Source organism: Modestobacter sp. SYSU DS0290, assembly GCF_054050955.1.
This window is the reverse complement of the sequence record NZ_JBJHAI010000019.1, coordinates 1-55,501: the sequence shown is the minus strand read 5'-3', so window position 1 is coordinate 55,501 and position 55,501 is coordinate 1. Positions and strand designations below refer to the sequence as shown.

Genomic DNA, 55,501 nt, shown 5'->3' with positions numbered 1-55,501 from the left:
CGCTGACCGCATTCGGCGAGGAGGTCGGCGTCGCCTTCCAGCTGTCGGACGACCTGCTGGACATCGTCAGCACCGACGGCTCCTCGGGGAAGTCGCCCGGCACCGACCTGCGCGAGGGCGTCGCGACCCTGCCGGTGCTGTTCGCCCTCGCCGGTGACGACCCGGCGGAGGCCCGGCTGCGCGAGCTGGTCTCCGGCCCGGTGGTCGACGACGCGGCGCACGCCGAGGCGCTCGACCTGCTGCGCGGCTCGGCCTCGCTGGCCCGCGCCACCGCCGTCACCGAGGAGTACGCCGACCGGGCCCGCGCCCGCCTGGCCGCCGTCCCCGACGGGCCGGTGCGCGAGGCGCTGTCCGCCCTGTGCACCTACGTGGTGACCCGCACCAGCTAGATGTACCCGGCCAGGACGTTGGTGACGGCGGTCGGGCTCGAACGCAGGAGAACCTCCGAGTGGGGTGTGGCTTGTCGAAGGCCCACATCCGCCCGGAGGTCTTCGTGTCCCACGGTGATGCCCGTCTGACCGTCCACGGCCGCAAGTTGATCGTCGACCGGCACCGGGCCGGCTGGCGACAGGCGCGCATCGCCGCAGCGATGGGTGTCTCGCGCACGTGCGTGCGGACCTGGATTGCCCGGCACGCCGCTGAAGGCGAGACCGGCCTGGTCGATCGGTCCAGCCGCCCGCACACCACCCCGACGCGTACCTCAGTCGAGGTCGAGGAGCGCATCATCGAGCTGCGGGACCGGGAGCGCCGGGGGCCGGACTGGATCGGCGCCGAGTTGGGTGTGCCGGCCCGCACGGTGTCCCGGGTGTTGGCCCGGCGTGGGCGGCCTCGGCTGTGCGCGCTGGACCCGATGACCGGGCAGGTGATCCGTTCCTCGAAGACGACCGCGACCCGCTACGAGCGGTCCCGGCCCGGCGAGCTGGTGCACATGGACGTGAAGGAGCTCGGGCGCATCCCCGACGGCGGTGGCTGGCGAGCCCACGGCCGCGCCGCCGGCAGCACCAGCCGTGACCGGGCCACGAGGGTCGGCTACGACTACGTGCACTCGCTGGTCGATGACCACTCCCGGCTGGCCTACTCCGAGGTCTTGGCCGACGAGAAGGGCGCCACCTGCGCCGGGTTTCTCACTAGATGTACTGACCGGAGACGTTGGTCGAGGGCGTGTGATCACAGGATCTGAAGAAGGTCCTGTGAGGGAGGACCTCCGGACGTGGAGTGGAGCTGCTGAAGGCGACCACGTACACGACCCGGAGGTCCTCGTGTCCCACGCTAATGCCGCGCTGACTCCGCGCCACCGACTCAGGCTGGCGCGGTTGATCGTCGACGAAGGCTGGCCGGTCAGCCAAGCCGCAGCGGCGTTCCAGGTGTCCTGGCCGACGGCCAACCGGTGGGCGGTGCGCTACCGGCAGGCCGGCGAGGCAGGGATGGCCGACCGCAGCTCACGGCCGCATCGCAGCCCGCGCCGGACCCCGCAGTCGGTGGTGCGCCAGATCGTGCACCTGCGCTGGGAGCAGCGCCTGGGGCCGGTGGAGATCGCCGCCCGCGTCGGCGTCGCGCCTTCCACCGCCCACCAGGTGCTGCGTCGCTGCCGGCTGCACCGCCTCTCCCACGTCGACCGGGTCACCGGTGAACCGGTCCGCCGCTACGAACACGACCGGCCCGGGGCGCTGCTGCACGTGGATGTGAAGAAGCTGGGCAACATTCCCGGCGGCGGCGGCTGGCGCTACCTCGGTCGCGCCCAGGGCGACAAGAACCGCGCAGCGACACCGGGCAAGGCATGCCCCCGATCAGCCGCCTGGCACCAACCTGATGGCCGGGTCCAGCTAGAGCGCGTCACCCACGTTCGGTGTCGCTCTCGCGAAGAGCCGCAGTCCTCGACTCAGGGGCCGGCGGCGACGGGTGCTCCGTCCCGATCGCGGGCACCCTGGGCAGGTGACCTCCCGCTCCCGTACCGCGCCCGGCCTTCTCGTCATCGTGTTCATCGCCGGCTGCGGTGCGGATCCCGCCGCCGAGTCGGCCGCCCCGACCAGCGCACCCGCGGCGGCGCCCGCCTTGGAGGTCGAGGTGGTGGCCGACGGGCTGGACCACCCCTGGGACGTCGACCAGGCACCCGACGGCACGCTGCTGCTCGACGAGCGTGGCGGCGGCCTGACCGCCGTCCTCCCCGACGGCACCGTGCAGCCGGTGGACGCCGACTTCGACGACCTGTTCGCCGACGGCGAGACCGGCCTGATGGGGCTCACCCTGGACCGGGCGTTCGCCGAGAGCCGCCGCTTCCACACCTGCCAGGGCGTGCAGGAGGGCGGCAGCGCGGAGATCCAGGTGATCGCGTGGACCGTGTCCGCGGACTGGACGTCGGCGACCCGGGTGGCCGACCCGCTGCTCGGCGGCATCCCGGTCAACGAGGCCAGCGGCCGGCACGGCGGGTGCCGGGTCGAGTTCGGCCCCGACGGCGCGCTGTACGTCGGGACGGGGGACAACGCGGTCGGCACCAACCCGCAGGATCTCGCCACGCTGGCCGGCAAGGTCCTGCGGATCGACCCGGACACCGGGGAGGCCCTGCCGGACAACCCCTTCACCGGCGATGCCGCCGCCGCGGACCGGATCCTCACCTACGGGCACCGCAACGTGCAGGGCCTGGCCGTGCGCCCGGACTCCGGGCAGGTGTACTCGGTGGAGCACGGGCCCGACCGCGACGACGAGGTCAACCTGCTGCAGCCCGGTGCCGACTTCGGCTGGGACCCGGTCGGGTCGGGCACGTACGACGAGAGCGTCCCGATGACCGCCGAGGGGGCCGTGCCCGCGGTGTGGTCCTCCGGTGACCCGACCATCGCCCCGTCCGGGGCGACGTTCGTCAGCGGCGAGGAGTGGGGCAGCTACGACGGGGTGCTGATGGTCGGCGTGCAGAAGGACACCGGCGTCCTCGGCCTGCGGCTGGGCCCTGACGGCGAACTGCTGGAGCAGTTCCGCGTGCCCGAGCTGGAGGACACCTACGGCCGGATCCGGACCCCGGCGCAGGGCACGGACGGGGCGCTGTACCTGACCACCGACAACGGCGGCGGCGAGGACCAGTTGCTCCGGGTCACGCCCGGGAGCTGACCGGGATCCGCAGCGGTCCGCGCAGCACCGTGGCGACCCGGGGCACCCCGCGGCCCGCCACCCGCAGCCGGGGCGCGCGCTCGGCGAGCAGCCGGAGCGCGACCTCGGCCTCCAGCCGGGCCAGCGGTGCGCCGAGGCAGTAGTGCGCGCCGCTGGAGAAGGCCAGGTGCGGGCTGGTCTGTGCACGACGGACGTCGAAGCGGTCGGGGTCCCGGTGGGCCGCCGGGTCACGCCCCGCGGCCCCGAGCAGCACCAGCACGCCGTGGTCGCGGCGGATCGGCACGCCGTCGACCTCGGCGTCCTCGTGGGCGACGCGGGCGGTCAGCTGCACCGGCGGGTCGAAGCGCAGCGTCTCCTCGACGGCCGCCGCGGCCAGCGACGGGTCGTCGGTGAGGGCACGCCACTGTCCCGGCTCGGCCAGCAGCGCCCGCACCGCGTTGCCGATCAGGTTCGTGGTCGTCTCGAACCCGGCGACCAGCAGCAGCTGGGCCAGCGCCAGGACCTCGTCGACGGTCGCCCCGCCGTCATCCACGGCGGTGGCCAGGGCGCTCACCACGTCGTCGCCGGGTTCCCGGCGGCGCTGCTCGAGCAGCCCGCCGAACAGCTCCCTCAGGTCGGCGGTGGTGGCGGCCAGCTGCCGAGCGTGGCCCGGTGACCGGACGCCGTCCAGCGCGCTGCCCAGGACCCGGCCCCAGCGGGCGAACCGGTCCCGGTCGACCGCCGGCACGGCCAGCAGGGCGGAGATCACCGTGATGGGGAGCGGGGACGCCAGGTCGCGCACCAGGTCGAACCGGCCCTCCCGCCGGTCGCGGGCCAGGGCCTCGTCCAGCAGCCGGGCGGTGACGTCCTCGGCGACGGCGCGGTACTCCACCAGCCGGTGGGGGGAGAAGGCGGGCTGCGCGAGCCGGCGGAGGCGGGTGTGGTCGGGCGGGTCCTGGGTCAGCAGCGACAGGTCCACCGGCTCGAACACGGCGGCCGCGTTGCTGCCCGCCCCGCCCTCGTCCATCCGGCGCCGCCCGTCCGCGAGCCGGACGCCGAACCGCCGGTCCCGGAGCACGGCCGCGCAGCTGGCGTGGGTGGCCACGGCGGTGATCCCGGTCCGGCTGCGCACCGGCCCGCCGCCCGGCGCGGTCTGCGCCGCACGGAGGTCCCGGTAGACGGGGTAGGGGTCCAGTCGCCACGGCCGGTGCAGCAGCCGGGCCACCCGGTCACCGCCGACCGCCAGGGCGAGCCCGCCGCTGCGGAGCACACCGATCTGCAGGCCGAGCCCGGCGTCCTCCCGCAGCCGGGCGAGGCGCTGGTCCACGGCGTTCACCCCCTGCCCCCGAACTGCTCAGGAGCATCGCACGCCAGTGGCCCAGGACCTCGCAGGTCCTGGGCCACTGGCGTTCAGCATCCGGGTCAGGCGGGGACGGTCCAGCTGTCCCCGCCGGCGAGCAGCGCGTCGAGGTCGGCCGGCTGCTGCGCGGCGGCGTCCTCGAGCTGGTCGGCCATCATCCGCTCGTAGGAGGGCTTGGCCACCGACCGGAAGACGCCCATCGGCGTGTAGCGCAGGTCCTGGCTGGAGAGCCGGGACAGCGCGAACGCGTAGGCCGGGTCCTCGCGGTGGGCGTCGTGCCGGACGATCTGGGAGGCGTCGACCTGGTTGGTCTCGGCGATCCGCAGGCCGCCGAAGTCGTCGCGGACCACGCAGGAGGCGCCGTCCGGGCCGAACACCAGCGGCTCCCCGTGCACCAGCGGGATCGTCCACATCGGGCCCGTGGTCGGGTCCTTGAGCAGCTCGAATGCGCCGTCGTTGAAGATGTTGCAGTTCTGGTAGATCTCCACCAGCGACGTGCCCTGGTGCTCGGCGGCCTGCCGCAGCACCTCGGTCAGCCCCTTGCGGTCGGAGTCCATCGCCCGCCCGACGAAGGTGGCGTCGGCGCCCAGCGCGAGCGACACCGGGTTGAACGGGTGGTCCAGCGAGCCCATCGGCGTGGACTTGGTGACCTTGCCGATCTCGCTGGTGGGCGAGTACTGGCCCTTGGTGAGCCCGTAGATCCGGTTGTTGAACAGCAGGATCGTCATGTTCACGTTGCGGCGCAGCGCGTGGATCAGGTGGTTGCCACCGATGGAGAGCGCGTCGCCGTCGCCGGTGACGACCCAGACCGACAGGTCCGGGCGGGAGGCGGCCAGGCCGGTCGCGATCGCCGGGGCGCGGCCGTGGATCGAGTGCATCCCGTAGGTGTTCATGTAGTACGGGAAGCGCGAGGAGCACCCGATGCCGGACACGATGACCATGTCCTCGCGGGCGATGCCCAGGCTCGGCAGGAAGCTCTGGACGGCGTTGAGGATGACGTAGTCACCGCAGCCGGGGCACCAGCGGACCTCCTGGTCGGTCTTGAGGTCCTTGGCCTTGAGCGCGGTCTGCTTCTCGCCGTTGGTCTCCACCGAGCTGGCGATGGCGTCGGCGATGGGGCCGGGGGCCGGCATCCCCAGGTCGTGCACGTGGGCATCGAGGGCAGTCACGAGATGGCTCCGTTCCCGGCCGCGACGGCGGCCGGAGTGCTGGTGCTGTCGATGACGTCCTGCAGGACCCCGGCGAGCTCGGCGGCCCGGAAGGGCAGCCCGCGCACCTGGGTGTGGCTGACGACGTCGATGAGGTACTTCGCCCGCAGCACCATGGCCAGCTGCCCGAGGTTCATCTCCGGGCAGATCACCCGGTCGTACCGGGCGAGGATCTCGCCGAGGTCGGCCGGGAGCGGGTTGAGGTGGCGCAGGTGGACCTGGGCGATCGACCGGCCCGACGCGCGGATCTGCCGGCAGGCCGCCCCGATCGGCCCGTACGTGGATCCCCAACCGATGACCGCGACCCGCGCATTCCCCTCCGGGTCGTCGACCTCGGTGGCCGGGATCGAGGCGGCGATGCCGTCGATCTTGGCCTGCCGGGTGCGGGTCATGAAGTCGTGGTTGGCCGGGTCGTAGGAGATGTTGCCGGTCTTGTCGGCCTTCTCCAGCCCACCGATCCGGTGCTGCAGCCCGGCGGTGCCCGGTACCGCCCAGGCGCGGGCGAGGGTCTCCGGGTCGCGCAGGTAGGGCAGGAACTCACCCTCCGTGCCGTCCTCGGCGCTGCCGTTGGGCGCGGTGGCGAAGTCAACCGACAGGTCGGGCAGCTCGGAGGCGTCCGGGATCGACCACGGCTCCGCGCCGTTGGCCAGGTAGCCGTCGGAGAGCAGCATCACCGGGGTGCGGTAGGTCAGCGCGATGCGGACCGCCTCGAGCGTGGCGTCGAAGCAGTCGCCGGGGGAGCGCGGGGCGATCACCGGGACCGGCGCCTCGCCGTTGCGGCCGTAGAGGGCCTGCAGCAGGTCCGACTGCTCGGTCTTGGTGGGCAGCCCGGTCGAGGGGCCGCCCCGCTGCACGTCGACGATCAGCAGCGGCAGCTCGGTCATCACCGCCAACCCGATCGTCTCGGCCTTGAGGGCGACGCCCGGCCCGGACGTCGTCGTCACGCCGAGCGCGCCACCGAACGAGGCCCCCAGGGCCGCCCCGATGCCGGCGATCTCGTCCTCGGCCTGGAACGTGCGCACGCCGAAGGACTTGTGCTTGGACACCTCGTGGAGGATGTCGCTGGCCGGGGTGATCGGGTACGCGCCGAGGAACACCGGCAGGCCCGAGCGCTGCCCGGCGGCGATGATCCCGTAGGCCAGCGCCTGGTTGCCGGAGATGTGCCGGTACTTCCCCGGCGCCATCTTGGCCGGCTTCACCTGGTAGGAGACGGCGAACGCCTCGGTGGTGTCGCCGTAGTTGTAGCCGGCGCGGAAGGCCGCGATGTTCGCCGCGGCGATCTGCGGCTTGCGGCGGAACTGGCGCTCCAGGAACCGGACGGTGCCCTCGGTGGGCCGGTGGTACATCCAGCTCAGCAGACCGAGGGTGAACATGTTCTTGCTCCGCTCGGCCTCCTTCTTGCCGAGCCCGGAGTCCTTGAGCGCCTCCAGCGTGAGGCCGGTCAGCGGCACGCTCACCAGCTGCCAGCTCTCCAGCGAGCCGTCCTCGAGCGGGTTGGTGGCGTAGCCCACCTTCGCCAGGTTGCGGGCGGTGAACTCGTCGGAGTCGGCGATGATCAGCCCGCCGCCGGGCAGGTCGGGGAGGTTGGCCTTGAGCGCGGCCGGGTTCATCACGACCAGCACGTCGGGGGCGTCCCCGGGGGTCATGATGTCGTGGTCGGCGAAGTGCAGCTGGAAGGAGCTGACCCCGGGCAGGGTGCCCGTTGGCGCCCGGATCTCGGCGGGGAAGTTCGGCAGCGTCGACAGGTCGTTGCCGAAGGTCGCGGTCTCGCTGGTGAAGCGGCCGCCGGTCAGCTGCATGCCGTCGCCGGAGTCGCCGGCCAGACGGATGACGACACGGTCGAGCTCGACGACGCTCTTCACCAGGCCGCCAGGGGCGGAGCTGGGCACGGTCGGGTCCACGGCGGGGTGCATGCCGGGGGCAACGCCGTCCGCGCCGGGGGTGATTCCGGGAGTGGTGCCAGTCATCTGTGAGGTACCTCCGGCTGGCCAGGTTACGTGCGGGTTGCCGGCACCGGACGGGTCGAGCGCGAACGTGAGGCACCGCACAGAGGGTTGGCTGCCCTCACAACGGCTCCCCAGGTCCCCGGGGAACGGCCGCTGGGCTCCCTCCGTTCTGCAGGTCGTGCAACGGTGGAACAACGGTCTGAAGACGGCGGTGCTGCTCGGCCTCATGGCCGGCGCGATCCTGCTGGTCGGCAGTTTCTTCGGCCGGGGTGGGCTGCTGATCGCCCTGGTGGCCGCCCTCGGGGTCAACGGGTACGCCTACTTCAACTCCGACAAGCTCGCCCTGCGGGCGATGCGTGCGTTCCCGGTGACCGAGACGCAGGCGCCTCAGCTGTACGCCATCGTGCGGGAGCTGGCCACCTCGGCGCGGCAGCCGATGCCCCGGCTCTACGTCAGCCCCACCGACCAGCCCAACGCGTTCGCCACCGGGCGCAACCCGCGCAACGCCGCGGTCTGCTGCACCCAGGGGATCCTGGAGCTGCTGGACCGGCGCGAGCTGCGCGGGGTGCTCGCCCACGAGCTGTCGCACGTCTACAACCGCGACATCCTGATCAGCTCGGTGGCCGGCGCGATGGCCACCGTGATCACCTACCTGGCGCACATGGCGATGTTCGCCTCGCTGTTCGGTGGTCGCTCCGACGACCGCGAGGGCGGTGGCGCGCTGGGTGGGCTGCTGCTGGTGTTCCTCGGCCCCATCGCCGCCGGCCTGGTGCAGATGGCGGTCAGCCGGAGCCGGGAGTACCAGGCCGACGCCTCCGGGTCCCAGCTCTCCCAGGACCCGCTGGCGCTGGCCAGTGCGCTGCGCAAACTCGAGCAGGGGGTGGCCGTGCGCCCGCTGCCCCAGGACGACCGGCTGGTCACCCAGAGCCACCTGATGATCGCCAACCCGTTCCGCGGGTCGGGGATGGCGTCGATGTTCGCCACGCACCCGCCGATGCCGGAGCGGATCGCCCGGCTGGAGGAGCTGGCGCGCCACCTCGGCCAGCGGTGAGCGCGGGCCCCCGTCGCGGGACGGGGGCCCGCTCGCTCACCGGTAGTTGTCGAACTGCAGGGCGACGTCGAGGTCCTTGCCCTTCAGCAGCTGCTGGACCGCCTGGAGGTCGTCGCGCTTCTTGCCGCTGACGCGCAGCTGGTCGCCCTGGATCTGCGCCTGCACGCCCTTGGGGCCCTCGTCGCGGATGATCTTGGCGATCTGCTTGGCCTTGTCCGAGGCGATGCCCTGCTGGATCGTCGCGGAGATCTTGTAGCTCTTGCCCGAGGCCTGCGGCTCCCCGGCATCGATCGCCTTCATCGAGATCCCGCGCTTGACCAGCTTCTCCTTGAAGACCTCCAGCGCCGCCGCCACCCGCTCCTCGGTGTCGGCCGTCAGCGTGACGCCTTCCTCCCCGGCCCAGGCGATCGAGGCGTTCACGCCCCGGAAGTCGAAGCGCTGGGAGAGCTCCTTGCCGGCCTGGTTCAGGGCGTTGTCGACCTCCTGCCGGTCGACCTTGCTCACCACGTCGAAGGACGCATCGGCCATCTCGGTACCTCCTCTGCCCCGGGCGACCCACCCACCGGTGCCCCGGCGGGTGGCCGACCCTCGTCTTGTACTCTCTTCCCCGTACCACCACGGCGGGTTGCCCGAGTGGCCAATGGGAGCGGACTGTAAATCCGTCGGCTTAGCCTACGAAGGTTCGAATCCTTCACCCGCCACGCCTGGTACGAACGGCCCCCGACCACCGGTCGGGGGCCGTTCTGTCTCTCCGGGTCAGGGCGCCGTCGGGGCCCGGGCGCTGGCCACCGCGGTGCGTTCCAGCGGTTCCCCGGCGAGGAACAGCCAGCCGAAGGCGATCTCCACGGCCCGGGTGCAGCGCACCGTCACCTCGACGCCGTCGGTGGTCGCCGACCACGCGTCCAGCCGCGCCCCGGCGTCGGTGAGCTGGTCGGCGACGGCGGCTTCGGCCCCGGCCCGGGTGAGGGGCAGCTCGGTGCCGACGCCCTGCCGGTAGACGACCGCCTCGTCGGTCTGGTTCGCCGCCGCGAGAGCGGCCCCGTCGCACACCGACTGGACCTCCTGCTGTTCCAGGAAGGCATCGGAGGCGGCGACGGCGCCCAGCACCATCAAGGCGGCGACCAGCCAGCAGACCAGCACGAAGGGCAGCGTCGACCCGGCCTCGGGGTCGGGCCGGACCGGGTCGGCGCCGGCCGGGTGGGCACGCACGCGGGCAGCGTAGGTCCCGGGCGGCCCCGCGGGGCACCGTTGTCCACCGATTGTGGACGACTCCTGTGGACAGTGTGGACGACGGCTCCTCCGGCCCCGGGTGGTCCGGTCGGGCCTGTGGACGACGCCCGGGCGGGTGTCCGCGGGCGCCGCAGACTGCCCGCATGGCGATCGAGGTGGTCCCCGGCCGGCTGTACGAGCTGGCGCGGGTGCTGGAGGCGGCGGCGGGGCAGGTCGCCCGCTCCCGGCAGGCGGTTCCCCACGGCGGCGTCGGTGGCCCGCTGGACCCGGCGGTGACCGCGTGCACCGAGACCGTCCGCTCGGCCGCCGGCTGCCTGGCGGCCGAGCTCACCTGGCTCGGCGGTGCCGTGGCAGCCGCGGCGGACTCCTGGCTGGGGCTGGACGGGTCGGTGCTCCCGGTGCGCGGTGAGGGCACCCCCCGGTGACCGCCCTGCCGACGCCGGTCAGGCTCCCCGACCCGCCGGGATCGGTCGCAGCGCTCGGTGCGGTCCTCGACGAGCTCCGGTCGGCCGCCTTCACCGCCGGGCTGGCCGGCCACCTCCTGGGCCCCGCCACGGTGCTCACCGGCTGGCAGGGGGCCGACGCGCGGGTCGCCGCGGGGGAGGTGGCGGCCGCCCTCGCCGTCGCCGGCGAGCTGCACCGCTGCCTGACCGTCGTCCTGGACCGGCTGACCGAGCACCGCGACCTGTGGCTGGGCGTGCTGGCGCGGCTGCGGGGGCTGCGGGAGGACCAGCGCGCCGACTTCGCGGAGGCCCGTGCGCGGTTCGGCGCGCTGCTCGCCGCCGTGCACAGCGGCGACGCCTCGGCCGAGGGGCAGGCCGAGGTGCTGGTGGCCCGCCTCGCCGCCGCGGACGACGCCCGCGCGGCCGAGCACGAGGCGCTCCTCGCCGACCTGGTGCGCGACGCCGCGGGCGCGGCCGCGGTGCTGGCCGCCGCGGCCCGCGGCCTGACCGGCGGTGCCCGCCTGGCGTCGGGCGCCGCCGTCACCGTGCACCTGGCCGGTCTGCTGCCCGGATGGGGACGGGGGGCGCTGGCCACGATGGGGGTCACCGCGGCGGCCGAGCTCACCGCCCCGAGCGGCGTCACCGACGTGCGCGAGGCCGCCGTCCGCTGGGCCGACGTCGTCGCGGAACCGGTGGTCGCCGAGGCGTTCGTCACCGCCCTCGGCGCGGAGGGGCTCACCTTCCTGCTCGCCCTGCTGCACCAGTTGGCGGGGACGGGCGAGGAGGTCCCGCTGGCCGGGCTGCTGGCCACCGCGCTCACCGTGGCCGGGGTCGGCGAGCGGCCGGCCCCCCGGGTGCGCGAGGTGCTCGCTGCGACGGCGCTCCCGGTGCACGACCCCGATCCGCAGCACGATGCGATCGCGGTCGGGATGGGTGCCGTGCTCGCGGCACCCGGCGCCGGCCCGGGCCTGGCCGCCGCGTGGGGTCAGCGGATGCTCGAGCGGGAAGCGGCGCAGGGGCACCGCGCCGTCGACCGGGTCACCGGGGGACGGCCGGACCCGGTGGTCGCGGCGATCACCGCCGTCGTGCGGGGTGGCGAGCCGGCGGCGGCGGGCAGGCTGCTGGGGACGCCCCGGGCCTGGGACGCCGTGCTGGGCCGGAACTGGCTCGACGACGGCCGCGCCCTGACGGCGCTGATCGAGCTGGCCGCGGACTCGGCCGATGCCGAGCAGGTCGCCCGCGGTGCACTCGGCGTGCTGGGCCAGGGACTCGACCCGGCGGGCGGGCAACCCGGGGGCCCGGACGCCGGGGAGCCGGTGGACCTGGCGACGATGGCGCAGCTGTCGGATGCGATCGGCCTGCTGCTGGCCGGGCAGCCGGAGCTGCTGGGGCGCGAGCTCGCCGCCGCGGGCACGGGGGAGGACCTGTCGCCGGCGCGGGAGACCCGGCTGCGCGGGCTCGGCCTGCTGCTCACCGAGTCGGCGGCCGAGCAGCGGGTCACCAGCAGCATGGTCGGCGGGCTGGCCCTGGGCGGTGAGCACCGGGCCGAGACGGCCGGCGCGCTGGTGGCCGTCCAGGAGTTCGGCCACCGGGCCCGGTACGCGCTGCGCTTCGCCGAGGTGCTGGTCGAGACCCGCGCCTGGGAGGGCACCTACGACCTGCTCACCGCGCCGGTGCAGCTGGTCCGCTCCGCGCGGGTCGCCCCCGCGCTGGGCGTGCTCGTCGACGCCGGGGCGGTGCTGCTGCACGCGGACGGCCGGATCCGGATCGAGCCCGACGACGGTCCGGTCCGCACCGCGGAGGACGCGGGACGACTCGCGGCGGCAGTCGTCGCCGGGGCGGCCGGGGTGCGTCCGTCCGGGGTCGGCACGCCGGCCGGGCGCGCTGCCGTCGACGCCGGGGCAGCGGCGTTCACCCGCACGTCGGGGGTGCTGACGCTGCCCACGTTGCCGGCCCGGTACACCGGGAGCGCGGTCGGCGCGGTCGTGTCCGACGTGGTCGAGGGGCTTGCCTCCAACGCGCTCGAGCAGCCACCGGGCCGCAACCGCCGGCCGGTGGCGCCGGACGGTCCGCGATGAGCTGGTCACCCGAGATGACGACGCTCCGCGATCCCCGTGACACAGCGTGACGACACTACGAAAACTTCCGACACCGCCGGGGGATGCACTTGCCCGAACGAGTGACCTTCTGCAATGTGATCACTGCGGTGTGTTGCCGGAGACGCTCTGCCCCCGCGTGGGCCGCTGCCGCTCAGCGAGATCTGACAGAGCAGACCGTCATGCCCCGAGGAGACACGATGTCCACCGCCACCAGCTCTTCCATCGCCCGCACCGCCACCGCCGACCGCGGCTGGAAGTGGACCCGCGGCTGGAAGTGGACCCGCTGAGCGCGCACACCTGACGTTGGGGCGGCCCTTTCCGGGCCGCCCCAACGGGTGAGCGAGCCCCCTCGGACGCCGAGCGCGCTGTTACCGTCGGCGGACCAGCCTCCTCTAGAGACAGGCTCACGTTGGCCGATCAGCCGGTCCCCGAGCGGCGGGGGCACTCACCCCTGCATCGTCCCGGGACGATCGGCGTCCTCACCCTGGTGGTGGCCGCGGTCGTCGCGGCTCTCGTCCTGCCCGAGGACTGGGCTGCTCCGTCCCCCTGGGCGGTCCTCACCCTGCTGGTCGCCTTCCTGCTGACCGAGTCCGCCCAGCTCGACGTCGAGTTCCGCCGGCAGACCATCTCCTTGTCGCCCACCGAGATCCCCCTGGTGGTCGGCCTGGTCGAGGTGGGCGGCGTCTGGACCGCGGCCTGCCGGGTCGTGGCCGTCCTGGTGGTCATGGCCGTCCGGCACAACTCCCCGGCGAAACTCGCCTTCAACGCCGGCATCGCGGTGCTCGAGCTGTGCGCAGCCCTCGCGGTGCTCGAGGTCCTCCCGCCGCTGCAGCTCACCCAACCGCTCGGCTGGGCGTCGCTGGTGCTCGCGGTGCTGAGCGCCAACCTCGTCGGGATGGCCGGGGTCTGCCTGGCGATCACCCTCACCGAGGGCTTCCCGAGCCGGCCGTTCTGGGCGGCGGCCCTCCCGAACGCGCTGTTCGCGCCGTTGAGCGTCGTCATCGCGATCATCGCCCTGCTGCTGGTCGAGGAGACCCCGTGGGCGTGGGTGCTGATCCTGCCGATGCTGCTGGGTGCCCTGGCGATCTTCCGGCAGTCGGCGCGCGCGGCGCGGGAGCGGCGAACCGTGCAGCGCGTCTACGACTTCGCCCGCCGGGTCGAACTGGTCAGCCCGGACGAGGCCGGTACCCACGAGATCGTGCGCGCGGTCCGCGAGCTCCTGAACGCCGACCGGGTCGCGCTGTGGCTGCCTCCCTACCTCGACGACGGGCCGCAGCTCCTCGTCGACGCGACCGATCCCGACCTCGCCTGGTACGACGGGCCGGGCGACCCGGACGACCTGCTCCGCCGCCGGGCGACCGCGCCGGATGCCGTCGGGGCCGTCCTCGTCTCGAAGGCCCGCGTGGCCGGCGACGAGCTCGCGGCCCTGGACCGCCGCGGCGCCCGGGAGGTGCTCGGCGCGGCCGTGGTCACCGCCGCCGGCGAGCCGGGTTACCTGGAGGTCTGCGACCGGCGCAGTGACACGGTCACGTTCGCCGCTGCCGACCGGGCGGCGCTGGAGTCGATGCTGACCCACGTCAACGCGGCGATCCGGCAGCAGCAGCTCCTCGGTCAGATCCGGCACGACGCCGACCACGACCGGCTGACCGGGCTGCCCAACCGGCAGCGGCTGGCCGCGGAGATCGACGCGCTGCTGCAGGCCGAGCCTGACAGTGCCCGCGTCGGGCTCGTGCTGGCCGCGCTGGACGGCTACACCAACGTCACCGACACCCTGGGGCACGCCGCCAGCGACGAGCTGCTGATGGTGACCGCGGGGCTGCTGCGCGAGCACGCCCCGCCGCAGGCCGTGCTGGCCCGCATGGAGGGCGGTCAGTTCGCCGTGCTGCTGCCGGGGCTCTCGCTCGCGGCGACCGAGCGGGCCGCCCGCCGGCTGCGGGAGGCCGCCTCCACCCGCGCCCAGGTCGCCGGGCTGGACCTGGAGGTGTCGCTGACCATCGGCGTCGCCGCGGCGCCGGTGCACGGCTCGGACGCGGGAGCGCTCATCCAGCGCGCGGACGTCGCGCTGTTGGCCGCACACGGGTCCAGCGGCGTCGCCACCTACCACCCGGTGCTGGACCAGCAGAGCCTGCGCCGGCTCCAGCTGGGCACCGAGCTGGAGGCGGCGATCGCCGACGGCCAGATCACCGTGGTGTTCCAGCCGATCGTGGAGACGCGTACCTCCGACATCGTCTCGGTCGAGACGCTGGTCCGCTGGGCCCACCCCCGCTACGGCGACGTCCCGCCGGACGACTTCATCGCCCTGGCCGAGCAGATCGGCCGCATCGGGCCACTCACCGACCACGTGCTCGACCGTGCGCTGGACCGCTGTCGGCGCTGGCTGGACCAGGACATCGCCCTGTCGGTGGCGGTGAACCTCTCGGCCCACTGCCTCGCCGAGCCCGACCTGGTCGACCGGGTCCGCCGCGCGCTGCGGCACCACGGGGTCCCCGGGGAGCTGCTCACCCTCGAGCTCACCGAGGGCAGCGTCGTCGACGACACGGTCCGCAACGGCACCGTGCTGGCCGACCTGCACGCGCTGGGGCTCCGGTTGTCGATGGACGACTTCGGCACCGGCTACTCCTCGCTGTCCCAGCTGCGCGCGCTGCCCATCGACGAGCTGAAGATCGACAAGAGCTTCGTGCTGGGCATGTCGACCAGCCAGAACGAGTCCTTCATCGCCCGGTCGATCGTGGAGCTGGCGCACAACCTGGGGCTGCGGGTGGTCGCCGAGGGCGTGGAGGACGAGGTGACCCGGGACCTGCTGGCCCAGATGGGCTGCGACAAGGTGCAGGGCTTCCTGGTCAGCCGGCCGCTGCCGGAGGACCGGCTGGAGGGGTGGCTGCTCGCCCGCAGTGGTGTGCGCACCGCGGCGCCGGGTGGCACCCACCGCCGGTTGTTCGTCCGGACCTGACTGTTACAGTCCTCCCTGCGCACGGAACGAGGCGGGAACGCCGGCCGCACCGACCCCCTGTCGAGGGGTGAGGGAACGCCGGGTAGAGTGTCTCCTCGACCCGAGCACGCCCCTTTAGCTCAGTCGGCAGAGCGTCTCCATGGTAAGGAGAAGGTCTACGGTTCGATTCCGTAAAGGGGCTCGTAAGATCCAGTACTGACCACCGGTCCAGTCGCGAGACCGGGCCGCGCGGTCGCCCGGCGGTGTAGCTCAGCCTGGTAGAGCAAGCGGCTCATAATCGCTGTGTCACCGGTTCAAGTCCGGTCACCGCTACTCCGGACGGACCCCGCTCGCGGGGTCCGTCGTCGTGTCCGGCACCTGCTGGGCGCGGGCACCACCCACCCGACCAGCACAAGGCGAGGAAGCACTCATGGCTGCCACTGACGTTCGTCCGAAGATCACCCTGGCGTGCCAGGAGTGCAAGAACCGCAACTACATCACCCGCAAGAACCGGCGGAACGACCCCGACCGGATCGAGCTGAAGAAGTACTGCCCGACCGATCGCAAGCACACGCTGCACCGCGAGACCCGCTGACCCCAGCGGACGTCGAGGCGAGAGGGCGGGAGCATGGCGCTGGACGCAGGACTGGTCGGGCGCAGCTACCCGCCCTCTGCCGTCTACGAGGTCGGGCGGGAGAAGATCGCCGAGTTCGCCACCGCGCTCGGTGACCCCGACCCGGTCTACCGCGACCCGGCCGCGGCGCAGGCGCTCGGGCACGCCGACGTCATCGCGCCGCCCACCTTCGCGATCGTGCTGAGCCTGGGCGCCGGCAACGTCGTCGTCGACGACCCCGAGGTGGGGATCGACTACAGCCGGGTCGTCCACGGCGAGCAGCGCTTCACCCACCACCGCCCCGTCCGGGCCGGCGACCGGCTGGTCGCCACCGCCACCATCGACGCGATCCGGTCGGTGGCCGGCAACGACATGCTCACCACCCGGGTCGACCTGGCCACCGAGGACGGCGAGCCGGTCTGCACCACCCGCTCGATGCTCGTCGCCCGGGGCACCGCATGACCCGGCTGCGCGCCGACGACGTCGCCGTCGGCACCGAGCTCCCCGAGCAGACCTCGCGGGTCACCCGCGCGGACCTGGTCCGCTACGCCGGCGCCTCGGGTGACTTCAACGTCATCCACTGGAGCGACCGGGTGGCCGGCGAGGTCGGCCTGCCCGGCGTCATCGCGCACGGCATGCTCACCGCCGGGCTGGCTGCCCGGGCGGTCACCGCGTGGGCCGGTGACCCGGGTGCGGTCGTCGACTACCACGTGCGGTTCAGCCGCCCGGTCGTCGTCCCCGACGACGACGCGGGGGCCGAGGTCACCGTGCGCGGCCGGGTCGCCGCGCTGCTGGACGACCGCCGGGTCCGCGTCGACCTCACCGTCACCAGTGGGGGCGAGAAGGTGCTGTCCCTGGCGCGCGCCGTCGTCGCGCTGGCCTGACGGCCGGGTTCGCGGGCGCCACCGTGCGCAGGAGCCCGCTGCTGCCCGCGCTGCTGGTGGCCACGGCGGCCCTGGCCGCATGCGCCGACGACCAGCCCGCACCCACCGCGTCGTCCAGCTCGGCGTCCGCGCCGGTCGCCGCCCGCTCCTGGGACGGGTCCTGCCCGGAGGCTCGCGTCCGGCCCGACCCCGACCGCCCCGTCGTCGACCTGGCGTTCGCCCTCGCCGCGGACCTGCGCACGGTCACCGGCACCGAGGTCGTGCGGTTCACCCCCGACGTCCCCACGGCGGAGCTGGTCTTCCGGCTGGTCCCGAACGCCCCGGGCACCGCGGCGGCGGGCAACCGGCTCGTCGTGGACGCCGCCGCCGGTCCGGACGTCGTGGGCGGCCGGTACGAGCCGGCGGGTGCCGCGGAGCCCGGCGGGATCTACGTGGTGGCTCTCGGCCGGACGCTCACGGCGGGGGAGCGGACCGAGGTCGCCCTGGAGTTCACCCTGACCCTCGGCGGGAGCGGCTTCGACCGGCTCGGCACCGACTCCGGCGTCGCCTGGTGGGCCAGCGGCGCCCCGCTGCTGGCCTGGGAGCCGGGGGTGGGCTGGGCCCGCGACCCGTTCGTCCCGCTGACGGGGGAGACCGCGACCAGCCCGGTCAGCGACACCACGATCTCCGTGGACGCCCCGGCCGAGCTGACCGTGCTGATGACCGGCGACCAGGGGGAGCCCACCCGGCCCCACGACGGCCGCCGCACCTGGACCTCCACCGAACCGGTCGCCCGGGACGTCAGCGTGGCCGTCGGGCGGTTCGTCACGGCCGAGACCGAGGTGGCCGGGGTCCGGGTCACCACCGGCGCACTCCCGGGATCCGGCCACGACCCGGCGCGGCTGGCCCGGACCACCGGAGCCGCGATCGAGGCGCTCGAGAGGCGCTACGGGCCGTTCCCCTACGCCACCCTGACCGTGCCCTGGCTCCCCGACGCCGGTGGTGGCATCGAGTACCCCTCGTCGATCCTGCTGGCCAGTGACGCCGAGGTCGTGCTGGTCCACGAGGTCGCCCACATGTGGTTCTACGGCATGGTCGGGAACTCGCAGTTCCGCGACCCGTGGCTGGACGAGGCCTTCGCCAGCCATGCGGAGTCCGTGGTGTACCCGGGCCGCGGCGCCCGCGCCGAGCGGTTGCTGGAGCTGCCGGGGGACGTCGGTGGCTCCATGGCCGGGTTCCCCGACGACCGCAGCTACGTCACGGCCGTCTACGGCAAGGGGGCGGTTGCGCTCCAGGCCGCGCGGGAGCAGGCGGGTGCGGCGGCGTTCGACGCCGCACTGCGCTGCTACCTCGACGCCCGGGCCTGGACGATCGCCACCCCGGCCGACGTGGCGGCGGCGTTGAGCGGCCTGCCCGCCGCTCTCGCCGTCCTGCGGCGGGCCGGGGCGCTGGAGCCCGCGGACCGCACCGGCTGACCGGGCCGGCCGCCCCGTAGAAGGGGTCCTGCCCGGCCGTGTTGGTCAGTGCTCCCGCCGGTCCCGTACACTCGTTCCCCTGGGGCCAGCATGACCCCGCCACCGGCGTGCCCCGGGACCCTCTGGGGCCCGGACGCGCTGCGGCGCGGACCGGTCCCGGGCGGGTGTTCCTGAGGGTGTCCCAGGTGTCCTGCGCGAGCGATGCTCGTGGAGGGCCGGACGGGTGGCCCGACGGGGCTCCTAGGGGTGTAGCTCAATTGGCAGAGCAGCGGTCTCCAAAACCGCAGGCTGCAGGTTCAAGTCCTGTCACCCCTGCCACCGACCGACGACCGGCGCCGAGCCGGCACAGACCAGTCACCGAGCAGAGCGAGGCGTTGTGAGCGAGAAGGACGGCGAGCCGAACGGCGAGCACCTCGACGACGCCGAGCAGTTCGACCGCGATGCCCCGGGCGTCGACGACGCCGCCGAGCTCGAGGCCGCCGAGGCGGAGATCGCCGACGATGCGGAGAGCGACGAGGACAAGGTCGTCGCCACCCCCACCCGGCGTCAGCGCGGCGCCGGCCGCACGGGCAGCCGCCCGGCCGGCCGGGCGGCCGAGGGCCGCACCGGGGAGGGCACCCGCTCCCGGGCCGCCGCCGAGCGGGCACGCGCCGAGGAGCTGCGGGACAAGCGCAGCATCGGCCGGTTCCTCCGCGAGGTCGTCGCCGAGCTGCGCAAGGTCATCTGGCCCGGCCGCAAGGAACTGATCACCTACACGACCGTCGTGATCATCTTCGTGGCGGTCATGGTCGCGCTCGTCGCCGGCCTGGACATCGTCTTCGCCCAGGGCGTGCTCGCCGTCTTCGGCTGAGCACCCCGCGAGCTGCACCGCCCCCCAGGAGGAAGAGACCACGTGACTGACCCCCGCGAGCCCTTCGAGACCGACAACGCCGTCGAGGGCACCGACCTCGACGATGCACGGTTCGACGTGCGCGGCAGCGCCGACCTCGAGACCGGAGCCGACGAGCCCGGCGCCGCCGAGGGGTCCAGCGACACCACCGACCAGGACACCGCGACCGGCGGCTCCGACGTCGTCCCCGAGGTCGAGTCCGGCGAGCCGGGCACGCTGGCCGGTGACCCGCAGCCCGAGCCGGCGCCCGACCACGACCCGGTGGTCACCGAGGCCCTCGAGACGGCCGAGGAGGCCGACGAGGACCCGCGCGAGACACTGCGCAGCACGCTGCGCAGCCAGTTCGGCGACTGGTACGTCATCCACTCGTACGCCGGCTACGAGAACAAGGTGAAGACCAACCTGGAGTCCCGCATCACGTCGCTGGACATGGAGGACTACATCTTCCAGATCGAGGTGCCCACCGAGGAGGTCACCGAGATCAAGAACGGCAAGCGGACCCAGGTCAACCGCAAGAAGCTGCCCGGCTACCTGCTGGTCCGGATGGACCTCAACGACGAGTCCTGGGGGGCGGTCCGCAACACCCCCGGTGTCACCGGCTTCGTGGGCGCCACGTCCAAGCCCTCGCCGCTGAGCATCGACGAGGTCGTCAACCTGCTGGTGCCCGCCACCCCGGTCAAGACCGCCGTGGTGGCGGCCGAGACCAGCTCGCCCGCCGCCGGCCCGGCGCCCACGGTCGAGTTCGAGGTGGGCGAGTCGGTCACCGTCATGGACGGCCCCTTCGCGACGCTGCCCGCCACCATCAACGAGATCAACGCCGAGCAGCAGAAGCTGCAGGTGCTGGTCTCGATCTTCGGCCGCGAGACGCCGGTCGAGCTGTCGTTCACCCAGGTCTCCAAGATCTGACGAAGGACCCCCTCGCCCCCCGCCCTTCGCACGCTCAGGGTGGGACCCTGCGAGGGGGCCGTTCCAGCCAGTCACCACCGTCACGAAGAAGGAAGTCATGCCCCCCAGGAAGCGGTTGACCGCGGTCATCAAGCTCCAGATCAACGCCGGTGCGGCCACCCCCGCGCCGCCCGTGGGCCCCGCCCTCGGTCAGCACGGCGTGAACATCATGGAGTTCTGCAAGGCGTACAACGCCGCCACGGAGTCGCAGCGCGGCAACGTCATCCCGGTCGAGATCTCGGTCTTCGAGGACCGGTCGTTCACCTTCGTCACCAAGACCCCGCCGGCCGCGCGCATGCTGCTCAAGGCCGCTGGTGTGGAGAAGGGCTCGGGCGAGCCGCACAAGACCAAGGTCGCCACCGTCACCCGCGACCAGGTCCGCGAGATCGCGCAGACCAAGATGGCCGACCTCAACGCCAACGACCTCGACCACGCCGAGAAGATCATCGCCGGCACCGCCCGGTCGATGGGCATCACGGTCCAGTAAGGCACCAACGGCCTCGTTCGAGGCTCATCCCGAGCTTGCGAGGGGTGAGGAGAACGGGGTCCTCAATCTGTGGGAGGGCCTCGCCGGGCCCGCGCACCACGCGACCCCCGATCCGGGGGGAAGGAGCACCACCATGGCGAAGCACGGCAAGAACTACCGCAAGGCCGCCGAGCTGGTCGACGCGGACGGGCTGTACAGCCCGCTGCAGGCCGCCGGCCTGGCCAAGCAGACCTCGACCACCAAGTACGACGCGACCGTCGAGGTCGCGATCCGGCTCGGCGTCGACCCGCGCAAGGCCGACCAGATGGTCCGCGGCACGGTCAACCTGCCGCACGGCACCGGCAAGACCGCCCGGGTCATCGTCTTCGCGACCGGCGACAAGGCCGCCGAGGCCGAGGCCGCCGGTGCCGATGTGGTCGGCTCCGACGACCTCATCGAGCGGATCCAGGGCGGCTTCCTGGACTTCGACGCCGCGATCGCGACCCCGGACCAGATGGCCAAGGTCGGTCGCATCGCCCGCATCCTCGGCCCCCGTGGCCTGATGCCGAACCCGAAGACCGGCACGGTGACCCCCGACGTCACCAAGGCCGTCAACGACATCAAGGGCGGGAAGATCAACTTCCGCGTCGACAAGCAGGCCAACCTGCACCTGGTCATCGGCAAGGCGTCCTTCGACGAGACCAAGCTGGTGGAGAACTACGCTGCCGCCCTCGACGAGGTGCTCCGCGCCAAGCCGTCGGCGGCCAAGGGCCGGTACCTGAAGAAGGTCACCATCTCCACGACCATGGGCCCGGGCATCCCGGTCGACCCGAACCGCACCCGCAACCTGACGGTCGACGAGGCCAGCGCCTGATCGAGGACCTCGTCCAGACGCACGGCGTCGCCCCTCGCGGGGCGGCGCCGTTCGTCGTCTCCGGGCCGGTTGGCGCGGTCGACCGGGCATGGCGTACTCTTGCCGCTGTTCCCCCCATGACCGCTTGGTCGTCGCACGTCCGCGTGCGATCGAAGGTCCGGACCACCGGACGGCCCGCGCAGGTGGACGGTTCGACGAACGCGTCGGAGCCCGGGTCGGTCGACCCGGAGTCCCCGGCCTTCCTCGCCCCGTGCGCCCTGCGCCGGGGCGTTCCTCGTCTCCGGGCCCCGATCGCCTGTGTCCGCGCACCGGCCGGTGGTCGCCCGACAGCGAGAGGAGGCCCATGCCCACGCAGGCCAAGGACGCCGCGATCCAGGAGATCACCGAGCGTTTTCAGGCATCCAGCGCGGCCGTGCTCACCGAGTACCGCGGGCTGACCGTGGCGCAGCTGACCGAGCTGCGTCGTTCCCTCGGTGCGGGCAGCAGCTATGCCGTCGTCAAGAACACCCTGACGAAGCGGGCGGCGGACTCGGTCGGTTTCTCCGACCTGGCCCCGCTGCTGAACGGCCCCACCGCGATCGCCTTCATCGACGGCGACCCGGTCGAGGCCGCCAAGGCCATCCGCGACTTCGCGCGGGCCAACCCGTCGCTCGTCGTCAAGGGTGGCGTGGTCGACGGCCGCACGGTCGACGCCTCCGAGGTCACCCGCCTCGCCGACGTCGAGCCGCGCGAGGTCCTGCTGGCCAAGCTGGCCGGCGCGATGAAGGGCAACCTGACCAAGGCTGCCGGGCTCTTCCAGGCCCCGCTGTCGCAGGTCGCCCGTCTGGCCGAGGCGCTCAAGGAGAAGAAGCCCGCCGAGGGTGCTCCTGCCGCCGACGCAGCTGCTGCTGACACCACCCCCGAGACCACCGACGCTGCCGCGGACACCGCGGCCAGCGACGCCTGACCCACCAAGGAGACACCATGGCCAAGCTTTCCACCGACGAGCTGCTCGACGCCTTCAAGGAGATGACCCTCCTGGAGCTGTCCGACTTCGTGAAGCAGTTCGAGGACACCTTCGAGGTCACCGCCGCTGCTCCGGTCGCCGTCGCGGCCGCCCCGGCCGCCGGTGGTGGCGGTGGCGAGGCCGCCGCCGCCGAGCAGGACGAGTTCGACGTCATCCTCGAGGCTGCCGGCGACAAGAAGATCCAGGTCATCAAGGAGGTGCGCGGCCTGACCTCGCTCGGCCTCAAGGAGGCCAAGGACCTGGTCGACAACGCGCCGAAGCCGATCCTGGAGAAGGTCGCCAAGGACGCCGCGGAGAAGGCCAAGGCCGCCCTCGAGGGCGCCGGCGCCACCGTCACCGTCAAGTGACCCCCTGCCCGGCGACTCCGGTCGCCGGGCCGCACCACCCGACAGGGGCCGTCCTCCGCACGGAGGGCGGCCCCTGCGGCGTCACCCGGCACGTCACCGGCCTGCCGGACCGGGCTCGGGACGCCGCCCGCCCGGCGTGGCTGCTCGTGCCCGGCCGGTGCACTGGCATCATCACTCCCCGGCACCACCCCGCTCGCCGGAGCTCCACGGGCGCCGGCGCCGGGCGCGAACAGCGTCCCCGGCCCGCCTCACGGTGGGCGCCGGACACCCCGTCGAGTGTGTCCCGCGCCGCACCGGCGGCCCGACGTGGACACCGACGCCCAGCAGGGGTAGGGTCTCCTGTTGCGCTGCCCTCTGACTGCCAACCCGCCAACACGGGTCACCAGGGGTGTCCGGAACGGTCTCGGACAACCCCGGGTTGACCGTAACGGTGTGGTCGGCATCCGCGGTCAGCCTCGCCGATACCGACGACGACCCAGGACGAACTGCACCCACCGCCCGCACGTCGTGAGGTCCTTGGAAGGACGCATCTTGGCAGGCTCTCGCCCCACCAGCATCACCCCCGGCACCACCGAGTCCCCCAGCAGCACCCCGGCCGCGGTCGAGCCGCAGGCTGGTCCCCGCACCGGCGGCACCGACCACCAGAAGATCCCCGGCGCGCCGCTCCGCGTCTCGTTCGCCAAGATCCACGAGCCGCTCGAGGTCCCGGACCTGCTCGGCCTGCAGACCGCCTCCTTCGAGTGGCTGGTCGGCAGCCCCGTCTGGCGCGCCACCCTCCCCCCCGAGGAGCAGGCCGACGCCGTCGGCGGTCTGGCCGAGATCCTCGAGGAGATCTCGCCGATCGAGGACTTCAGCGGCTCGATGTCGCTGTCCTTCTCCAACCCGCGCTTCGAGGACGTCAAGGCGTCCCTCGAGGAGTGCAAGGACAAGGACATGACCTACGCGGCGCCGCTGTTCGTCACCGCCGAGTTCATGAACAACACCACTGGCGAGATCAAGAGCCAGACCGTGTTCATGGGTGACTTCCCGATCATGACGAACAAGGGCACCTTCGTCATCAACGGGACCGAGCGCGTCGTCGTCTCCCAGCTGGTCCGCAGCCCGGGCGTCTACTTCGACAAGACCCTGGACAAGACCTCCGACAAGGACGTCTTCAGCGCCAAGGTCATCCCCAGCCGCGGTGCGTGGCTGGAGTTCGACGTCGACAAGCGCGACACCGTCGGCGTCCGCATCGACCGCAAGCGCCGTCAGCCGGTCAGCGTCCTGCTCAAGGCCCTCGGCTGGACCGAGGACCGCATCCGCGAGCACTTCCAGTGGTCGCCCACGATGCTGGCCACCCTGGAGAAGGACCACATCGCCGGGCAGGACGAGGCGCTGCTGGACATCTACCGCAAGCTGCGTCCGGGCGAGCCGCCGACGCGTGAGTCGGCGCAGGCGCTGCTGGAGAACCTGTTCTTCAACCCCAAGCGCTACGACCTGGCGAAGGTCGGCCGGTACAAGGTCAACAAGAAGCTCGGCGTCGAGGCCCCCACCGCGACGACGACGCTGACCGAGGACGACATCGTCGCCACCATCGAGTACGTGGTGCGCCTGCACGCGGGCGAGCCCGACCACGGCGTCGACGACATCGACCACTTCGGCAACCGCCGGCTGCGCACCGTGGGCGAGCTGATCCAGAACCAGATCCGGGTCGGCCTCTCCCGCATGGAGCGCGTCGTCCGCGAGCGGATGACGACCCAGGACGTCGAGGCGATCACGCCGCAGACCCTGATCAACATCCGGCCGGTCGTCGCCTCCATCAAGGAGTTCTTCGGCACCAGCCAGCTGTCGCAGTTCATGGACCAGACCAACCCGCTCGCGGGCCTGACCCACAAGCGCCGCCTGTCGGCGCTGGGCCCGGGTGGTCTGTCCCGTGAGCGCGCCGGCATGGAGGTGCGCGACGTGCACCCCAGCCACTACGGCCGGATGTGCCCGATCGAGACGCCGGAAGGCCCGAACATCGGCCTCATCGGCTCGCTGTCCTCCTTCGGCCGGGTCAACGCCTTCGGCTTCATCGAGACGCCCTACCGCAAGGTGGAGAACGGTCAGGTCACCGACCAGATCGACTACCTGACCGCCGACGAGGAGGACCGTTTCGTCGTCGCCCAGGCCAACTCCCCGCTGGACGCCACCGGCCGCCTGGCCGAGGAGCGGGTCCTGGTCCGCACCAAGGGCGGTGAGGTCGACTACCTCGCCCCCGAGAACGTCGACTACATGGACGTCTCGCCGCGGCAGATGACCTCGGTCGCCACGGCGATGATCCCGTTCCTCGAGCACGACGACGCGAACCGGGCCCTGATGGGCGCGAACATGCAGCGTCAGGCCGTTCCGCTGCTGCGCAGCGAGGCGCCGCTGGTCGGCACCGGCATGGAGCTGCGTGCCGCGGTCGACGCCGGCGACGTCGTGGTGGCCGAGAAGGCCGGTGTGGTCGAGGACTCCACCGCCGACTACGTCACCGTGATGGCCGACGACGGCACCCGGCAGACCTACCGGCTGCTGAAGTTCCGCCGCTCCAACCAGGGCACCTCGATCAACCAGAGCCCGGTGGTCGAGGAGGGCCAGCGGGTCGAGGTCGGTCAGGTCATCGCCGACGGGCCCTGCACCGACGAGGGCGAGATGGCGCTGGGCAAGAACCTGCTCGTCGCCTTCATGCCGTGGGAGGGCCACAACTACGAGGACGCGATCATCCTGTCGCAGCGCCTCGTGCAGGACGACGTCCTGTCCTCGATCCACATCGAGGAGTTCGAGGTCGATGCCCGCGACACCAAGCTCGGTGCCGAGGAGATCACCCGGGACATCCCGAACGTCTCCGAGGAGGTCCTCGCCGACCTCGACGAGCGCGGCATCATCCGCATCGGTGCCGAGGTCGTCCCCGGCGACATCCTCGTCGGCAAGGTCACGCCCAAGGGCGAGACCGAGCTGACCCCCGAGGAGCGGCTGCTGCGGGCGATCTTCGGCGAGAAGGCCCGCGAGGTCCGGGACACCAGCCTCAAGGTCAAGCACGGTGAGTCGGGCAAGGTCATCGGCGTCCGGGTCTTCTCCCGCGAGGACGGCGACGAGCTCCCCGCCGGCGTGAACGAGCTCATCCGGGTCTACGTGGCCCAGATGCGCAAGATCAGCGACGGTGACAAGCTGGCCGGCCGGCACGGCAACAAGGGCGTCATCTCCAAGATCCTCCCGCAGGAGGACATGCCCTTCCTCGAGGACGGCACCCCGGTCGACATCGTGCTCAACCCGCTGGGCGTGCCCGGCCGGATGAACGTCGGCCAGGTGCTGGAGACCCACCTCGGGTGGATCGCCAAGACCGGCTGGGAGGTCGAGGGCACCCCGGAGTGGGCGGCCAGGCTGCCGGCCGCCGCGCGTCAGGCCGCGCCGGGCACCCGCACCGCGACTCCGGTGTTCGACGGCGCCAAGGAGGACGAGATCATCGGCCTGCTCGGCTCGACGATCCCGAACCGCGACGGCAACCGGATGGTCAAGGAGACCGGCAAGGCACGGCTGTTCGACGGCCGTTCCGGCGAGCCGTTCCCCGAGCCCATCTCGGTCGGCTACGTCTACATCCTGAAGCTGCTCCACCTGGTCGACGACAAGATCCACGCCCGCTCGACCGGCCCGTACTCGATGATCACGCAGCAGCCGCTGGGTGGTAAGGCGCAGTTCGGTGGCCAGCGCTTCGGTGAGATGGAGTGCTGGGCGATGCAGGCCTACGGCGCCGCGTACGCGCTGCAGGAGCTGCTCACCATCAAGTCCGACGACATCCTCGGCCGCGTCAAGGTCTACGAGGCCATCGTCAAGGGCGAGAACATCCCGGAGCCGGGCATCCCGGAGTCGTTCAAGGTGCTCCTCAAGGAGCTCCAGTCGCTGTGCCTGAACGTGGAGGTCCTCTCCGGCGACGGCCAGGCGATCGAGCTGCGTGACACCGACGACGAGGTGTTCCGGGCCGCGGAGGAGCTGGGCATCGACCTCTCCCGCCGCGAGCCCTCCAGCGTCGAGGACGTGTGATCGGCGGCCGGCCGGCCCCGGCACCGGGGCCGGCCGGCGCCCTCCTGCGACAACACAAGAAAGTGCAGTAACTAGCCCCTGAAAGGGGTCACTCAGTGCTCGACGTCAACTTCTTCGACGAACTGCGCATCGGCCTGGCCAGCGGCGACGACATCCGTCAGTGGTCGCACGGCGAGGTGAAGAAGCCCGAGACCATCAACTACCGCACCCTCCGCCCGGAGAAGGACGGTCTCTTCTGCGAGAAGATCTTCGGTCCCACCCGGGACTGGGAGTGCTACTGCGGGAAGTACAAGCGCGTCCGCTTCAAGGGCATCATCTGCGAGCGCTGCGGCGTCGAGGTCACTCGCGCCAAGGTGCGTCGTGAGCGGATGGGCCACATCGAGCTGGCCGCGCCGGTCACCCACATCTGGTTCTTCAAGGGCGTCCCCTCGCGCCTGGGCTACCTGCTCGACCTGGCGCCCAAGGACCTCGAGAAGATCATCTACTTCGCCGCCTACATGATCACCTCGGTCGACGAGGAGACGCGCCACCGCGACCTCCCGACCATCGAGGCCGAGATCAGCGCGGAGAAGCACAACCTCGAGACCCGCCGCGACGCCGACTTGGAGGCCCGCCAGCAGAAGCTGGAGGCCGACCTCGCCGAGCTCGAGGCCGAGGGCGCCAAGTCCGACGTCCGCCGCAAGGTGCGCGAGGGCGGCGAGCGCGAGATGCGCCAGCTGCGCGACCGTGCCCAGCGGGAGATCGACCGCCTCGACGAGGTGATGGACACCTTCCGCAAGCTCGAGGTCAAGCAGCTCATCGCCGACGAGGGCCTCTACCGCGAGCTGCGCGACCGCTTCGGTGAGTACTTCGAGGGCGGCATGGGCGCCGCGGCGCTGCAGAAGCTCCTCGCGGGCTTCGACCTCGACGCCGAGGCCGTCTCGCTGCGCGAGACCATCCGCAGCGGCAAGGGCCAGCGCAAGCTGCGCGCGCTCAAGCGGCTGAAGGTCGTCGCGGCGTTCCAGCAGACCCAGAACTCGCCCATGGGCATGGTGCTGGACTGCGTCCCGGTCATCCCGCCGGACCTGCGCCCGATGGTGCAGCTCGACGGTGGCCGCTTCGCCACCAGCGACATGAACGACCTGTACCGGCGCGTGATCAACCGGAACAACCGGCTCAAGCGGCTGCTCGACCTGGGCGCGCCGGAGATCATCGTCAACAACGAGAAGCGGATGCTCCAGGAGTCCGTGGACGCGCTGTTCGACAACGGCCGTCGCGGCCGTCCGGTCACCGGTCCGGGCAACCGCCCGCTGAAGTCCCTGAGCGACCTGCTCAAGGGCAAGCAGGGCCGGTTCCGCCAGAACCTGCTGGGCAAGCGCGTCGACTACTCCGGCCGTTCGGTCATCGTCGTCGGCCCGCAGCTGAAGCTGCACCAGTGCGGTCTGCCCAAGCAGATGGCGCTGGAGCTGTTCAAGCCGTTCGTGATGAAGCGGCTGGTGGACCTCAACCACGCGCAGAACATCAAGTCCGCCAAGCGGATGGTGGAGCGCGCGCGGCCGGTCGTGTGGGACGTGCTCGAGGAGGTCATCACCGAGCACCCGGTGCTGCTGAACCGTGCACCGACCCTGCACCGCCTGGGCATCCAGGCCTTCGAGCCCCAGCTGGTCGAGGGCAAGGCCATCCAGATCCACCCGCTGGTCTGCACCGCGTTCAACGCGGACTTCGACGGCGACCAGATGGCGGTGCACCTGCCGCTGTCGGCCGAGGCCCAGGCCGAGGCCCGCATCCTGATGCTGTCCAGCAACAACATCCTGAGCCCGGCCGACGGTCGCCCGATCACCGCGCCGACCCAGGACATGGTGCTGGGCCTCTACCACCTGACGAGCCTGTCCGGCTCGACGGAGCTGGCCGAGGGTGAGCGGCCCAAGTCGTACTCGACCACGTCCGAGGCCGTCATGGCCTTCGACATGGGTGCGCTGGGGCTGCAGGAGCGGGTGCTCATCCGCCTCGACGAGGTGTTCGGCGTCGACAACGGCCCGAACGAGCCGTGGGAGGCCCCCGAGGGCTGGGAGCCCGGCCAGCCGGCCGTCGTCTCCACCAGCCTGGGCCGGGTGCTGTTCAACGAGGCCCTGCCCGAGGACTACCGCTTCGTCAACTACCAGGTGCCGAAGAAGGCGCTGGGCGCGATCGTCAACGACCTCGCCGAGCGCTACCCCAAGGTGCAGGTGGCGGCGACGCTGGACGCCCTCAAGGCGGCCGGCTTCCGCTGGGCGACCCGTTCCGGTGTGACGATCGCGATCGACGACGTCGTCACCCCGCCGGTGAAGCAGGCGATCCTGGACCGGCACGAGGACGAGGCCCGCAAGATCGAGCGTCAGTACGAGCGCGGCGTCATCACCGACGGCGAGCGGCGTTCGGAGCTCATCGAGATCTGGACCCGCGCGCGGGCCGAGGTCAGCCAGGCGATGGTGGACAACTTCCCCACCACCAACCCGGTCTGGGTCATGGTCAACTCGGGCGCCCGAGGCAACATGATGCAGATCAGCCAGATCGCCGGCATGCGTGGCCTGGTGGCCAACCCGAAGGGCGAGATCATCCCGCGGCCGATCAAGGCCAACTTCCGGGAGGGTCTGTCCGTGCTGGAGTACTTCATCTCCACGCACGGTGCCCGCAAGGGCCTGGCGGACACCGCGCTGCGGACCGCCGACTCCGGGTACCTCACCCGCCGGCTGGTCGACGTCTCGCAGGACGTCATCATCCGCGAGGAGGACTGCGGCACCGAGCGCGGCGTCATCATGCCGATCGGCACCGTCCTCGACGGCGTCGTCACGCGTGACCCGCACGTGGAGACCAGCGTGTACGCCCGTGCCCTGGCCGCCGACGTGGTGGCCGAGGACGGGACGGTCATCGCGCAGGCCAACTCGGACCTGGGTGACGTGCTGATCCAGAAGCTCGTCGACGCCGGTGTCTCGGAGGTCAAGGTCCGCTGCGTCCTGACCTGTGAGTCGCTGCTGGGCACCTGCGCGACCTGCTACGGCCGGTCGCTGGCGTCGGGCAAGCTCGTCGACGTCGGCGAGGCGGTCGGCATCATCGCCGCCCAGTCGATCGGTGAGCCCGGCACCCAGCTGACGATGCGCACCTTCCACACCGGTGGTGTGGCCGGTGCCGACATCACCCACGGTCTGCCGCGCGTGGTGGAGCTCTTCGAGGCCCGCGTCCCCAAGGGCAAGGCCCCGATCGCCGAGCTCGCCGGCACGGTGCGGATCGAGGACGGCGACCAGTTCCGGAAGCTGACCATCACCCCGGACGACGGCTCCGACGAGGTCGTCTACGACAAGCTGTCGCGTCGCTCGCGGCTGCGGGTCGAGGACGGCGGCCACGTCGAGGTCGGCGAGCAGCTGACCGAGGGTGCGGTCGACCCGCACGAGGTGCTGCGGATCATGGGCCCGCGCGAGGTGCAGCTGCACCTGGTCCGTGAGGTCCAGGAGGTCTACCGCAGCCAGGGTGTGTCGATCCACGACAAGCACATCGAGGTGATCATCCGCCAGATGCTGAAGCGGGTGACCATCATCGACTCGGGCGCGACGGAGTTCCTGCCCGGTGCGCTGGTCGAGCGGACGCTGTTCGAGACCGAGAACCGTCGGGTCGTCGCCGAGGGCGGCGAGCCGGCCTCGGCCCGTCCGGTGCTGATGGGGATCACCAAGGCGTCGCTGGCGACGGAGTCGTGGCTGTCGGCCGCCTCCTTCCAGGAGACGACCAAGGTGCTCACCGACGCCGCGATCCAGGGCAAGAGCGACAGCCTGCTCGGGCTCAAGGAGAACGTGATCATCGGGAAGCTGATCCCGGCCGGTACCGGCATCAGCCGCTACCGGAACATCACGGTCGAGCCCACCGAGGAGGCCCGCGCCGCCGTGTACACGATGGCCGGCTACGACGACGGGCAGTACTACAGCCCCGACGTCTTCGGCTCGGGCACCGGCGAGGCGGTCCGCCTGGAGGAGTACGACTGGCGCTGACGCGCTGAGTGAGTGACAGAAGGGCCCCGGGAGCGGTAGCTCCCGGGGCCCTTCTGCATCCCGCGCGTCACGTGACGCAACTGCGCCCTGCACCACCCGCGTGATCAGGTCAGCTGATCGTGCGTCGTCCTGGCTCACCTCCGGCCGTGAGCCAGGACGACGTGCGCTGAGCCGGGACGGCGCCCGGCGTCACCTCACCGGTCGGCGAGCTCCCGCATCTGCTCGACGGTCCGCAGCCGGTTCTCGCGGCTGTCGTCGAGGGGCTGCAGGTTCAGCGTGGTCACCCCCGCCTCCGCGAACGCGGCGATCCGCTCGGCGACGTAGGAGGCCGGGCCGATCAGCGACGTGGCCCGCACCAGGTCCTCGGGGACGGCGGCCGCCGCCTCCTCCTTGCGGCCGGCGAGGTAGAGGTCCTGGATGGTCTCCGCCTCCGCCTCGTAGCCGTACCGGCGGGCCAGGTCGTTGTAGAAGTTCTTCCCCTTCGCGCCCATGCCCCCGACGTAGAGGGCGATCCCGGGGCGGACGGCGTCCAGCAGGTGCTCGACGTCCTCGCCGATGGCCACCGGGACCCCGACGACGACGTCCAGGTCGCCCAGCGACGGGTCGCGGTCGGCCCGGCCGGCGGCGAGCGAGGCGCCCCAGACGTCGGCCGCCCGCTCGGGGTGGAAGAAGATCGGCTCCCACTTCTCCGCGATCTCCGCGGCCAGCTGCACGTTCTTCGGGCCCAGGGCCGCCAGCAGCACCGGCACCCGGTCGCGCACCGGCGTGTTGATCAGCTTCAGCGGCTTGCCGAGACCGGTGCCCTGCTCGGCGGGCAGCGGGACCGTGTACTTGGGACCGTCGTGGACCAACCGCTCCCGGCGCCAGACCTGGCGGCAGATCTCGACGATCTCCCGGGTTCGCTGCAGCGGGGCGTCGTAGGGCAGCCCGTGCCAGCCTTCGACCACCTGGGGGCCCGAGGCGCCCAGCCCGAGGGTGAACCGTCCGTCGGAGACGAAGTCCAGACCGGCCGCGGTCATCGCGATGAGCGCGGGGGTGCGGCTGTAGATCGGCAGGATGCCGCTCATCAGCTCCACCCGCTCGGTCACCGCGGCCAGGTAGCCCAGCTGGCTCACCGCGTCGAAGGTGTAGACCTCCGCGACCATCGCCACGTCGAGGCCCGCCGACTCGAGGTCACGGATCTCCGCGGCCGTCTGCCTGAAGTCCCCGGCGTAGCTCGCCTGGATCCCGATGCGCACGCGCCCTCCTCGGCTCCGCGGCGCCCTCGTCGGCGCCGCTGCCCCCGGACGCTATCGGCCCCACGGGCAGGGGGCGGCGGGTCACAGCGGGCGAACGGCGCCGATGACGTGCGTGACCACCCGGACGCCGTCGACGTCGCGGGGCACCCGCGAGCCGGCGTCGGCCTCGGTCAGGTCGACCCGGACCACGTAGTCCGCGTCCTGGCGGGCCAGCCCGACGGCCGCGATGCCGGGATCGGCGGCGAGCCGGGACGCCAGCGTGAGCTTGGCGGCGCGAGCGGCGGCGCGGTCGGACATGCCCCCATGGTGCCCCGTCCGGCCGCCTGAGGACAGGTGTGCGGCCCCGTCACCCCTCCGCCGGGGAGCCCGCCACCCACTCGACCCCCAGGCGGCTGAGGACGGTGGCAAGGGGGTTGGCGAAGGTCACCCCACCGCCGGCGCTCCCACCGAGCTCGGAGCCGGCGAACAGCAGCCCGAGCGGGGCGCGGTCCGCGCTGCGCCAGATCACCGACCCGCTGTCCCCGCCGGCGCTGAAGGCACCGGTGAGCCCCTCGATCTCCACCTGGTCGTCGAAGGTGAAGACGCCGCCGTCGTACTGCACGCCGACGCCGTCGACCTCGACCGCGGTGACCCGCCCGCGGGTGTGCCCGGTGGTCCGGCCCACCTTCTCCACCAGTTCGTCGGGGTCCACGGTGTCGGGGGTGGCCACCGCGGCCAGCAGCGGACCCCCGGGGTAGGCCGACGGGTCGGCCGCCACACCGGGGTCGAGCAGTGCCACCGCGGCGTCCACCTCGTTCCCCGGACGGTCCTCGAAGCGGACCGCCCCGGCGAGCACGCCGATCCGGTCGCCGTCCGTGCCGCCGTCGGCGACCCCGGGTTGCCGGACCGGGTCCCCGATCACCCCCGCGTCGCTGGCGGCGAGCACGTGGTTGTTGGACAGCACGAGGAGCCCGTCGCTGCCCGGCCGCCGTGCGAACCCGCCCAGCGTCCCGGCGGTCACCCGCTCGTGCCCCACGGACAGCCCGGGGCGCAGCGGGCGGGTCCGCCGTTGGAGCTCGTCGGGGGTGGGGGAGTGCAGCGCCCGGACGGCGCCGATCGCCCGCACGTCGACCTCGGCGAGCGCCGCCTCGCCCAGCCCCGACAGCACGACCGCGGCATCGGCCTGCCCGATGACCCGCACCGCCAGGTGCACCTGGTCCGGGCCCACCGGCGCCAGCCCCAGGGCCACGCCGCTCCACCCGGCTCCACGGGCCCGCGCGGCCACGCCGGGTGGGCCCTCGGCCAGGCGTCGGGACAGCCGGTGCTTCAGGTCGCGAGCGGAGTCGGGCAGCACGGGGACCTCCCAGGAGCGGTACGTGTCCGGTTCGAGACCGACCGTAGGGGCGGGGTACGACAGCGGCGCGCCGAGCACCGACGTCCTGGGTGCGGCCACGGCGCGCGCGGACGACACGGCACCGGGGGAGGGGACAGTCGCCGGGAACGGCGCTACATTGGCGCCCGGTACGGTCCCGGCCGGTCGCCGCCGGACCCCGGACGCGTGTTCCTCGACGCCCCGGAGCTGTCGCGGTGACCGGGCATCCGGAGTCCGCCGTGCGTCCGGGGGTGACCCGGGTCGCAGCCGGCCAGGAATGGCCGGTGCGTCCCCGGGGTTCCGCCGACGAGTGGCTGACCCGGTGCCCGCACAGGCTTCGGGACCCGGCTTTGACCGGATCCGCATGCCCGGGTATCGTGGTCAGCCGTGCCCAGGTTCACCTGGGCCTGCTCCCGTTCGCGGCGCACTCGAGCGCCTGCCGGCCACGCCGGTGGGGTGCCGGGGGCCCCGTCCACCGCAGGTGGACGGGCCGGTGCCGAGTCGCGAGGGGCGACGAGTCCGGCCCGACCAGCTGGCCGGTTCTCGCGAAGGGCGACACGCCCGAACGCGGGGGCCGGACGGTGAGTCGCGGCCGGGGTCGGGCCGGGCGACCGGGCACACGAGATCACCGCACCACCGTCAGCAGAACTCAGAGCACCATCCAGCGCAGGCAGGAGATCCAGGCCACCCATGCCCACGATCCAGCAGCTGGTCCGCAAGGGCCGCGAGGACAAGGTCGAGAAGACCAAGACCCCGGCGTTGAAGGGCTCCCCTCAGCGCCGCGGCGTGTGCACGCGCGTCTACACGACGACGCCGAAGAAGCCGAACTCGGCGCTGCGCAAGGTCGCTCGCGTCCGCCTCACCAGTGGCATCGAGGTGACCGCCTACATCCCGGGCGTCGGCCACAACCTGCAGGAGCACTCGATGGTGCTCGTGCGCGGCGGTCGCGTGAAGGACCTCCCCGGCGTTCGGTACAAGATCATCCGCGGCTCGCTGGACACCCAGGGTGTCCGGAACCGCAAGCAGGCTCGCAGCCGGTACGGCGCGAAGAAGGAGAAGAGCTGACATGCCCCGCAAGGGTCCCGCTCCCCGCCGTCCGCTCGTCGCCGACCCGGTGTACCAGTCGCCGCTGGTCACCCAGCTGGTGAACAAGGTGCTCGTCGACGGCAAGCGCTCGGTCGCCGAGGCGATCGTCTACGGCGCCCTCGAGGGCTGCCGTGCCAAGAACGACACCGACCCGGTGGTCACGCTCAAGCGTGCGCTGGACAACGTCAAGCCGGCCCTCGAGGTCCGCAGCCGCCGCGTCGGTGGTGCGACCTACCAGGTGCCGATCGAGGTCCGCGCCTCCCGCAGCACCACCCTCGGCCTGCGCTGGCTCATCCAGTACAGCCGGGCGCGTCGGGAGAAGACGATGACCGAGCGCCTGATGAACGAGCTGCTGGACGCCAGCAACGGTCTCGGCGCCGCGGTCAAGCGCCGCGAGGACACCCACAAGATGGCCGAGTCGAACAAGGCCTTCGCGCACTACCGCTGGTGACGTCAGTCCCCCAGCAGCCGCTGCCCGCGGTGAACCCGGGCGACCCCCGGACGCCGCGCACGGACCAGAAGGAAGAGGAGTAAGGGAATGGCCCAGAACGAGGCCCAACTCGCCAAGACCCGCAACATCGGGATCATGGCGCACATCGACGCCGGCAAGACGACGACGACCGAGCGGATCCTCTTCTACACCGGTATCAACTACAAGATCGGTGAGGTCCACGACGGCGCGGCCACGATGGACTGGATGGAGCAGGAGCAGGAGCGCGGCATCACCATCACGTCCGCCGCGACCAAGTGCTCCTGGAACGGCCACGACATCAACATCATCGACACCCCCGGGCACGTCGACTTCACCGTCGAGGTGGAGCGTTCGCTGCGCGTGCTCGACGGTGCGGTCGCGGTCTACGACGGGGTCGCCGGCGTGGAGCCGCAGACCGAGCAGGTGTGGCGGCAGGCGGAGAAGTACGGCGTCCCGCGCATGTGCTTCGTCAACAAGCTCGACCGCACCGGTGCGGACTTCTTCCGCTGCGTCGACATGATGGTCGAGCGGCTGGGTGCGAACCCGCTGGTGCTGCAGCTCCCCATCGGCGCCGAGGCCGACTTCATCGGCGTCGTCGACCTGGTCTACATGCGTGCGCTCACCTGGCGCGGTGAGACGAAGATGGGCGAGGACTACTCCATCGAGGAGATCCCGGCCGAGCTCGCCGACCAGGCCGCCGAGTACCGCGAGAAGCTGCTCGAGAACATCGCGGACTTCGACGACGCGCTGATGGAGGACTACCTCGGCGGCGAGGAGATCGCCCCCGAGCGCCTCAAGGCCGCCATCCGCAAGGCGACCATCGCCGGTCAGGTCAACCCGGTGCTCACCGGCACCGCCTTCAAGAACAAGGGCGTGCAGCCCCTGCTCGACGGCGTCGTCGACTACCTGCCGAGCCCGCTCGACGTGGAGTCCATCCGTGGCACCGCGCTCGACGGCGAGACCGAGGTCCTGCGGCACGCCGACGAGGACGAGCCGTTCTCGGCGCTGGCGTTCAAGATCCAGACCGACCAGCACCTCGGCAAGCTGACCTACATCCGGGTCTACTCCGGCAAGCTCGACGCGGGCTCCCCGGTGCTGAACAGCACCAAGGACCGCAAGGAGCGGGTCGGCAAGATCTACCAGATGCACGCCAACAAGCGCGAAGAGCGACAGGGCGTGGGCGCCGGCGAGATCGTGGCCGTCAACGGCATGAAGCAGACGACCACGGGCGACACCCTCTGCGACCCGCAGCACCCGGTGATCCTGGAGTCGATGACCTTCCCGGCCCCGGTCATCTCGGTGGCCATCGAGCCGAAGACCAAGGGCGACCAGGAGAAGCTGGGCACCGCGATCCAGAAGCTCGCCGAGGAGGACCCCACCTTCCAGGTGAAGCTGGACGAGGAGACCGGTCAGACGGTCATCTCCGGCATGGGCGAGCTCCACCTGGAGATCCTGGTCGACCGCATGCGGCGCGAGTTCCGCGTCGAGGCCAACGTGGGCAAGCCGCAGGTGGCCTACCGCGAGACCATCCGCAAGAAGGTCGAGAAGGTCGACTACACCCACAAGAAGCAGACCGGTGGGTCCGGCCAGTTCGCCAAGGTTCAGGTCACGGTCGAGCCCCTCGAGGTCGCGGCCGACGGCCCGACCTACGAGTTCGTGAACGCCGTCACCGGTGGGCGCATCCCGCGCGAGTACATCCCGTCGGTCGACGCCGGCATGCAGGACGCCATGCAGTACGGCATCCTGGCCGGGTACCCGATGGTCGGCGTGAAGGCGACGCTGGTCGACGGGCAGTACCACGAGGTCGACTCCTCGGAGATGGCGTTCAAGATCGCCGGCTCGATGGTCTTCAAGGAGGCCGCACGCAAGGCCAGCCCGGCCCTGCTCGAGCCGATGATGGCCGTCGAGGTTGTCACCCCCGAGGACTACATGGGTGACGTCATCGGTGACCTGAACTCCCGCCGCGGCACCATCCAGGCGATGGAGGAGCGCTCCGGCGCCCGCGTCGTCCGGGCCCTGGTCCCGCTGTCGGAGATGTTCGGCTACGTGGGCGACCTGCGCAGCCGCACCCAGGGACGGGCGAGTTACACCATGGTGTTCGACTCGTACGCCGAGGTCCCGGCCAACGTCGCCAAGGAGATCATCGCCAAGGCGACCGGCGAGTAACCGGCCGGTGGGCCGGGGCACCCGCCCCTGCCCCGCCGGCCCCGAGCACTGCCCACCCCCACGCACGCGCACGACTGCGAAGACACGGAGAGAGGAACCCAGTGGCCAAGGCCAAGTTCGAGCGGAACAAGCCGCACGTCAACATCGGCACCATCGGGCACATCGACCACGGCAAGACGACGCTGACCGCGGCGATCACCAAGGTCCTGCACGACAAGTACCCGGACCTCAACGAGGCGTCCGCCTTCGATCAGATCGACAAGGCGCCCGAGGAGAAGGCCCGCGGCATCACGATCTCGATCGCGCACGTCGAGTACCAGACCGAGAACCGGCACTACGCGCACGTCGACTGCCCCGGGCACGCCGACTACATCAAGAACATGATCACCGGTGCGGCGCAGATGGACGGCGCCATCCTGGTGGTCGCGGCGACCGACGGCCCCATGCCGCAGACCAAGGAGCACGTCCTCCTGGCCCGCCAGGTGGGTGTCCCCTACATCGTCGTGGCGCTCAACAAGGCCGACATGGTCGACGACGAGGAGATCCTCGAGCTCGTCGAGCTGGAGGTCCGTGAGCTGCTGTCCGAGTACGAGTTCCCGGGCGACGACGTCCCCGTGGTCCGCGTCTCGGCGCTGAAGGCCCTCGAGGGCGACGCCGAGTGGGGCGACAAGCTCATGGAGCTCATGAACGCCGTCGACACGGCGATCCCGGAGCCGGAGCGCGACATCGACAAGCCGTTCCTCATGCCCGTCGAGGACGTCTTCACCATCACCGGCCGCGGCACCGTGGTGACCGGTCGCGTGGAGCGCGGCATCGTCAAGGTCTCCGAGGAGATCGAGATCGTCGGCATCCGCCCCGGCTCGACCAAGACCACGGTCACCGGCGTGGAGATGTTCCGCAAGCTGCTCGACCAGGGCCAGGCCGGTGACAACGTCGGTCTGCTGCTGCGCGGCATCAAGCGCGAGGACGTCGAGCGCGGCCAGGTCATCGTGAAGCCGGGTTCCATCACCCCGCACACGAACTTCGAGGGCTCGGTCTACATCCTCTCGAAGGACGAGGGCGGCCGTCACACGCCGTTCTTCAACAACTACCGGCCGCAGTTCTACTTCCGGACGACCGACGTGACCGGCGTCGTCACGCTGCCGTCCGGCACCGAGATGGTCATGCCCGGTGACAACACCGAGATGACCGTCGAGCTGATCCAGCCCATCGCCATGGAGGAGGGCCTTCGGTTCGCCATCCGTGAGGGTGGCCGCACCGTCGGTGCCGGCCGGGTCACGAAGATCATCAAGTAACACCCAGACGGGCGGCGGCCGGTCCTCGGCCGCCGCCCGTTGCACGGGTCAGCGGACCCACTTGCGGGTCAGCAGACCCTCTTGAACTTTCACAACCGATCGGCAGGAGCGAAGACAGGCGATGGCGGGACAGAAGATCCGCATCCGGCTGAAGGCCTACGACCACGAGGCCATCGATGCCTCGGCGCGGCGCATCGTGGACACGGTGACGAAGACCGGAGCGCGCGTCGTCGGCCCGGTGCCGCTGCCGACGGAGAAGAACGTGTACTGCGTCATCCGCTCCCCGCACAAGTACAAGGACTCGCGGGAGCACTTCGAGATGCGTACGCACAAGCGGCTCATCGACATCCTCGACCCGACGCCGAAGACGGTCGACGCGCTCATGCGCATCGACCTGCCGGCCTCGGTCGACGTCAACATCCAGTAAGGGCTGTCCCAGACATGGCGAGCACATTCCGTGGTCTCCTCGGCGAGAAGCTGGGGATGACCCAGGTCTTCGACGAGAACAACCGCATCGTGCCGGTGACCGTCGTCAAGGCGGGCCCGTGCGTGGTCACGCAGGTCCGCACCCCGGAGAAGGACGGCTACTCGGCCCTCCAGCTCGGGTTCGGCGCGATCGACCCCCGCAAGGTGAACAAGCCCGAGGGCGGGCACTTCGCCAAGGCGGGCGTCACGCCCCGGCGGCACGTGGTCGAGCTGCGCACCGAGGACGCCAGCGACTACACCGTCGGCCAGGAGCTGACGGCCGAGGTCCTCTCGGGCGTCGCCAAGGTCGACGTCATCGGCACCAGCAAGGGCAAGGGCACCGCCGGTGTCATGAAGCGTCACGGGTTCAAGGGCCTGGGCGCCGGACACGGCACGCACCGCAAGCACCGCGCTCCGGGCTCGATCGGCGGGGCCTCGACGCCCGGCCGCGTGTTCAAGGGGCTCAAGATGGCCGGCCGCATGGGCGCGGTCACCACCACCACCCTCTCGCTGAAGGTCCACGCGGTGGACACCGAGAAGGGCCTGGTGCTGATCAAGGGCGCCGTTCCCGGCCCGCGCGGTGGGCTGCTGCTGGTCCGCTCCGCGGTCAAGGGCGGCCCCGTGGGGAGTGACGCGAAGTGAGCCAGTCGATCGCCGAGTCCAAGGCGCAGGCCCGGACCGACCGCGAGGTCCCGGTCCGGACGCCGGCGGGGGAGAGCTCCGGCAGCGTCACGCTGCCCGGTGACCTCTTCGACGCCAACGCCAACGTCTCCCTGATGCACCAGGTCGTCGTGGCCCAGCTGGCCGCGGCCCGCCAGGGCACGCACTCGACCAAGACGCGGGCGCAGGTCAGCGGCACGGGCGCCAAGCCCTACCGCCAGAAGGGCACCGGCCGGGCCCGCCAGGGTTCGCTGCGTGCACCGCAGTTCTCCGGTGGTGGCATCGCGCACGGCCCGCAGCCGCGGGACTACGAGCAGAAGACCCCGAAGAAGATGAAGGCCGCCGCGCTGCGCGGTGCCCTCTCCGACCGGGCCCGTGAGGACCGCGTGCACGTGGTCTCGGCGTTCGTCGAGGGCGACGCCCCCTCGACCAAGGCCGCGCTCAAGGTCCTGGACGCGGTCACCGCCGCGAAGCGGGTCCTCGTCGTGCTGGACCGCGACGACGTCCTCAACTGGATCAGCCTCCGCAACGTGCCGCGGGTGCACCTGATCGAGGCCGGTCAGCTGAACACCTACGACGTGCTCGTCTCCGACGAGGTCGTCTTCACCGAGACCGCGCTGGCCGAGTTCGTCGCCGGACCGGCCCGGGGCGCGACCGGTCGTGCCAGCTCCGTCGAGCTGCCCGACCTGACCACTCCGGACATCCCGGGCGCCATCCCCTCCATCGAGGGCACCGGCACCACCGACCTCGACCTGGGCGAGAGCCCGGCCGAGGCCGCCCCGGCGAAGAAGGCCGCGGCCAAGAAGGCGCCGGCCAAGAAGGCGGCGACCGCTGCCGACGCCGCGCCGGCCAGCGCTGCCGAGGCCGCCGCTGCCCCGGCCGAGCAGGCCGAGGTCGCCAACGCGGGTGCGGACGCCACGGCGCCCACCGAGGACGGCACCACCGACGCGAGCACCGAGGAGAAGGCATGAGCGTCCGCGACCCCCGGGACGTCCTGCTGTCCCCGGTCATCTCGGAGAAGAGCTACGGGCTCCTGGACGAGAACAAGTACACGTTCATCGTCCGGCCCGACGCCAACAAGACCCAGATCAAGATCGCTGTGCAGCAGGTCTTCAACGTGAAGGTCCTGTCCGTCAACACGATCAACCGTCAGGGGAAGAGGAAGCGCTCGCGCGGCGCTGTGATGGGGAAGCGCAAGGACACCAAGCGCGCCATCGTCTCCGTCGCCCCCGGCGACCGCATCGAGCTCTTCGGGGGCCCGGGCGCCTGAGGCGACAGCCTCATCCACCCGGCCACCCGCCCCACAGACTGGACCAGAGGACTCTGAGGAACCATGGCCATCCGTAAGTACAAGCCGACGACGCCGGGCCGCCGCGGCTCGTCCGTCGCCGACTTCGCCGAGGTCACCCGCGACCACCCCGAGAAGTCGCTGGTCCGGCCGCTGCACGGTCGCGGCGGGCGCAACGTCCACGGCCGGGTCACGGCTCGGCACCAGGGCGGCGGGCACAAGCGCGCCTACCGGCTGATCGACTTCCGCCGCGCCGACAAGGACGGCGTGCCGGCCAAGGTCGCGCACATCGAGTACGACCCGAACCGCACGTCGCGCATCGCTCTGCTGCACTTCGCCGACGGGGAGAAGCGCTACATCATCGCCCCGGCCCGGCTGAAGCAGGGCGACACGGTGGAGTGCGGCCCCGCCGCCGACATCAAGCCCGGCAACAACCTGCCGCTGCGCAACATCCCGGTCGGCACCGTCGTGCACGCGATCGAGCTGCGGCCCGGTGGGGGCGCGAAGATCGCCCGCTCGGCCGGGACGAGCGTCCAGCTGGTGGCCCGTGAGGGCCGGTTCGCGCAGCTGCGCATGCCGTCCGGTGAGATCCGCAACGTCGACGTGCGCTGCCGCGCCACCGTCGGCGAGGTGGGCAACGCCGAGCAGTCGAACATCAACTGGGGCAAGGCCGGCCGCATGCGGTGGAAGGGCAAGCGCCCGACCGTCCGTGGTGTCGCCATGAACCCGGTGGACCACCCGCACGGTGGTGGTGAGGGCAAGACCTCCGGTGGCCGGCACCCGGTCAACCCGAAGGGCAAGCCGGAGGGCCGGACGCGCAAGCGGAAGGCCAGTGACGCCCTGATCGTGCGCCGCCGGCGCACCAACAAGAAGCGCTGAGCGGGTAGAGGAGTCCGACAGACATGCCACGCAGCCTGAAGAAGGGCCCGTTCGTCGACGACCACCTGCTCGCCAAGGTGGACGCACAGAACGACAAGGGCACCAAGAACGTCATCCGCACCTGGTCGCGGCGCTCGACGATCATCCCCGACATGCTCGGGCACACGATCGCCGTGCACGACGGCCGCAAGCACGTCCCGGTGTTCGTCACCGAGGCGATGGTCGGGCACAAGCTCGGCGAGTTCGCGCCCACGCGCACCTTCCGTGGGCACGTCAAGGACGACCGCCGGTCGCGGCGCGGCTGAGCGCGGACCAGGTAGAGAAGAGACGCATCAGATGACTTCCCAGTTGGGACAGGAGACGCCGGTCGCCCGGGCCACGGCCCGGTTCGTCCGCGTCACCCCCATGAAGGCCCGTCGGGTGGTGGACCTGATCCGCTACCTGCCGACCGACGAGGCGCTCGCGCTCCTGCGGTTCGCCCCGCAGAGCGCCAGCGAGCCGGTGGCCAAGGTCGTCGCCAGCGCGGTCGCCAACGCCGAGCACAACCTGCGGCTGGACCCGGCCGCGCTCGTGGTCAGCGCTGCGTTCGTCGACGAGGGCCCGACCCTGAAGCGGATCCGTCCGCGCGCCCAGGGCCGTGCCTTCCGGATCAACAAGCGGACCAGCCACATCACCGTCGAGGTGAGTGAGGTGACCAGCAGCGCGGACCTCGCGCAGCGGTCGCGCAAGGCACGTCGGGACACCGGCCAGGCCGGCCCGGCCACCCAGCAGTCGAAGAACAACACGAGGGGAGGGACCCGCTAGTGGGTCAGAAGGTCAACCCGCACGGGTTCCGGCTCGGCATCACCACCGACTACAAGTCCCGGTGGTACGCCGACAAGCTGTACAAGGACTACGTCAAGGAAGACGTGGCCATCCGGAAGCTCATGGGCAAGGGCATGGAGCGCGCCGGCATCTCGAAGGTGGAGATCGAGCGCACCCGTGACCGCGTCCGTGTCGACATCCACACCGCCCGCCCGGGCATCGTCATCGGCCGCCGCGGCGCCGAGGCGGACCGGATCCGCGGCGAGCTGGAGAAGCTCACCGGCAAGCAGGTGCAGCTGAACATCCTCGAGGTCAAGAACCCCGAGTCCGACGCGCAGCTGGTCGCCCAGGGCGTCGCCGAGCAGCTCTCCAGCCGGGTCAGCTTCCGCCGCGCCATGCGCAAGGCGATGCAGTCCGCGCAGCGGAGCCCGCAGGTCAAGGGCATCCGGGTGCAGTGCTCGGGTCGCCTGGGTGGCACGGAGATGAGCCGGTCGGAGTTCTACCGCGAGGGTCGCGTGCCGCTGCACACGCTCCGCGCGAACATCGACTACGGCATCTACGAGGCCCGCACGACCTTCGGCCGCATCGGCGTGAAGGTCTGGATCTACAAGGGCGACGCCAGCGGCTCGCGCGCCGAGCGGGAGGCCCTCGAGGCCCTCGCCCAGCGTCAGCAGCGTCGTGAGCGCCCGCAGCGTCCGCGTCGTTCGGGCTCCAGCGGCACCACCGCCGGGGGCACCGAGGCCGGTCGGGCCGCTGCCGAGGGCGCCGGCCCGGTCCAGGACGCCCTCGCCGTCAGCTCTGGTGACGTCCCGGCCGAGCAGACCGTCGCGCAGGCCGCCGGCGCCGAGGGCACCGCGGCCGCCGAGGCGGCCGGTACCGAGAACACCACGAATCCGGAGCAGGGGGCCTGATCATGCTGATCCCGCGTCGGGTCAAGCACCGCAAGCAGCACCACCCGGACCGTTCCGGGCGGGCCAAGGGCGGCACGGCGATCAACTTCGGTGAGTACGCCATCCAGGCCCTCGAGCCGGCGTACGTCACCAACCGGCAGATCGAGTCCGCCCGTATCGCCATGACCCGCCACATCAAGCGTGGCGGCAAGGTCTGGATCTCCATCTACCCGGACCGCCCCCTCACCAAGAAGCCCGCCGAGACCCGCATGGGTTCGGGCAAGGGCTCGCCGGAGTGGTGGGTGGCCAACGTGAAGCCCGGTCGCATCATGTTCGAGCTCTCCGGTGTCGCCGAGCCCGTGGCCCGCGAGGCCATGCGCCGCGCCATCCACAAGCTCCCCATGAAGTGCCGCTTCATCACCCGTGAAGGAGAGGTGTGATGGCCGCCGGACTGACTGCGCCCGAGCTGCGCGAGCTGTCCGCCGACGAGCTGGCCACCCGGCTGCGTGAGTCGCGCGAAGAGCTGTTCAACCTGCGGTTCCAGGTGGCCACCGGCCAGCTGGACAACAACCGGCGACTGCAGACCGTCCGCCGCGACATCGCCCGGATCTACACGATCATGCGCGAGCGCGAGCTGGGCCTCTCGGTCGCCCCGAACGAGGGTGTGGCATGAGCGAGGCCAGTACCACGAGCACCGAGTCCCAGACCTCGACCGGCCCCGGCCTGGCCGGGCGCGGGTACCGCAAGGTCCGCGAGGGCCTCGTCGTCAGCGACAAGATGGACAAGACCATCGTCGTCGAGGTCGAGGACCGGGTGAAGCACGGGCTGTACGGCAAGGTGCTCCGCCGGACCAGCAAGCTGAAGGCGCACGACGAGCAGAACACCGCCGGCATCGGCGACCGGGTGCAGATCATGGAGACGCGCCCCACCTCGGCCACCAAGCGCTGGCGCCTGGTGACCGTCGTCGAGAAGGCCAAGTGACGCATCCGGCTGCAACGGCCGGGTGAACAGCAGGTACTCTGGACGACTGGCGCGCCTGACGGGCGCGCCGCATCCCGGTACCCCTGTACGGACGGCCGGTGGCACACGCCACCGGCTGTCCGCACGTGGGAACCGGACAGCCGGTTCACCGATCCGGCCCGGCTGTCACCACTAGTACGAGGAGCAGGAAGTGATCCAGCAGGAGTCGCGGCTGCGAGTCGCCGACAACACCGGTGCCAAGGAGATCTTGTGCATCCGTGTGCTCGGTGGCTCCGGGCGACGCTACGCGGGCATCGGCGACATCATCGTCGCCACCGTGAAGGACGCCCTCCCGGGCGCCGGCGTGAAGAAGGGCGACGTGGTCAAGGCCGTCGTCGTCCGGACCGTTAAGGAGCGGCGCCGTCCCGACGGCTCCTACATCCGCTTCGACGAGAACGCCGCGGTCATCATCCGCGACAGCGGCGACCCGCGCGGGACCCGCATCTTCGGCCCGGTGGGCCGCGAGCTGCGTGACAAGCGCTTCATGCGGATCATCTCGCTCGCTCCGGAGGTGTTGTGATCATGGCTCAGCACGTCAGCGGGAAGACCCCGTCGATGAAGGTCAAGAAGGGCGACCAGGTCGTCGTCCTGTCCGGCAAGGACAGGGGCGCCAAGGGCCGCGTCATCGCCGCCTTCCCCAAGACCCAGAAGGTGCTCGTCGAGGGCATCGGCCGGGTGAAGAAGCACACCCGGATCAGCTCCACCCAGCGTGGCGCGCAGTCGGGCGGGATCGTCACGCAGGAGGCGGCCATCCACGTCAGCAACGTGATGGTCATCGACAGCGAGGACAAGCCGACCCGGGTCGGCTACCGCAAGGACGAGGAAGGCCGCAGCATCCGGGTCTCGCGGCGCACCGGTAAGGACCTCTGATCCCCATGAGCGCACCCACCCGTGAGCTGCCCCGCCTGCTCGCCCGCTACCGCGCGGACATCGCGCCGGCGCTGCAGAGCGAGTTCGGCTACGCCAACGTCATGCAGATCCCCGGTCTGGTGAAGATCGTGGTCAACATGGGCGTCGGCGAGGCCACCCGTGACGCCAAGCTGATGGACGGCGCGGTCCGTGACCTGACCGCCATCACCGGCCAGAAGCCGGCCGTCGTCCGGGCCCGCAAGTCGATCGCCCAGTTCAAGCTCCGCGAGGGCATGCCGATCGGCGCGAAGGTGACCCTCCGCGGCGACCGCATGTGGGAGTTCCTGGACCGGCTGCTGTCGCTGGCCCTGCCCCGCATCCGTGACTTCCGGGGTCTGAACCCCAAGCAGTTCGACGGTCACGGCAACTACACGTTCGGCCTGACCGAGCAGTCGATGTTCCGCGAGATCGACGTCGACAAGATCGACCGGCCCCGCGGCATGGACATCACCCTGGTGACCACCGCGACCACCGACGAGGAGGGCCGCGAGCTGCTCACGCTGCTCGGCTTCCCCTTCGCCGGCCAGACCGTCGTGAACGCGACCCGCTGAGCGGGCGAGGAGAAGCGATATGGCCAAGAAGGCTCTGATCAACAAGGCGGCCCGCAAGCCGAAGTTCGCGGTCCGCGGGTACACCCGCTGCCAGCGCTGCGGTCGTCCGCACGCGGTCTTCCGCAAGTTCGGCCTGTGCCGCATCTGCCTGCGGGAGATGGCGCACGCCGGCGAGCTGCCGGGCGTCAGCAAGTCCAGCTGGTGAAGGACCCGGCTGCACCCCGGAACGCGCTCCGCGCGCCGCGGGGTGCAGCCGGGCCGATCCGGTAAGTCACCACTCGAGCACCACCGATCGCCGAGAGGCCCGGGGCCAAGTCACACCGACCCAGCCCCAGAGGAACCGCGGCGAGAGAGGCACCACCCGACATGACGATGACCGACCCGATCGCGGACATGCTCACGCGGCTTCGCAACGCCAACCAGGCGTACCACGACACCGCCGCCATGCCGTCGTCGAAGCTGAAGACGCACGTCGCCGAGATCCTCCAGCAGGAGGGCTACATCGGCGGCTGGACCGTCAACGACGTCGAGAAGGACGGCCACATCCGCAAGGAGCTCGTGGTCACCTTGAAGTACGGCCCCAACCGTGAGCGCAGCATCGCCGGTGTCCGGCGGGTGTCGAAGCCGGGACTGCGGGTCTACGCGAAGTCGACCGCTCTGCCGAAGGTCCTCGGTGGTCTGGGGGTCGCGATCATCTCGACCTCCACCGGGCTGCTGACCGACAAGCAGGCGAACAAGAAGGGCGTGGGTGGGGAAGTCCTCGCCTACGTCTGGTAAGAGGAGCGAGCAGACATGTCACGGATCGGACGACTCCCGGTTCCGGTGCCCAGCGGTGTGGAGGTCGCCCTCGACGGGCAGACCGTCAACGTGTCGGGCCCGAAGGGGAAGCTGAGCCACACGGTCGCAGCTCCCATCACCGTCGAGCGCGGTGAGGACGGCACGCTGCTGGTGCAGCGTCCCAACGACGAGCGGGAGAGCCGTGCGCTGCACGGGCTCTCCCGGACGCTCATCGCCAACATGATCACCGGCGTCACCCAGGGCTACGACAAGACCCTGGAGATCGTCGGCGTGGGTTACCGCGTGCAGGCCCGTGGTGCGGACCTCGAGTTCGCCCTGGGCTTCAGCCACCCGGTCCCGGTGAAGGCGCCCGAGGGCATCACCTTCACCGTCGAGGCACCCACCCGCATCCGGGTGAGCGGCATCGACAAGCAGCAGGTGGGCCAGGTCGCGGCCAACATCCGGAAGCTCCGCAAGCCCGACCCGTACAAGGGCAAGGGCGTGCGGTACCAGGGTGAGGTCGTCAAGCGCAAGGTCGGGAAGACGGGCAAGTGATGGCACAGGCACAGAGCGACAAGGGTGCCCGGGTGCACAAGCCCGTCGGCACCGACATCAGCACCGCCCGCCGCGTCTCGCGGCTGCGTCGCCACAACCGGCTGCGCAAGCGGGTCTCCGGCACGTCGGAGCGTCCCCGCATGGTGGTCAACCGCAGTAGCCGGCACATGCACGTTCAGGTCGTCGACGACACCGTCGGCCGTACCCTGGTCAGTGCATCCACGCTGGACGCCAGCCTGAAGGGCGCCGAGGGCGACAAGTCCTCCCTCGCCAAGCAGGTCGGTGCGCTGGTGGCCGAGCGGGCCAAGGCGGCCGGGATCACCGCGGTCGTCTTCGACCGCGGTGGCAACCGGTACGCCGGGCGCATCGCGGCACTGGCGGACGGCGCCCGCGAGGGCGGGCTGGACTTCTGATGAGCACGGCAACTGAGATCGAGAGGGACGTCTGATGCCAGGACCACAGCGACGCGGCGGCGGCGCCGGCGGCGGTAACGACCGCCGCGACCGTCGTGACGGCGGGCGGGGGCCCGGAGGCGCGCCCGCCGAGAAGAGCCAGTTCATCGAGCGCGTGGTCGCGATCAACCGCGTGTCCAAGGTCGTCAAGGGCGGTCGGCGCTTCAGCTTCACCGCGCTGGTGATCGTCGGCGACGGCGACGGCACCGTGGGTGTCGGCTACGGCAAGGCCAAGGAGGTGCCCGCGGCGATCGCCAAGGGCGTCGAGGAGGCGAAGAAGCACTTCTACCGCGTGCCGCGGATCGCCAGCACCATCCCGCACCCGGTGCAGGGTGAGGCGGCGGCCGGTGTCGTGCTGCTCAAGCCGGCCAGCCCGGGTACCGGTGTCATCGCCGGTGGTCCGGTGCGCGCCGTGCTGGAGTGCGCCGGCATCCACGACGTGCTCTCCAAGAGCCTCGGGTCCTCCAACCCGATCAACATCGTCCACGCCACCATGCAGGCGCTGAAGGACCTCGTCCGTCCCGAGGAGATCGCGGCTCGCCGCGGTCTGCCCCTGGAGGACGTCGCTCCCGCCGCGATGCTGCGGGCGCGGGCCGGTCAGGGGGTCTGAGATGGCTCAGCTGAAGGTCACCCAGATCAAGTCGGCCATCGGCACCAAGCCGAACCAGCGTCAGACGCTGCGTTCACTGGGGCTCAAGCGGATCAACGACTCGGTCGTCCAGGAGGACCGTCCCGAGATCCGCGGGATGGTCGCGACGGTGCCGCACCTGGTCACCGTCGAAGAGATCGTCTGAGCAGGGGAACACCATGACTCTCAAGGTCCACCACCTGCGGCCTGCTCCCGGCGCTCACACCAAGAAGACCCGTGTGGGTCGTGGTGAGGGTTCCAAGGGCAAGACCGCCGGTCGCGGCACCAAGGGCTCCGGCGCCCGCGTGCAGGTCTCGGCCCGCTTCGAGGGCGGCCAGACCCCGCTGCACATGCGGCTGCCGAAGCTCTCGGGCTTCAAGAACAACAACAAGGTCGTCTTCCAGGTCGTGAACCTGGACCGGATCGCCTCGCTCTTCCCCGAGGGCGGCTCGGTCACCCCGGACTCGCTGGCTGACGCCGGCGCGGTGCGGCGCGGCCAGCCGGTCAAGGTGCTGGGCACCGGCGAGCTCGGTGGCGTCCAGGTCCACGTGCACGCACACGCCTTCTCCGCCTCCGCGGCGGAGAAGATCGGCGCGGCCGGGGGCAGCACCACCCAGATCTGACCGCCGACGACCCCCGGGGAGCCACCCGACACGGGTGAGCCACCCGGGGGTCGTCTGCTGTCCGGCCCAGAGGGCCGGACGTCGCTGCCGGTCACCAACGCCCGTCCGGGCGACGGGTGACCGGCAGCGGTCCCGTTGTTGATAACCTCGCACGACCGACTCGGGGAGGGCACGTGCTGCAGGCGTTCGCCTCGGCGTTCCGGACGCCAGACCTCCGGCGCAAGCTGCTGTTCTCCCTGGCGGTCATCGCCGTGTACCGGCTGGGCGCCAGCGTCCCCGGTCCCGGGGTGTCGATCGAGGCGATCAACAGCTGCCTCGAGCAGGCGCAGGCCTCCGACCAGCGGGACGTCTACTCCCTGGTCAACCTGTTCTCCGGCGGCGCGCTGCTGCGCCTGTCGGTCTTCGCTCTCGGCATCATGCCGTACATCACGGCCAGCATCATCGTCCAGCTGCTCGTGGTGGTCATCCCGCGGTTCGAGCAGCTGAAGAAGGAAGGGCAGTCGGGTCAGGCGAAGCTGACCCAGTACACCCGCTACCTGACGATCGCCCTCGCCGTCCTGCAGAGCACCGGCATCATCGCCCTCGCGCGCAGCGGCCAGCTGTTCCCCGGCTGTGCGCAGGACATCATCCCGTCCGACTCGGTCTGGACCACGATCGTCCTCGTCGTGACGCTGACCGCGGGCACCGCGGTGATCATGTGGCTGGGTGAGCTGCTGACCGAGAAGGGGATCGGCAACGGCATGTCCGTGCTGATCTTCACCTCGATCGCCGCCCGGATCCCCGCCGAGGGCGGGTCGATCCTGCAGGCGCGCGGGGCCTTCATCTTCGCCATCGTCTGCGTCATCGCGGTGGTCATCATCGGCACGGTCGTCTACGTCGAGCAGGCGCAGCGGCGCATCCCGGTCCAGTACGCCAAGCGCATGGTCGGCCGCCGCATGTACGGCGGGACGTCCACCTACCTGCCCCTGAAGGTGAACCAGGCCGGTGTCATCCCGGTCATCTTCGCCTCCTCGCTGCTGTACCTCCCGCAGCTGATCGCCCAGTTGCAGGGTGACTCCGCCGGGCCGGTCCGCCGGTTCTTCGAGTCGTACGTGATCAACCAGAGCAGCCCGGTGCACATCGCGATCTACTTCGCGATGATCATCTTCTTCACGTACTTCTACGTGTCGATCACGTTCAACCCGGAGGAGCGGGCGGACGACATGAAGCGCTACGGCGGCTTCATCCCCGGCATCCGGCCCGGGCGTCCCACCGCGGAGTACCTGCAGTACGTGCTGTCCCGGATCACCCTGCCCGGGTCGATCTACCTGGGTCTGGTCGCCGTGCTGCCCAACCTCTTCCTCTCCATCACGCAGGAGGGGCAGAACCAGAACTTCCCGTTCGGCGGGACCGCGGTGCTGATCATGGTGGGAGTGGGCTTGGAGACGGTGAAGCAGATCGAGACGCAACTCAACCAGCGCAGCTACGAAGGGTTCCTGAAGTAGTGCGCGTCGTGCTGCTGGGCCCGCCCGGAGCCGGCAAGGGGACCCAGGCCCAGATCATCGCCGGCCGGCTGTCGGTGCCCGCGATCTCCACGGGCGACATCTTCCGCGCCAACGTGAGCGGCCAGACCGAGCTCGGCCAGGCAGCGAAGGTCTACATGGACGCCGGTGACCTGGTGCCCGACGAGATCACCGTGGCGATGGTCTCGGACCGGCTCGCCGAGCCCGACGCCAAGGCCGGCTTCCTGCTCGACGGCTTCCCGCGCACCATTGCCCAGGCTGAGCAGCTGCGTGACTCCCTCGGCGCGATGGGTCACCGGCTCGACTGCGTCCTGGAGCTCGTCGTGGACCAGGACGAGCTGGTGCGGCGGCTGTCCGGTCGGCGCATGCTGGTCGACGGCGAGTGGGTCCAGCGAGACGACGACAAGCCGGAGACGGTGCGGCACCGGCTGGACGTCTACCGGGAACAGACCGCCCCCCTGTCCGGCTTCTACGAGCAGGCCGGCCTGCTGGCCCGGATCGACGCCATCGGCGAGATCGACGAGGTCACCGAGCGGGCGATGGTCGCTCTCGAGGCCTGCGGCGGACAGTCCGGGGCCCCGGCCGGCGGCTGAGGACGGTGCCGGTGCCGGTCGACCCGGGTACCCGCGCATGACCGGGCTGCTGGCCCGGGTGCCGCTGCTGGCGAAGTGGAGTGGACGCATGATCCAGGTCAAGACCGCACACGAGATCGAGCTGATGCGGGCCTCGGGGCTCGTCACCGCCGGTGCCCTGAAGGCGGTGAAGGCGGCCGTCCGGCCCGGGGTGACCACCAAGGAGCTCGACGCCATCGCGGAGGACCACATCCGGTCCCAGGGGGCGGTGCCGAACTTCCTCGGTTACCACGGCTTCACCGGCACGATCTGCACGTCGGTCAACGACGAGGTCGTGCACGGCATCCCGAACCCCGACCGGGTGCTCGCCGAGGGCGACAACATCTCCATCGACTGCGGCGCCATCCTCAACGGCTGGCACAGCGACTCCGCGGTGACGGTCACGGTGGGGGAGGCCTCCGCGGAGGATGCCGCCCTCCTGGAGGTCACCGAGCGGTCGATGTGGGCGGGGCTGGCCCGCGCGCTGGCCGGTGGCCGGCTGACCGACATCAGCCACGCGGTGGAGGAGTCGATCACCGCGCACGAGCACCGGTACGGGATCGTCGACCACTACGGCGGCCACGGCATCGGCACGGAGATGCACCAGGACCCGCACGTGCTCAACTACGGCCGGGCCGGCCGCGGTCCGAAGCTGGTGCCCGGCATGGCGCTGGCCATCGAGCCGATGGTCACCGTGGGCGATCCGGCGACGGTCGAGCTGGAGGACGGGTGGACCGTCGTCACCAAGGACGGCTCCCGCGCCGCCCACTTCGAGCACTCCGTGGCGATCACCCCGGAGGGGCCCTGGGTGCTGACCGCCGAGGACGGCGGCGTCGCCGGGCTGGCTCCCTTCGGGATCACCCCGCGCACCTGAGGATGGACCCGTCGCGGGTGGGGCGGCCACTGTCACTCCGGCCCGGGTTGGTGAGTGGGGCCCGGGCGGGGTAGAGTGGCCGATGGCGTTCGCGTCGTCCGTCGTCCTGCTGTGGCCGTAGTCCGACGGACGCCCTCTGCGAGATCGCCGATCCAGCACCACCGCTCGTGCCGTCCCGGCATGGGCGCGACCAGCTCCACTGTGAGTTCTGTGAACGAGGAGGCCGTGTAGGGCATGGCGAAGAAGGACGGGGCCATCGAGGTCGAGGGTCGCGTCGTCGAGCCGCTGCCCAACGCGATGTTCCGAGTGGAACTGCAGAACGGGCACCGGGTGCTCGCCCACATCAGCGGCAAGATGCGGCAGCACTACATCCGCATCCTGCCCGAGGACCGCGTGGTCGTGGAGCTCTCGCCCTACGACCTGACCCGCGGTCGCATCGTCTACCGCTACAAGTGACCGTCGGCCGTCCGCGCACCGAGCGCGGGCGCCGGCACATCGATCTGAGGAATGAGGGGCGGCACCGGTGAAGGTCCAGCCGTCGGTGAAGAAGATCTGCGACAAGTGCAAGGTGATCCGCCGGCATGGCCGGGTCATGGTCATCTGCGACAACGCCCGGCACAAGCAGCGCCAGGGCTGAGGGAGTACCTGAACATGGCACGACTGGCTGGCGTCGACCTGCCCCGCGAGAAGCGGATGGAGATCGCGCTCACCTACATCTACGGGATCGGCAAGACCTCCGCGAAGGCGACCTTGTCCGCGACGGGCGTCAGCCCGGACCTGCGGGCCAAGGACCTCTCCGACGAGGACCTGCTGAAGCTCCGCGACTACATCGACGAGCACTTCCGCGTCGAGGGTGACCTGCGCCGTGAGGTCGCTGCCGACATCCGCCGCAAGGTGGAGATCGGTTGCTACCAGGGCCTGCGCCACCGGCGCGGCCTGCCCGTGCACGGTCAGCGCACCAAGACCAACGCGCGCGGCCGCAAGGGCCCGCGCAAGACGATCGCCGGCAAGAAGAAGGCTCGCTGAGTCGAGCACGTCGGCGCGCCGTCGAAGGTCCGTAGGGCCGGACCGACGGCGCGCCTGCGGCGGGAGCGCTGCACCTGCACCACCAGGCCACGAACACAGACACAGACCGGAGAGACATGCCTCCCAGGGCTCGCGCGGCTGCTGGCACCAAGAAGGTGCGCCGCAAGGAGAAGAAGAACGTCGCCCACGGCGCGGCGCACATCAAGAGCACGTTCAACAACACGATCGTGTCGATCACCGACCCGACCGGGAACGTGATCAGCTGGGCCTCCGCCGGCCACGTCGGCTTCAAGGGCTCTCGCAAGTCCACGCCGTTCGCCGCGCAGATGGCTGCCGAGAACGCCGCGCGCAAGGCGCAGGAGCACGGCATGCGCAAGGTCGACGTCTTCGTCAAGGGCCCGGGCTCCGGGCGGGAGACCGCGATCCGCTCGCTGCAGGCCACCGGCCTCGAGGTGGGTCAGATCCAGGACGTGACGCCGCAGCCGCACAACGGCTGCCGCCCCAAGAAGCGCCGCCGGGTCTGACCGGTCACTGACGAGACGAAGAGGTAGATAGACGTGGCCCGTTACACCGGAGCCGACTGCCGCCTGTGCCGGCGCGAGAAGATGAAGCTGTTCCTCAAGGGCAGCAAGTGCGAGTCCCCGAAGTGCCCGATCGAGATCCGGCCCTACCCGCCGGGCGAGCACGGCCGGGGTCGCAGCAAGGACAGCGAGTACCTCCTGCAGCTGCGTGAGAAGCAGAAGGCCCGCCGCATCTACGGCGTGCTGGAGAAGCAGTTCCGCGGCTACTACGAAGAGGCGAACAAGAAGACGGGCAAGACCGGTGAGGTCCTGCTGCAGATCCTCGAGTCCCGTCTGGACAACGTGGTCTACCGGGCCGGCTTCGCCGAGTCCCGGGACATGGCCCGCCAGCTGGTGCGCCACGGCCACATCAAGGTCAACGGCCACAAGGTCGACATCCCGTCCTACCGGGTGAGCGCCAACGACATCGTCGAGGTCGCTGCCAAGTCGGTCGAGATGGTCCCCTTCCAGCTGGCCCAGGCCAAGGCCGGTCAGCGCCCCGTGCCGCCGTGGCTGGAGGTCATCACGACGCAGCTGAAGGTGCTGGTCCACAGCATCCCGGCGCGTCAGGTGATCGACACCCCCGTGCAGGAGCAGCTGATCGTCGAGCTGTACTCCAAGTGATCCACCGGCCCTGACCAGGCGCTCGCCTGGTCAGGGCCTGCACGACGGCGGGACGGGCGGACGGATGTCCGTCCCGCCGGCACCACCCCTCACGGCGTCATATGGCGGGTGCCGGAGGACCTGAAGGAGAACCATGCTCATCGCACAGCGTCCGACCCTCACCGAGGAGACCATCGACGCCCAGCGCTCGCGGTTCGTCATCGAGCCGCTGGAGCCGGGCTTCGGCTACACCCTCGGCAACTCCCTGCGTCGCACCCTGCTGTCCTCGATCCCCGGCGCTGCTGTCACCAGCATCCGCATCGAGGGCACCCTGCACGAGTTCACCACCGTGCCGGGCGTCAAGGAGGACGTCACCGAGATCATCCTGAACCTCAAGGGCCTCGTGGTCAGCTCCGACTCCGACGAGCCGGTCACCATGTACCTGCGCAAGCAGGGCCCGGGCGAGGTCACCGCCGCCGACATCGCGCCGCCGGCCGGTGTCGAGGTGCACAACCCCGAGCTGCACATCGCCACCCTCAACGCGAAGGGCCGGCTCGAGGTCGAGCTCGTCGTGGAGCGGGGCCGCGGGTACGTGCCGGCCACCCAGAACAAGCAGCCCGGCCAGGAGATCGGTCGCATCCCCGTCGACTCGATCTACTCCCCGGTGCTCAAGGTGACCTACGCCGTCGAGGCGACCCGCGTCGAGCAGCGCACCGACTTCGACCGCCTGGTCGTCGACGTCGAGACGAAGCCGTCGATGGAGCCCCGTGACGCCATCGCCAGCGCCGGCTCGACCCTGGTCGAGCTCTTCGGTCTGCTGCGCGAGCTGAACGTCGACGCCGAGGGCATCGAGGTCGGGCCCAGCCCGGCCGAGGCCGCCGACATCGCGAACTTCTCGATGCCGATCGAGGACATGGACCTCACCGTCCGGTCCTACAACTGCCTCAAGCGCGAGGGTGTGCACACCGTCGGTGAGCTCGTCACCCGCTCCGAGGCCGACCTGCTCGACATCCGCAACTTCGGTGCGAAGTCGATCGACGAGGTCAAGCTCAAGCTGGCCGCCATGGGCCTCGCGCTCAAGGACAGCCCGCCCGGGTTCGTCCCCTCCTCGGTGGAGAGCTACGACGAGGGCTACGAGACCGACGCGTACCAGGGCGACGCAGCCTTCGGCGACCCGGCCCAGTACGACGAGGGCAACTACCAGGAGACCGAGCAGCTCTGACCAAGGACCCCGCTGCCCCCCCGGGGGGGGGGGGGGGGGGGGGGGGGGGGGGGGGGGGGGGGGGGGGGGGGGGGGGGGGGGGGGGGGGGGGGGGCGGGGCCCGGCGGAGCCGGCGCTGCGCGCTCTCCCCCAGCGC

60 protein-coding genes, 4 tRNA genes and 2 pseudogenes (1 of these 66 cut by a window edge) are annotated in these 55,501 nt (G+C 71.3%); 58 read left to right on the top strand and 8 right to left on the bottom strand.

The window, feature by feature from the left end:
- The 4 genes and pseudogenes from ACI795_RS15500 to ACI795_RS15485 all read left to right on the top strand — a co-directional run.
- A protein-coding gene (locus ACI795_RS15500; protein WP_457076430.1) for a polyprenyl synthetase family protein crosses the window boundary here: on the top strand, nucleotides 1-389 show its 3' portion. 685 nt of this gene lie to the left of the window's left edge; only the last 389 of its 1,074 coding nucleotides appear in the window; its start codon lies beyond the left edge, outside the window; its stop codon occupies nucleotides 387-389.
- Nucleotides 390-493: 104 nt separating this feature from the next.
- Nucleotides 494-1,132, top strand: a pseudogene (locus tag ACI795_RS15495) (leucine zipper domain-containing protein); the annotation flags it as partial.
- Between the two features lie 127 nt (nucleotides 1,133-1,259).
- A pseudogene (locus ACI795_RS15490) lies at nucleotides 1,260-1,775 on the top strand (helix-turn-helix domain-containing protein); the annotation flags it as partial.
- A gap of 157 nt (nucleotides 1,776-1,932) precedes the next feature.
- Entirely contained in the window at nucleotides 1,933-3,099 is a 1,167-nt protein-coding gene (locus ACI795_RS15485; RefSeq protein ID WP_457076429.1) for a PQQ-dependent sugar dehydrogenase, read from the top strand.
- On the opposite strand, the gene ACI795_RS15480 is transcribed toward ACI795_RS15485, so the two are convergent.
- The 3 genes from ACI795_RS15480 to ACI795_RS15470 form a co-directional block, all read right to left on the bottom strand.
- Nucleotides 3,083-4,405, bottom strand: coding sequence for a cytochrome P450 (locus tag ACI795_RS15480; protein ID WP_457076428.1), 1,323 nt, complete (start codon nucleotides 4,403-4,405; stop codon nucleotides 3,083-3,085). The genes ACI795_RS15485 and ACI795_RS15480 overlap by 17 nt on opposite strands.
- A gap of 95 nt (nucleotides 4,406-4,500) precedes the next feature.
- Nucleotides 4,501-5,607 carry a 2-oxoacid:ferredoxin oxidoreductase subunit beta gene (locus tag ACI795_RS15475; RefSeq protein ID WP_457076427.1) on the bottom strand — a complete coding sequence of 369 codons (1,107 nt, stop codon included), beginning with the start codon at nucleotides 5,605-5,607 and terminating at the stop codon, nucleotides 4,501-4,503.
- Nucleotides 5,604-7,535: a 2-oxoacid:acceptor oxidoreductase subunit alpha gene (locus ACI795_RS15470; protein ID WP_457076426.1), complete on the bottom strand. Its 1,932-nt coding sequence runs from the start codon at nucleotides 7,533-7,535 to the stop codon at nucleotides 5,604-5,606. Before ACI795_RS15470 ends, ACI795_RS15475 begins: the two co-directional genes overlap by 4 nt.
- A 235-nt stretch (nucleotides 7,536-7,770) precedes the next feature.
- Here ACI795_RS15470 and htpX point away from each other — a divergent pair, with 235 nt between their 5' ends.
- Nucleotides 7,771-8,643, top strand: coding sequence for a zinc metalloprotease HtpX (gene htpX / locus ACI795_RS15465; RefSeq protein ID WP_457076425.1), 873 nt, complete (start codon nucleotides 7,771-7,773; stop codon nucleotides 8,641-8,643).
- A 36-nt stretch (nucleotides 8,644-8,679) separates the two neighbouring features.
- On the opposite strand, the gene ACI795_RS15460 is transcribed toward htpX, so the two are convergent.
- Entirely contained in the window at nucleotides 8,680-9,171 is a 492-nt protein-coding gene (locus tag ACI795_RS15460) for a YajQ family cyclic di-GMP-binding protein (protein ID WP_457076424.1), read from the bottom strand.
- 91 nt (nucleotides 9,172-9,262) lie between these two features.
- Here ACI795_RS15460 and ACI795_RS15455 point away from each other — a divergent pair.
- Nucleotides 9,263-9,344 (top strand) — tRNA-Tyr (locus tag ACI795_RS15455).
- 55 nt (nucleotides 9,345-9,399) lie between these two features.
- On the opposite strand, the gene ACI795_RS15450 is transcribed toward ACI795_RS15455, so the two are convergent.
- Nucleotides 9,400-9,852 (bottom strand): pilus assembly protein TadG-related protein, encoded by a 453-nt coding sequence (locus ACI795_RS15450; protein ID WP_457076423.1) that lies wholly within the window; start codon nucleotides 9,850-9,852, stop codon nucleotides 9,400-9,402.
- Between the two features lie 164 nt (nucleotides 9,853-10,016).
- Here ACI795_RS15450 and ACI795_RS15445 point away from each other — a divergent pair, with 164 nt between their 5' ends.
- From ACI795_RS15445 to ACI795_RS15360, 18 genes are all read left to right on the top strand, one after another.
- Nucleotides 10,017-10,298: a hypothetical protein gene (locus tag ACI795_RS15445; RefSeq protein ID WP_457076422.1), complete on the top strand. Its 282-nt coding sequence runs from the start codon at nucleotides 10,017-10,019 to the stop codon at nucleotides 10,296-10,298.
- Entirely contained in the window at nucleotides 10,295-12,394 is a 2,100-nt protein-coding gene (locus tag ACI795_RS15440; protein ID WP_457076421.1) for a hypothetical protein, read from the top strand. Before ACI795_RS15445 ends, ACI795_RS15440 begins: the two co-directional genes overlap by 4 nt.
- Nucleotides 12,395-12,824: 430 nt before the next feature.
- Nucleotides 12,825-15,365 (top strand): putative bifunctional diguanylate cyclase/phosphodiesterase, encoded by a 2,541-nt coding sequence (locus ACI795_RS15435; RefSeq protein WP_457076420.1) that lies wholly within the window; start codon nucleotides 12,825-12,827, stop codon nucleotides 15,363-15,365.
- A 108-nt stretch (nucleotides 15,366-15,473) separates the two neighbouring features.
- Nucleotides 15,474-15,546: transfer RNA gene (locus ACI795_RS15430), tRNA-Thr, on the top strand.
- Between the two features lie 57 nt (nucleotides 15,547-15,603).
- Nucleotides 15,604-15,677 (top strand) — tRNA-Met (locus ACI795_RS15425).
- Between the two features lie 97 nt (nucleotides 15,678-15,774).
- Nucleotides 15,775-15,939 (top strand): 50S ribosomal protein L33, encoded by a 165-nt coding sequence (gene rpmG, locus ACI795_RS15420; RefSeq protein ID WP_110553396.1) that lies wholly within the window; start codon nucleotides 15,775-15,777, stop codon nucleotides 15,937-15,939.
- A gap of 33 nt (nucleotides 15,940-15,972) precedes the next feature.
- The gene (locus ACI795_RS15415; RefSeq protein WP_457076419.1) at nucleotides 15,973-16,419 is read left to right on the top strand and encodes an FAS1-like dehydratase domain-containing protein; all 447 of its coding nucleotides are present in this window, start codon (nucleotides 15,973-15,975) and stop codon (nucleotides 16,417-16,419) included.
- Nucleotides 16,416-16,841 carry a MaoC/PaaZ C-terminal domain-containing protein gene (locus ACI795_RS15410; protein ID WP_457076418.1) on the top strand — a complete coding sequence of 142 codons (426 nt, stop codon included), beginning with the start codon at nucleotides 16,416-16,418 and terminating at the stop codon, nucleotides 16,839-16,841. The genes ACI795_RS15415 and ACI795_RS15410 overlap by 4 nt, the downstream gene beginning before the upstream one ends.
- Nucleotides 16,842-16,864: 23 nt before the next feature.
- Nucleotides 16,865-18,295: a peptidase M1 gene (locus ACI795_RS15405; RefSeq protein ID WP_457076417.1), complete on the top strand. Its 1,431-nt coding sequence runs from the start codon at nucleotides 16,865-16,867 to the stop codon at nucleotides 18,293-18,295.
- 242 nt (nucleotides 18,296-18,537) lie between these two features.
- A tRNA-Trp gene (locus ACI795_RS15400) sits at nucleotides 18,538-18,613 on the top strand.
- Between the two features lie 58 nt (nucleotides 18,614-18,671).
- Complete coding sequence (secE, locus tag ACI795_RS15395) at nucleotides 18,672-19,145, top strand: preprotein translocase subunit SecE (RefSeq protein WP_457076416.1); 474 nt, start codon at nucleotides 18,672-18,674, stop codon at nucleotides 19,143-19,145.
- Between the two features lie 42 nt (nucleotides 19,146-19,187).
- Nucleotides 19,188-20,090 (top strand): transcription termination/antitermination protein NusG, encoded by a 903-nt coding sequence (nusG, locus tag ACI795_RS15390; protein ID WP_457076415.1) that lies wholly within the window; start codon nucleotides 19,188-19,190, stop codon nucleotides 20,088-20,090.
- A gap of 97 nt (nucleotides 20,091-20,187) precedes the next feature.
- On the top strand, nucleotides 20,188-20,616 hold the full coding sequence (gene rplK, locus ACI795_RS15385; protein WP_153359795.1) for a 50S ribosomal protein L11: 429 nt from the start codon (nucleotides 20,188-20,190) through the stop codon (nucleotides 20,614-20,616).
- Between the two features lie 133 nt (nucleotides 20,617-20,749).
- A complete protein-coding gene (rplA, locus tag ACI795_RS15380) occupies nucleotides 20,750-21,469 on the top strand; it encodes a 50S ribosomal protein L1 (RefSeq protein ID WP_457076414.1) in 720 nt (239 codons plus the stop codon).
- Between the two features lie 343 nt (nucleotides 21,470-21,812).
- Entirely contained in the window at nucleotides 21,813-22,415 is a 603-nt protein-coding gene (rplJ, locus tag ACI795_RS15375) for a 50S ribosomal protein L10 (RefSeq protein WP_457076413.1), read from the top strand.
- Between the two features lie 17 nt (nucleotides 22,416-22,432).
- Complete coding sequence (gene rplL / locus ACI795_RS15370) at nucleotides 22,433-22,822, top strand: 50S ribosomal protein L7/L12 (RefSeq protein ID WP_457076412.1); 390 nt, start codon at nucleotides 22,433-22,435, stop codon at nucleotides 22,820-22,822.
- A 531-nt stretch (nucleotides 22,823-23,353) separates the two neighbouring features.
- Nucleotides 23,354-26,863, top strand: coding sequence for a DNA-directed RNA polymerase subunit beta (gene rpoB / locus ACI795_RS15365; RefSeq protein ID WP_457076411.1), 3,510 nt, complete (start codon nucleotides 23,354-23,356; stop codon nucleotides 26,861-26,863).
- 95 nt (nucleotides 26,864-26,958) lie between these two features.
- Complete coding sequence (locus ACI795_RS15360) at nucleotides 26,959-30,858, top strand: DNA-directed RNA polymerase subunit beta' (RefSeq protein ID WP_457076410.1); 3,900 nt, start codon at nucleotides 26,959-26,961, stop codon at nucleotides 30,856-30,858.
- A 194-nt stretch (nucleotides 30,859-31,052) separates the two neighbouring features.
- Here the strand turns inward: ACI795_RS15360 and ACI795_RS15355 are convergent, their stop codons facing one another.
- From ACI795_RS15355 to ACI795_RS15345, 3 genes are all read right to left on the bottom strand, one after another.
- Nucleotides 31,053-32,096, bottom strand: a complete 1,044-nt coding sequence (locus ACI795_RS15355) for an LLM class F420-dependent oxidoreductase (protein WP_457076409.1) — start codon at nucleotides 32,094-32,096, stop codon at nucleotides 31,053-31,055.
- Between the two features lie 81 nt (nucleotides 32,097-32,177).
- A complete protein-coding gene (locus tag ACI795_RS15350) occupies nucleotides 32,178-32,393 on the bottom strand; it encodes a hypothetical protein (RefSeq protein WP_457076408.1) in 216 nt (71 codons plus the stop codon).
- A 49-nt stretch (nucleotides 32,394-32,442) separates the two neighbouring features.
- Nucleotides 32,443-33,429: a hypothetical protein gene (locus tag ACI795_RS15345; RefSeq protein WP_457076407.1), complete on the bottom strand. Its 987-nt coding sequence runs from the start codon at nucleotides 33,427-33,429 to the stop codon at nucleotides 32,443-32,445.
- A gap of 708 nt (nucleotides 33,430-34,137) precedes the next feature.
- On the opposite strand from ACI795_RS15345, the gene rpsL reads away from it, so the two are divergent.
- From rpsL to ACI795_RS15175, 34 genes are all read left to right on the top strand, one after another.
- Entirely contained in the window at nucleotides 34,138-34,512 is a 375-nt protein-coding gene (gene rpsL / locus ACI795_RS15340) for a 30S ribosomal protein S12 (RefSeq protein WP_153359811.1), read from the top strand.
- A gap of 1 nt (nucleotide 34,513) precedes the next feature.
- The gene (rpsG, locus tag ACI795_RS15335) at nucleotides 34,514-34,984 is read left to right on the top strand and encodes a 30S ribosomal protein S7 (protein WP_153359813.1); all 471 of its coding nucleotides are present in this window, start codon (nucleotides 34,514-34,516) and stop codon (nucleotides 34,982-34,984) included.
- Nucleotides 34,985-35,071: 87 nt separating this feature from the next.
- Nucleotides 35,072-37,171 carry an elongation factor G gene (fusA, locus tag ACI795_RS15330; protein ID WP_457076406.1) on the top strand — a complete coding sequence of 700 codons (2,100 nt, stop codon included), beginning with the start codon at nucleotides 35,072-35,074 and terminating at the stop codon, nucleotides 37,169-37,171.
- 101 nt (nucleotides 37,172-37,272) lie between these two features.
- Nucleotides 37,273-38,466: an elongation factor Tu gene (gene tuf, locus ACI795_RS15325; RefSeq protein WP_457076405.1), complete on the top strand. Its 1,194-nt coding sequence runs from the start codon at nucleotides 37,273-37,275 to the stop codon at nucleotides 38,464-38,466.
- Between the two features lie 121 nt (nucleotides 38,467-38,587).
- A complete protein-coding gene (rpsJ, locus tag ACI795_RS15320) occupies nucleotides 38,588-38,893 on the top strand; it encodes a 30S ribosomal protein S10 (RefSeq protein ID WP_014742859.1) in 306 nt (101 codons plus the stop codon).
- Nucleotides 38,894-38,907: 14 nt separating this feature from the next.
- Nucleotides 38,908-39,573, top strand: coding sequence for a 50S ribosomal protein L3 (gene rplC, locus ACI795_RS15315; RefSeq protein WP_457076404.1), 666 nt, complete (start codon nucleotides 38,908-38,910; stop codon nucleotides 39,571-39,573).
- The gene (gene rplD, locus ACI795_RS15310; protein ID WP_457076403.1) at nucleotides 39,570-40,562 is read left to right on the top strand and encodes a 50S ribosomal protein L4; all 993 of its coding nucleotides are present in this window, start codon (nucleotides 39,570-39,572) and stop codon (nucleotides 40,560-40,562) included. Before rplC ends, rplD begins: the two co-directional genes overlap by 4 nt.
- Complete coding sequence (rplW, locus tag ACI795_RS15305) at nucleotides 40,559-40,861, top strand: 50S ribosomal protein L23 (protein WP_153359824.1); 303 nt, start codon at nucleotides 40,559-40,561, stop codon at nucleotides 40,859-40,861. Before rplD ends, rplW begins: the two co-directional genes overlap by 4 nt.
- A gap of 63 nt (nucleotides 40,862-40,924) precedes the next feature.
- Nucleotides 40,925-41,758, top strand: a complete 834-nt coding sequence (gene rplB, locus ACI795_RS15300) for a 50S ribosomal protein L2 (RefSeq protein ID WP_457076402.1) — start codon at nucleotides 40,925-40,927, stop codon at nucleotides 41,756-41,758.
- Nucleotides 41,759-41,781: 23 nt separating this feature from the next.
- Nucleotides 41,782-42,063, top strand: coding sequence for a 30S ribosomal protein S19 (gene rpsS / locus ACI795_RS15295; protein ID WP_153359827.1), 282 nt, complete (start codon nucleotides 41,782-41,784; stop codon nucleotides 42,061-42,063).
- Between the two features lie 31 nt (nucleotides 42,064-42,094).
- Nucleotides 42,095-42,562 (top strand): 50S ribosomal protein L22, encoded by a 468-nt coding sequence (gene rplV, locus ACI795_RS15290; protein ID WP_457076401.1) that lies wholly within the window; start codon nucleotides 42,095-42,097, stop codon nucleotides 42,560-42,562.
- Complete coding sequence (rpsC, locus tag ACI795_RS15285) at nucleotides 42,562-43,473, top strand: 30S ribosomal protein S3 (RefSeq protein ID WP_457076400.1); 912 nt, start codon at nucleotides 42,562-42,564, stop codon at nucleotides 43,471-43,473. Before rplV ends, rpsC begins: the two co-directional genes overlap by 1 nt.
- 2 nt (nucleotides 43,474-43,475) lie before the next feature.
- Complete coding sequence (gene rplP, locus ACI795_RS15280; protein ID WP_222194238.1) at nucleotides 43,476-43,892, top strand: 50S ribosomal protein L16; 417 nt, start codon at nucleotides 43,476-43,478, stop codon at nucleotides 43,890-43,892.
- The gene (gene rpmC, locus ACI795_RS15275) at nucleotides 43,892-44,125 is read left to right on the top strand and encodes a 50S ribosomal protein L29 (RefSeq protein WP_014742850.1); all 234 of its coding nucleotides are present in this window, start codon (nucleotides 43,892-43,894) and stop codon (nucleotides 44,123-44,125) included. The genes rplP and rpmC overlap by 1 nt, the downstream gene beginning before the upstream one ends.
- Nucleotides 44,122-44,433: a 30S ribosomal protein S17 gene (gene rpsQ / locus ACI795_RS15270; protein ID WP_457076399.1), complete on the top strand. Its 312-nt coding sequence runs from the start codon at nucleotides 44,122-44,124 to the stop codon at nucleotides 44,431-44,433. The genes rpmC and rpsQ overlap by 4 nt, the downstream gene beginning before the upstream one ends.
- Nucleotides 44,434-44,623: 190 nt before the next feature.
- The gene (gene rplN, locus ACI795_RS15265) at nucleotides 44,624-44,992 is read left to right on the top strand and encodes a 50S ribosomal protein L14 (RefSeq protein ID WP_457076398.1); all 369 of its coding nucleotides are present in this window, start codon (nucleotides 44,624-44,626) and stop codon (nucleotides 44,990-44,992) included.
- 2 nt (nucleotides 44,993-44,994) lie between these two features.
- Entirely contained in the window at nucleotides 44,995-45,342 is a 348-nt protein-coding gene (gene rplX, locus ACI795_RS15260) for a 50S ribosomal protein L24 (RefSeq protein WP_457076397.1), read from the top strand.
- 5 nt (nucleotides 45,343-45,347) lie between these two features.
- On the top strand, nucleotides 45,348-45,932 hold the full coding sequence (gene rplE, locus ACI795_RS15255; protein ID WP_457076396.1) for a 50S ribosomal protein L5: 585 nt from the start codon (nucleotides 45,348-45,350) through the stop codon (nucleotides 45,930-45,932).
- Between the two features lie 19 nt (nucleotides 45,933-45,951).
- Complete coding sequence (locus ACI795_RS15250; protein ID WP_113838243.1) at nucleotides 45,952-46,137, top strand: type Z 30S ribosomal protein S14; 186 nt, start codon at nucleotides 45,952-45,954, stop codon at nucleotides 46,135-46,137.
- Nucleotides 46,138-46,298: 161 nt separating this feature from the next.
- Complete coding sequence (gene rpsH, locus ACI795_RS15245; RefSeq protein ID WP_457076395.1) at nucleotides 46,299-46,709, top strand: 30S ribosomal protein S8; 411 nt, start codon at nucleotides 46,299-46,301, stop codon at nucleotides 46,707-46,709.
- A gap of 15 nt (nucleotides 46,710-46,724) precedes the next feature.
- Entirely contained in the window at nucleotides 46,725-47,264 is a 540-nt protein-coding gene (gene rplF, locus ACI795_RS15240; RefSeq protein WP_457076394.1) for a 50S ribosomal protein L6, read from the top strand.
- Nucleotides 47,264-47,677: a 50S ribosomal protein L18 gene (gene rplR, locus ACI795_RS15235; RefSeq protein ID WP_457076393.1), complete on the top strand. Its 414-nt coding sequence runs from the start codon at nucleotides 47,264-47,266 to the stop codon at nucleotides 47,675-47,677. The genes rplF and rplR overlap by 1 nt, the downstream gene beginning before the upstream one ends.
- Nucleotides 47,678-47,711: 34 nt before the next feature.
- Nucleotides 47,712-48,326 (top strand): 30S ribosomal protein S5, encoded by a 615-nt coding sequence (rpsE, locus tag ACI795_RS15230; protein ID WP_153359847.1) that lies wholly within the window; start codon nucleotides 47,712-47,714, stop codon nucleotides 48,324-48,326.
- A 1-nt stretch (nucleotide 48,327) separates the two neighbouring features.
- Nucleotides 48,328-48,510: an uL30 family ribosomal protein gene (rpmD, locus tag ACI795_RS15225; protein WP_457063857.1), complete on the top strand. Its 183-nt coding sequence runs from the start codon at nucleotides 48,328-48,330 to the stop codon at nucleotides 48,508-48,510.
- Nucleotides 48,511-48,523: 13 nt separating this feature from the next.
- The gene (gene rplO / locus ACI795_RS15220) at nucleotides 48,524-48,967 is read left to right on the top strand and encodes a 50S ribosomal protein L15 (RefSeq protein ID WP_457076392.1); all 444 of its coding nucleotides are present in this window, start codon (nucleotides 48,524-48,526) and stop codon (nucleotides 48,965-48,967) included.
- Nucleotides 48,968-49,140: 173 nt separating this feature from the next.
- Entirely contained in the window at nucleotides 49,141-50,451 is a 1,311-nt protein-coding gene (gene secY, locus ACI795_RS15215; RefSeq protein WP_457076391.1) for a preprotein translocase subunit SecY, read from the top strand.
- An 8-nt stretch (nucleotides 50,452-50,459) separates the two neighbouring features.
- The gene (locus ACI795_RS15210) at nucleotides 50,460-51,062 is read left to right on the top strand and encodes an adenylate kinase (protein ID WP_457076390.1); all 603 of its coding nucleotides are present in this window, start codon (nucleotides 50,460-50,462) and stop codon (nucleotides 51,060-51,062) included.
- A gap of 37 nt (nucleotides 51,063-51,099) precedes the next feature.
- Complete coding sequence (map, locus tag ACI795_RS15205; protein WP_457076389.1) at nucleotides 51,100-51,954, top strand: type I methionyl aminopeptidase; 855 nt, start codon at nucleotides 51,100-51,102, stop codon at nucleotides 51,952-51,954.
- A 234-nt stretch (nucleotides 51,955-52,188) separates the two neighbouring features.
- Nucleotides 52,189-52,410, top strand: coding sequence for a translation initiation factor IF-1 (infA, locus tag ACI795_RS15200; RefSeq protein ID WP_012950459.1), 222 nt, complete (start codon nucleotides 52,189-52,191; stop codon nucleotides 52,408-52,410).
- A 67-nt stretch (nucleotides 52,411-52,477) separates the two neighbouring features.
- Nucleotides 52,478-52,591: a 50S ribosomal protein L36 gene (gene rpmJ / locus ACI795_RS15195; protein ID WP_012950458.1), complete on the top strand. Its 114-nt coding sequence runs from the start codon at nucleotides 52,478-52,480 to the stop codon at nucleotides 52,589-52,591.
- 14 nt (nucleotides 52,592-52,605) lie between these two features.
- Nucleotides 52,606-52,980, top strand: a complete 375-nt coding sequence (gene rpsM / locus ACI795_RS15190) for a 30S ribosomal protein S13 (RefSeq protein WP_457076388.1) — start codon at nucleotides 52,606-52,608, stop codon at nucleotides 52,978-52,980.
- 116 nt (nucleotides 52,981-53,096) lie between these two features.
- On the top strand, nucleotides 53,097-53,504 hold the full coding sequence (rpsK, locus tag ACI795_RS15185) for a 30S ribosomal protein S11 (RefSeq protein WP_026844840.1): 408 nt from the start codon (nucleotides 53,097-53,099) through the stop codon (nucleotides 53,502-53,504).
- Nucleotides 53,505-53,537: 33 nt separating this feature from the next.
- Nucleotides 53,538-54,164, top strand: coding sequence for a 30S ribosomal protein S4 (rpsD, locus tag ACI795_RS15180; protein ID WP_457076387.1), 627 nt, complete (start codon nucleotides 53,538-53,540; stop codon nucleotides 54,162-54,164).
- Between the two features lie 133 nt (nucleotides 54,165-54,297).
- Entirely contained in the window at nucleotides 54,298-55,365 is a 1,068-nt protein-coding gene (locus ACI795_RS15175; RefSeq protein ID WP_457076386.1) for a DNA-directed RNA polymerase subunit alpha, read from the top strand.
- Nucleotides 55,366-55,501: the final 136 nt, after the last annotated feature.

Excerpts from the sequence above, each read along its gene's own strand:
- ACI795_RS15460 (WP_457076424.1), bottom strand. The coding sequence starts at position 9,171 with ATGGCCGATGCGTCCTTCGACGTGGTGAGCAAGGTCGACCGGCAGGAG.
- ACI795_RS15445 (WP_457076422.1), top strand. The coding sequence starts at position 10,017 with ATGGCGATCGAGGTGGTCCCCGGCCGGCTGTACGAGCTGGCGCGGGTG.
- rpmG (WP_110553396.1), top strand. The coding sequence starts at position 15,775 with ATGGCTGCCACTGACGTTCGTCCGAAGATCACCCTGGCGTGCCAGGAG.
- ACI795_RS15415 (WP_457076419.1), top strand. The coding sequence starts at position 15,973 with ATGGCGCTGGACGCAGGACTGGTCGGGCGCAGCTACCCGCCCTCTGCC.
- ACI795_RS15410 (WP_457076418.1), top strand. The coding sequence starts at position 16,416 with ATGACCCGGCTGCGCGCCGACGACGTCGCCGTCGGCACCGAGCTCCCC.
- rplK (WP_153359795.1), top strand. The coding sequence starts at position 20,188 with ATGCCCCCCAGGAAGCGGTTGACCGCGGTCATCAAGCTCCAGATCAAC.
- rplA (WP_457076414.1), top strand. The coding sequence starts at position 20,750 with ATGGCGAAGCACGGCAAGAACTACCGCAAGGCCGCCGAGCTGGTCGAC.
- rplJ (WP_457076413.1), top strand. The coding sequence starts at position 21,813 with ATGCCCACGCAGGCCAAGGACGCCGCGATCCAGGAGATCACCGAGCGT.
- rplL (WP_457076412.1), top strand. The coding sequence starts at position 22,433 with ATGGCCAAGCTTTCCACCGACGAGCTGCTCGACGCCTTCAAGGAGATG.
- ACI795_RS15350 (WP_457076408.1), bottom strand. The coding sequence starts at position 32,393 with ATGTCCGACCGCGCCGCCGCTCGCGCCGCCAAGCTCACGCTGGCGTCC.
- rpsL (WP_153359811.1), top strand. The coding sequence starts at position 34,138 with ATGCCCACGATCCAGCAGCTGGTCCGCAAGGGCCGCGAGGACAAGGTC.
- rpsG (WP_153359813.1), top strand. The coding sequence starts at position 34,514 with ATGCCCCGCAAGGGTCCCGCTCCCCGCCGTCCGCTCGTCGCCGACCCG.
- fusA (WP_457076406.1), top strand. The coding sequence starts at position 35,072 with ATGGCCCAGAACGAGGCCCAACTCGCCAAGACCCGCAACATCGGGATC.
- rpsJ (WP_014742859.1), top strand. The coding sequence starts at position 38,588 with ATGGCGGGACAGAAGATCCGCATCCGGCTGAAGGCCTACGACCACGAG.
- rplC (WP_457076404.1), top strand. The coding sequence starts at position 38,908 with ATGGCGAGCACATTCCGTGGTCTCCTCGGCGAGAAGCTGGGGATGACC.
- rplW (WP_153359824.1), top strand. The coding sequence starts at position 40,559 with ATGAGCGTCCGCGACCCCCGGGACGTCCTGCTGTCCCCGGTCATCTCG.
- rplB (WP_457076402.1), top strand. The coding sequence starts at position 40,925 with ATGGCCATCCGTAAGTACAAGCCGACGACGCCGGGCCGCCGCGGCTCG.
- rpsS (WP_153359827.1), top strand. The coding sequence starts at position 41,782 with ATGCCACGCAGCCTGAAGAAGGGCCCGTTCGTCGACGACCACCTGCTC.
- rplV (WP_457076401.1), top strand. The coding sequence starts at position 42,095 with ATGACTTCCCAGTTGGGACAGGAGACGCCGGTCGCCCGGGCCACGGCC.
- rplP (WP_222194238.1), top strand. The coding sequence starts at position 43,476 with ATGCTGATCCCGCGTCGGGTCAAGCACCGCAAGCAGCACCACCCGGAC.
- rpmC (WP_014742850.1), top strand. The coding sequence starts at position 43,892 with ATGGCCGCCGGACTGACTGCGCCCGAGCTGCGCGAGCTGTCCGCCGAC.
- rpsQ (WP_457076399.1), top strand. The coding sequence starts at position 44,122 with ATGAGCGAGGCCAGTACCACGAGCACCGAGTCCCAGACCTCGACCGGC.
- rplX (WP_457076397.1), top strand. The coding sequence starts at position 44,995 with ATGGCTCAGCACGTCAGCGGGAAGACCCCGTCGATGAAGGTCAAGAAG.
- rplE (WP_457076396.1), top strand. The coding sequence starts at position 45,348 with ATGAGCGCACCCACCCGTGAGCTGCCCCGCCTGCTCGCCCGCTACCGC.
- ACI795_RS15250 (WP_113838243.1), top strand. The coding sequence starts at position 45,952 with ATGGCCAAGAAGGCTCTGATCAACAAGGCGGCCCGCAAGCCGAAGTTC.
- rpsH (WP_457076395.1), top strand. The coding sequence starts at position 46,299 with ATGACGATGACCGACCCGATCGCGGACATGCTCACGCGGCTTCGCAAC.
- rplF (WP_457076394.1), top strand. The coding sequence starts at position 46,725 with ATGTCACGGATCGGACGACTCCCGGTTCCGGTGCCCAGCGGTGTGGAG.
- rplR (WP_457076393.1), top strand. The coding sequence starts at position 47,264 with ATGGCACAGGCACAGAGCGACAAGGGTGCCCGGGTGCACAAGCCCGTC.
- rpsE (WP_153359847.1), top strand. The coding sequence starts at position 47,712 with ATGCCAGGACCACAGCGACGCGGCGGCGGCGCCGGCGGCGGTAACGAC.
- rpmD (WP_457063857.1), top strand. The coding sequence starts at position 48,328 with ATGGCTCAGCTGAAGGTCACCCAGATCAAGTCGGCCATCGGCACCAAG.
- rplO (WP_457076392.1), top strand. The coding sequence starts at position 48,524 with ATGACTCTCAAGGTCCACCACCTGCGGCCTGCTCCCGGCGCTCACACC.
- map (WP_457076389.1), top strand. The coding sequence starts at position 51,100 with ATGACCGGGCTGCTGGCCCGGGTGCCGCTGCTGGCGAAGTGGAGTGGA.
- infA (WP_012950459.1), top strand. The coding sequence starts at position 52,189 with ATGGCGAAGAAGGACGGGGCCATCGAGGTCGAGGGTCGCGTCGTCGAG.
- rpsM (WP_457076388.1), top strand. The coding sequence starts at position 52,606 with ATGGCACGACTGGCTGGCGTCGACCTGCCCCGCGAGAAGCGGATGGAG.
- rpsK (WP_026844840.1), top strand. The coding sequence starts at position 53,097 with ATGCCTCCCAGGGCTCGCGCGGCTGCTGGCACCAAGAAGGTGCGCCGC.
- ACI795_RS15175 (WP_457076386.1), top strand. The coding sequence starts at position 54,298 with ATGCTCATCGCACAGCGTCCGACCCTCACCGAGGAGACCATCGACGCC.